The organism is Phenylobacterium sp., assembly GCF_041919955.1.
Lineage (GTDB): Bacteria > Pseudomonadota > Alphaproteobacteria > Caulobacterales > Caulobacteraceae > Phenylobacterium.
Window position 1 is genome coordinate 1 of the sequence record NZ_JAYRSU010000002.1, and the last position, 53,698, is coordinate 53,698.

General features: G+C 68.7%; 58 protein-coding genes and 1 pseudogene (1 of these 59 cut by a window edge). 33 read left to right on the forward strand and 26 right to left on the reverse strand.

Annotation, left to right across the window (positions count from 1 at the left end):
• Positions 1-605 (reverse strand): hydantoinase/oxoprolinase N-terminal domain-containing protein (locus tag ACE3T2_RS01715; protein WP_374654055.1); only part of this gene is annotated, 605 nt, incomplete at its 3' end.
• 71 nt (positions 606-676) lie between these two features.
• Here ACE3T2_RS01715 and ACE3T2_RS01720 point away from each other — a divergent pair.
• The 5 genes from ACE3T2_RS01720 to ACE3T2_RS01740 all read left to right on the forward strand — a co-directional run bounded on the left by ACE3T2_RS01720 (position 677) and on the right by ACE3T2_RS01740 (position 3,366).
• A complete protein-coding gene (locus ACE3T2_RS01720; protein WP_374654057.1) occupies positions 677-1,372 on the forward strand; it encodes a TerB family tellurite resistance protein in 696 nt (231 codons plus the stop codon).
• A 102-nt stretch (positions 1,373-1,474) separates the two neighbouring features.
• Entirely contained in the window at positions 1,475-1,768 is a 294-nt protein-coding gene (locus tag ACE3T2_RS01725) for a hypothetical protein (protein ID WP_374654059.1), read from the forward strand.
• The gene (locus ACE3T2_RS01730) at positions 1,740-2,240 is read left to right on the forward strand and encodes a GNAT family N-acetyltransferase (RefSeq protein ID WP_374654061.1); all 501 of its coding nucleotides are present in this window, start codon (positions 1,740-1,742) and stop codon (positions 2,238-2,240) included. The genes ACE3T2_RS01725 and ACE3T2_RS01730 overlap by 29 nt, the downstream gene beginning before the upstream one ends.
• A gap of 116 nt (positions 2,241-2,356) precedes the next feature.
• A complete protein-coding gene (locus tag ACE3T2_RS01735) occupies positions 2,357-2,803 on the forward strand; it encodes a methyltransferase dimerization domain-containing protein (protein WP_374654063.1) in 447 nt (148 codons plus the stop codon).
• Positions 2,776-3,366: a methyltransferase gene (locus ACE3T2_RS01740; RefSeq protein ID WP_374654065.1), complete on the forward strand. Its 591-nt coding sequence runs from the start codon at positions 2,776-2,778 to the stop codon at positions 3,364-3,366. The genes ACE3T2_RS01735 and ACE3T2_RS01740 overlap by 28 nt, the downstream gene beginning before the upstream one ends.
• Here the strand turns inward: ACE3T2_RS01740 and ACE3T2_RS01745 are convergent.
• On the reverse strand, positions 3,350-4,558 hold the full coding sequence (locus tag ACE3T2_RS01745) for an MFS transporter (protein WP_374654067.1): 1,209 nt from the start codon (positions 4,556-4,558) through the stop codon (positions 3,350-3,352). The genes ACE3T2_RS01740 and ACE3T2_RS01745 overlap by 17 nt on opposite strands.
• A 3-nt stretch (positions 4,559-4,561) precedes the next feature.
• Positions 4,562-5,962: an amidase gene (locus ACE3T2_RS01750; RefSeq protein ID WP_374654069.1), complete on the reverse strand. Its 1,401-nt coding sequence runs from the start codon at positions 5,960-5,962 to the stop codon at positions 4,562-4,564.
• Positions 5,963-6,165: 203 nt separating this feature from the next.
• Here ACE3T2_RS01750 and ACE3T2_RS01755 point away from each other — a divergent pair, with 203 nt between their 5' ends.
• From ACE3T2_RS01755 to ACE3T2_RS01780, 6 genes are all read left to right on the forward strand, one after another.
• Positions 6,166-6,456: a putative quinol monooxygenase gene (locus tag ACE3T2_RS01755; protein WP_374654071.1), complete on the forward strand. Its 291-nt coding sequence runs from the start codon at positions 6,166-6,168 to the stop codon at positions 6,454-6,456.
• A 4-nt stretch (positions 6,457-6,460) separates the two neighbouring features.
• Positions 6,461-7,684, forward strand: a complete 1,224-nt coding sequence (locus ACE3T2_RS01760; RefSeq protein ID WP_374654073.1) for an acyl-CoA dehydrogenase family protein — start codon at positions 6,461-6,463, stop codon at positions 7,682-7,684.
• Between the two features lie 221 nt (positions 7,685-7,905).
• On the forward strand, positions 7,906-8,817 hold the full coding sequence (locus ACE3T2_RS01765; protein ID WP_374654075.1) for an SDR family NAD(P)-dependent oxidoreductase: 912 nt from the start codon (positions 7,906-7,908) through the stop codon (positions 8,815-8,817).
• A gap of 126 nt (positions 8,818-8,943) precedes the next feature.
• Complete coding sequence (locus tag ACE3T2_RS01770; RefSeq protein ID WP_374654665.1) at positions 8,944-9,636, forward strand: HupE/UreJ family protein; 693 nt, start codon at positions 8,944-8,946, stop codon at positions 9,634-9,636.
• Positions 9,633-10,274: a hypothetical protein gene (locus tag ACE3T2_RS01775; RefSeq protein WP_374654077.1), complete on the forward strand. Its 642-nt coding sequence runs from the start codon at positions 9,633-9,635 to the stop codon at positions 10,272-10,274. Before ACE3T2_RS01770 ends, ACE3T2_RS01775 begins: the two co-directional genes overlap by 4 nt.
• A gap of 25 nt (positions 10,275-10,299) precedes the next feature.
• On the forward strand, positions 10,300-10,890 hold the full coding sequence (locus ACE3T2_RS01780) for a hypothetical protein (RefSeq protein WP_374654079.1): 591 nt from the start codon (positions 10,300-10,302) through the stop codon (positions 10,888-10,890).
• 3 nt (positions 10,891-10,893) lie between these two features.
• On the opposite strand, the gene ACE3T2_RS01785 is transcribed toward ACE3T2_RS01780, so the two are convergent.
• The gene (locus ACE3T2_RS01785; RefSeq protein WP_374654081.1) at positions 10,894-12,144 is read right to left on the reverse strand and encodes a hypothetical protein; all 1,251 of its coding nucleotides are present in this window, start codon (positions 12,142-12,144) and stop codon (positions 10,894-10,896) included.
• Positions 12,145-12,272: 128 nt separating this feature from the next.
• Between ACE3T2_RS01785 and ACE3T2_RS01790 the strand changes: the two genes are divergently transcribed.
• Together ACE3T2_RS01790 and ACE3T2_RS01795 are read left to right on the forward strand one after the other, a co-directional pair.
• A complete protein-coding gene (locus tag ACE3T2_RS01790; protein WP_374654083.1) occupies positions 12,273-14,294 on the forward strand; it encodes a TonB-dependent receptor in 2,022 nt (673 codons plus the stop codon).
• 121 nt (positions 14,295-14,415) lie between these two features.
• Positions 14,416-15,612, forward strand: a complete 1,197-nt coding sequence (locus ACE3T2_RS01795; RefSeq protein ID WP_374654085.1) for an OprO/OprP family phosphate-selective porin — start codon at positions 14,416-14,418, stop codon at positions 15,610-15,612.
• Here ACE3T2_RS01795 and ACE3T2_RS01800 read toward each other — a convergent pair whose 3' ends face one another.
• Positions 15,613-16,503 carry a hypothetical protein gene (locus tag ACE3T2_RS01800; protein WP_374654087.1) on the reverse strand — a complete coding sequence of 297 codons (891 nt, stop codon included), beginning with the start codon at positions 16,501-16,503 and terminating at the stop codon, positions 15,613-15,615.
• Positions 16,504-16,776: 273 nt separating this feature from the next.
• Entirely contained in the window at positions 16,777-18,054 is a 1,278-nt protein-coding gene (locus ACE3T2_RS01805) for a cytochrome P450 (protein WP_374654089.1), read from the reverse strand.
• Positions 18,055-18,223: 169 nt separating this feature from the next.
• Between ACE3T2_RS01805 and ACE3T2_RS01810 the strand changes: the two genes are divergently transcribed.
• Positions 18,224-19,318 carry an NADH:flavin oxidoreductase gene (locus tag ACE3T2_RS01810; protein WP_374654091.1) on the forward strand — a complete coding sequence of 365 codons (1,095 nt, stop codon included), beginning with the start codon at positions 18,224-18,226 and terminating at the stop codon, positions 19,316-19,318.
• 134 nt (positions 19,319-19,452) lie between these two features.
• Here ACE3T2_RS01810 and ACE3T2_RS01815 read toward each other — a convergent pair whose 3' ends face one another.
• From ACE3T2_RS01815 to ACE3T2_RS01845, 7 genes are all read right to left on the reverse strand, one after another.
• Positions 19,453-20,364, reverse strand: a complete 912-nt coding sequence (locus tag ACE3T2_RS01815) for an SMP-30/gluconolactonase/LRE family protein (protein WP_374654093.1) — start codon at positions 20,362-20,364, stop codon at positions 19,453-19,455.
• A 55-nt stretch (positions 20,365-20,419) separates the two neighbouring features.
• Positions 20,420-20,938, reverse strand: a complete 519-nt coding sequence (locus ACE3T2_RS01820; RefSeq protein ID WP_374654095.1) for a dihydrofolate reductase — start codon at positions 20,936-20,938, stop codon at positions 20,420-20,422.
• Positions 20,935-22,317 (reverse strand): ATP-binding protein, encoded by a 1,383-nt coding sequence (locus ACE3T2_RS01825; protein WP_374654097.1) that lies wholly within the window; start codon positions 22,315-22,317, stop codon positions 20,935-20,937. Before ACE3T2_RS01825 ends, ACE3T2_RS01820 begins: the two co-directional genes overlap by 4 nt.
• Positions 22,314-22,997, reverse strand: a complete 684-nt coding sequence (locus ACE3T2_RS01830) for a response regulator transcription factor (protein ID WP_374654099.1) — start codon at positions 22,995-22,997, stop codon at positions 22,314-22,316. The genes ACE3T2_RS01825 and ACE3T2_RS01830 overlap by 4 nt, the downstream gene beginning before the upstream one ends.
• Positions 22,998-23,164: 167 nt before the next feature.
• Positions 23,165-23,395: a hypothetical protein gene (locus ACE3T2_RS01835; protein ID WP_374654101.1), complete on the reverse strand. Its 231-nt coding sequence runs from the start codon at positions 23,393-23,395 to the stop codon at positions 23,165-23,167.
• Between the two features lie 107 nt (positions 23,396-23,502).
• On the reverse strand, positions 23,503-24,336 hold the full coding sequence (locus ACE3T2_RS01840; protein ID WP_374654103.1) for a thymidylate synthase: 834 nt from the start codon (positions 24,334-24,336) through the stop codon (positions 23,503-23,505).
• Positions 24,337-24,674: 338 nt separating this feature from the next.
• Positions 24,675-25,622, reverse strand: coding sequence for a LysR family transcriptional regulator (locus ACE3T2_RS01845; RefSeq protein WP_374654105.1), 948 nt, complete (start codon positions 25,620-25,622; stop codon positions 24,675-24,677).
• Positions 25,623-25,748: 126 nt separating this feature from the next.
• Here ACE3T2_RS01845 and ACE3T2_RS01850 point away from each other — a divergent pair, with 126 nt between their 5' ends.
• The 6 genes from ACE3T2_RS01850 (at position 25,749) to ACE3T2_RS01875 (ending at position 29,271) form a co-directional block, all read left to right on the forward strand.
• Positions 25,749-26,078 carry a nuclear transport factor 2 family protein gene (locus tag ACE3T2_RS01850; RefSeq protein WP_374654106.1) on the forward strand — a complete coding sequence of 110 codons (330 nt, stop codon included), beginning with the start codon at positions 25,749-25,751 and terminating at the stop codon, positions 26,076-26,078.
• Positions 26,075-26,863 carry an SDR family oxidoreductase gene (locus tag ACE3T2_RS01855; RefSeq protein WP_374654108.1) on the forward strand — a complete coding sequence of 263 codons (789 nt, stop codon included), beginning with the start codon at positions 26,075-26,077 and terminating at the stop codon, positions 26,861-26,863. The genes ACE3T2_RS01850 and ACE3T2_RS01855 overlap by 4 nt, the downstream gene beginning before the upstream one ends.
• Before the next feature lie 238 nt (positions 26,864-27,101).
• Complete coding sequence (locus tag ACE3T2_RS01860) at positions 27,102-27,395, forward strand: hypothetical protein (RefSeq protein WP_374654110.1); 294 nt, start codon at positions 27,102-27,104, stop codon at positions 27,393-27,395.
• 68 nt (positions 27,396-27,463) lie between these two features.
• Positions 27,464-28,543 (forward strand): alkaline phosphatase family protein, encoded by a 1,080-nt coding sequence (locus ACE3T2_RS01865; protein ID WP_374654112.1) that lies wholly within the window; start codon positions 27,464-27,466, stop codon positions 28,541-28,543.
• Between the two features lie 85 nt (positions 28,544-28,628).
• A complete protein-coding gene (locus ACE3T2_RS01870) occupies positions 28,629-28,910 on the forward strand; it encodes a hypothetical protein (RefSeq protein WP_374654114.1) in 282 nt (93 codons plus the stop codon).
• Between the two features lie 106 nt (positions 28,911-29,016).
• Complete coding sequence (locus ACE3T2_RS01875) at positions 29,017-29,271, forward strand: hypothetical protein (protein WP_374654116.1); 255 nt, start codon at positions 29,017-29,019, stop codon at positions 29,269-29,271.
• Between the two features lie 3 nt (positions 29,272-29,274).
• Here the strand turns inward: ACE3T2_RS01875 and ACE3T2_RS01880 are convergent.
• Positions 29,275-29,832, reverse strand: a pseudogene (locus tag ACE3T2_RS01880) (DUF924 family protein); the annotation flags it as partial.
• A gap of 202 nt (positions 29,833-30,034) precedes the next feature.
• Between ACE3T2_RS01880 and ilvC the strand changes: the two are divergent.
• Positions 30,035-31,054: a ketol-acid reductoisomerase gene (ilvC, locus tag ACE3T2_RS01885; RefSeq protein WP_374654118.1), complete on the forward strand. Its 1,020-nt coding sequence runs from the start codon at positions 30,035-30,037 to the stop codon at positions 31,052-31,054.
• A 77-nt stretch (positions 31,055-31,131) separates the two neighbouring features.
• Here the strand turns inward: ilvC and ACE3T2_RS01890 are convergent, their stop codons facing one another.
• Positions 31,132-31,818 carry a M23 family metallopeptidase gene (locus ACE3T2_RS01890; RefSeq protein ID WP_374654120.1) on the reverse strand — a complete coding sequence of 229 codons (687 nt, stop codon included), beginning with the start codon at positions 31,816-31,818 and terminating at the stop codon, positions 31,132-31,134.
• 361 nt (positions 31,819-32,179) lie between these two features.
• Between ACE3T2_RS01890 and otsA the strand changes: the two genes are divergently transcribed.
• Positions 32,180-33,553: an alpha,alpha-trehalose-phosphate synthase (UDP-forming) gene (otsA, locus tag ACE3T2_RS01895; protein ID WP_374654122.1), complete on the forward strand. Its 1,374-nt coding sequence runs from the start codon at positions 32,180-32,182 to the stop codon at positions 33,551-33,553.
• Here otsA and ACE3T2_RS01900 read toward each other — a convergent pair.
• On the reverse strand, positions 33,540-33,899 hold the full coding sequence (locus ACE3T2_RS01900) for a winged helix-turn-helix transcriptional regulator (protein ID WP_374654124.1): 360 nt from the start codon (positions 33,897-33,899) through the stop codon (positions 33,540-33,542). The two genes, otsA and ACE3T2_RS01900, sit on opposite strands and share 14 nt — an antisense overlap.
• Positions 33,900-34,012: 113 nt before the next feature.
• On the opposite strand from ACE3T2_RS01900, the gene gstA reads away from it, so the two are divergent.
• From gstA to ACE3T2_RS01920, 4 genes are read left to right on the forward strand one after another with little or no spacing between them, the layout of a single operon-like run.
• A complete protein-coding gene (gene gstA / locus ACE3T2_RS01905) occupies positions 34,013-34,618 on the forward strand; it encodes a glutathione transferase GstA (protein ID WP_374654126.1) in 606 nt (201 codons plus the stop codon).
• Positions 34,619-34,620: 2 nt separating this feature from the next.
• The gene (locus ACE3T2_RS01910) at positions 34,621-35,004 is read left to right on the forward strand and encodes a nuclear transport factor 2 family protein (protein ID WP_374654128.1); all 384 of its coding nucleotides are present in this window, start codon (positions 34,621-34,623) and stop codon (positions 35,002-35,004) included.
• Positions 35,004-35,210 (forward strand): 4-oxalocrotonate tautomerase family protein, encoded by a 207-nt coding sequence (locus ACE3T2_RS01915; RefSeq protein ID WP_374654130.1) that lies wholly within the window; start codon positions 35,004-35,006, stop codon positions 35,208-35,210. Before ACE3T2_RS01910 ends, ACE3T2_RS01915 begins: the two co-directional genes overlap by 1 nt.
• A gap of 39 nt (positions 35,211-35,249) precedes the next feature.
• The gene (locus tag ACE3T2_RS01920; protein ID WP_374654132.1) at positions 35,250-36,077 is read left to right on the forward strand and encodes an acyl-CoA thioesterase; all 828 of its coding nucleotides are present in this window, start codon (positions 35,250-35,252) and stop codon (positions 36,075-36,077) included.
• Between the two features lies 1 nt (position 36,078).
• Here ACE3T2_RS01920 and ACE3T2_RS01925 read toward each other — a convergent pair whose 3' ends face one another.
• Entirely contained in the window at positions 36,079-36,810 is a 732-nt protein-coding gene (locus tag ACE3T2_RS01925) for a tRNA1(Val) (adenine(37)-N6)-methyltransferase (protein ID WP_374654667.1), read from the reverse strand.
• A gap of 145 nt (positions 36,811-36,955) precedes the next feature.
• Here ACE3T2_RS01925 and ACE3T2_RS01930 point away from each other — a divergent pair, with 145 nt between their 5' ends.
• Complete coding sequence (locus ACE3T2_RS01930; protein WP_374654134.1) at positions 36,956-37,972, forward strand: polyprenyl synthetase family protein; 1,017 nt, start codon at positions 36,956-36,958, stop codon at positions 37,970-37,972.
• A gap of 65 nt (positions 37,973-38,037) precedes the next feature.
• Here the strand turns inward: ACE3T2_RS01930 and fumC are convergent, their stop codons facing one another.
• Entirely contained in the window at positions 38,038-39,429 is a 1,392-nt protein-coding gene (fumC, locus tag ACE3T2_RS01935) for a class II fumarate hydratase (protein ID WP_374654136.1), read from the reverse strand.
• Positions 39,430-39,512: 83 nt separating this feature from the next.
• Between fumC and ACE3T2_RS01940 the strand changes: the two genes are divergently transcribed.
• Entirely contained in the window at positions 39,513-39,902 is a 390-nt protein-coding gene (locus ACE3T2_RS01940) for a RusA family crossover junction endodeoxyribonuclease (RefSeq protein WP_374654138.1), read from the forward strand.
• An 85-nt stretch (positions 39,903-39,987) separates the two neighbouring features.
• Here the strand turns inward: ACE3T2_RS01940 and ACE3T2_RS01945 are convergent, their stop codons facing one another.
• The 4 genes from ACE3T2_RS01945 to ACE3T2_RS01960 all read right to left on the reverse strand — a co-directional run bounded on the left by ACE3T2_RS01945 (position 39,988) and on the right by ACE3T2_RS01960 (position 44,121).
• Positions 39,988-40,275 carry a DUF1153 domain-containing protein gene (locus tag ACE3T2_RS01945; RefSeq protein WP_312161852.1) on the reverse strand — a complete coding sequence of 96 codons (288 nt, stop codon included), beginning with the start codon at positions 40,273-40,275 and terminating at the stop codon, positions 39,988-39,990.
• Positions 40,276-40,442: 167 nt separating this feature from the next.
• A complete protein-coding gene (locus ACE3T2_RS01950) occupies positions 40,443-41,828 on the reverse strand; it encodes a flagellar hook protein FlgE (RefSeq protein WP_374654140.1) in 1,386 nt (461 codons plus the stop codon).
• A 40-nt stretch (positions 41,829-41,868) separates the two neighbouring features.
• On the reverse strand, positions 41,869-42,636 hold the full coding sequence (locus tag ACE3T2_RS01955; protein WP_374654142.1) for a flagellar hook assembly protein FlgD: 768 nt from the start codon (positions 42,634-42,636) through the stop codon (positions 41,869-41,871).
• 9 nt (positions 42,637-42,645) lie between these two features.
• Positions 42,646-44,121: a flagellar hook-length control protein FliK gene (locus ACE3T2_RS01960; protein WP_374654144.1), complete on the reverse strand. Its 1,476-nt coding sequence runs from the start codon at positions 44,119-44,121 to the stop codon at positions 42,646-42,648.
• A gap of 419 nt (positions 44,122-44,540) precedes the next feature.
• Here ACE3T2_RS01960 and flgK point away from each other — a divergent pair, with 419 nt between their 5' ends.
• The 4 genes from flgK to ACE3T2_RS01980 are packed head-to-tail and all read left to right on the forward strand — an operon-like array spanning position 44,541 to position 50,024.
• On the forward strand, positions 44,541-46,631 hold the full coding sequence (gene flgK, locus ACE3T2_RS01965; RefSeq protein ID WP_374654146.1) for a flagellar hook-associated protein FlgK: 2,091 nt from the start codon (positions 44,541-44,543) through the stop codon (positions 46,629-46,631).
• Positions 46,632-46,645: 14 nt separating this feature from the next.
• Complete coding sequence (locus tag ACE3T2_RS01970; RefSeq protein WP_374654148.1) at positions 46,646-47,578, forward strand: flagellin; 933 nt, start codon at positions 46,646-46,648, stop codon at positions 47,576-47,578.
• A 46-nt stretch (positions 47,579-47,624) separates the two neighbouring features.
• Positions 47,625-48,785, forward strand: coding sequence for a tRNA 2-thiouridine(34) synthase MnmA (mnmA, locus tag ACE3T2_RS01975; protein ID WP_374654150.1), 1,161 nt, complete (start codon positions 47,625-47,627; stop codon positions 48,783-48,785).
• A 48-nt stretch (positions 48,786-48,833) separates the two neighbouring features.
• Positions 48,834-50,024 carry an acetyl-CoA C-acyltransferase gene (locus tag ACE3T2_RS01980; RefSeq protein WP_374654152.1) on the forward strand — a complete coding sequence of 397 codons (1,191 nt, stop codon included), beginning with the start codon at positions 48,834-48,836 and terminating at the stop codon, positions 50,022-50,024.
• A gap of 144 nt (positions 50,025-50,168) precedes the next feature.
• On the opposite strand, the gene ACE3T2_RS01985 is transcribed toward ACE3T2_RS01980, so the two are convergent.
• The gene (locus tag ACE3T2_RS01985) at positions 50,169-50,465 is read right to left on the reverse strand and encodes a GIY-YIG nuclease family protein (RefSeq protein WP_374654154.1); all 297 of its coding nucleotides are present in this window, start codon (positions 50,463-50,465) and stop codon (positions 50,169-50,171) included.
• Positions 50,466-50,502: 37 nt separating this feature from the next.
• Between ACE3T2_RS01985 and ACE3T2_RS01990 the strand changes: the two genes are divergently transcribed.
• Positions 50,503-50,778, forward strand: a complete 276-nt coding sequence (locus ACE3T2_RS01990; protein WP_374654156.1) for a GNAT family N-acetyltransferase — start codon at positions 50,503-50,505, stop codon at positions 50,776-50,778.
• 63 nt (positions 50,779-50,841) lie between these two features.
• Here the strand turns inward: ACE3T2_RS01990 and ACE3T2_RS01995 are convergent, their stop codons facing one another.
• The 3 genes from ACE3T2_RS01995 to uvrB all read right to left on the reverse strand — a co-directional run.
• Positions 50,842-51,120, reverse strand: a complete 279-nt coding sequence (locus tag ACE3T2_RS01995) for a hypothetical protein (protein ID WP_374654158.1) — start codon at positions 51,118-51,120, stop codon at positions 50,842-50,844.
• An 80-nt stretch (positions 51,121-51,200) separates the two neighbouring features.
• Complete coding sequence (locus tag ACE3T2_RS02000; RefSeq protein WP_374654160.1) at positions 51,201-51,485, reverse strand: hypothetical protein; 285 nt, start codon at positions 51,483-51,485, stop codon at positions 51,201-51,203.
• A gap of 240 nt (positions 51,486-51,725) precedes the next feature.
• Positions 51,726-53,698: the 3' portion of an excinuclease ABC subunit UvrB gene (gene uvrB / locus ACE3T2_RS02005; RefSeq protein ID WP_374654162.1), read on the reverse strand. The gene runs 271 nt beyond the window's last position; 1,973 of the gene's 2,244 nt are visible here — the last part of the coding sequence; the start codon falls outside the window, past its right edge — the gene reads right to left on this strand; its stop codon occupies positions 51,726-51,728.

A 53,698-nucleotide genomic window follows, 5' to 3' on the forward strand; every position in this document is an offset into this window, starting at 1 on the left:
ACGAAGCGGGGCAGGGGCGAGACCTCGTGGCTGAGCGCCACGAACTCAAAGCCGGCCGCGCGGGCCAGGGCGCCGGCGGCCTGCTCGTGCGCAGGATTGAGGTCGGCGTGCAGGAAGGCGATGGCGACCGAGGTGAAGCCCTCGGCCCTGGCCTTCGCGTGGGCGGCGGCGTGGGCGGCCTGGTCGAGCGGCGCGCCGTGGCCGCCGTCCGCGGCCAGGCGCTCCGCCGCCTCGACCACGCCGGAATGCAACGGCGGCGGGCGCTCGATATCGAGCGCGAAGAGGTCGGGGCGGGCCTGGTCGCCGATGGTCAGGGCGTCGGCGAAGCCCGCGGTGACCACCAGCAGCGTCTTGGCTCCGGCCCGCTCGAGCAGGGCGTTGGTGGCGACCGTGGTTCCCATCTTGATGGCGGCGACGCGCTCGGCCGGGAACGGCTCGCCTGGCGCGGCGCCCAGCACACGGCGCATCGCCTCCACGGCGGCGTCCTCGTAGGCCGGCGAGGCGGACAGCAGCTTCAGCGAGGTCTCGTGGCCCTCGCCCGAGCGCGCGATCACGTCGGTGAAGGTGCCGCCACGGTCGATCCAGAAGCTCCAGAGCCTGTCCAAACCTTAACCTTTCAGGGGTTCGATATGCGTTGTCAGCGCCGACTCCGCGCCTTACAGCTTTCGATACTCCCATGAGCTTCTGGCGCAACATAGCTGGCTTGGCTGTTCGTAGACCCGACGCGGGGGACTGCGCCGGCTGCCCCTCGGTCCGGCCGGGGGAGGATCCGGCGTTCTCGACGGCGGTCACGGCGCTGGGGGCCAAGCTCGCCAAGGCGGACGGTCGGGCGAGCGTCGGCGAGTTCGACGCCTTCGCCCAGGTCTTCACCCCCGACGCGGCGTCGGAGAAGAACATCCACCGGCTCTACGACCTGGCGCGGCAGACGACGCGCGGCTTCGAGAGCTATGCGCGGCGGCTGGCCAAACGCTACGCCGGCTGCCCGACCCTGCTGGAGGACGTACTGGACGGCCTCTTCCACATCGCCGGCGCCGACGGGGCGGTGACCCAGGACGAGCTCGACTATCTGGAACGGGTCGCTGAGCTGTTCGGCTTCTCGCCCCTGACTTTCCGCCGGCTCAAGGCGGTGCACCTGGGCCTGGGGGCGGACGATCCCTACGGCGTGCTGGCCATCGCCCACGATGCGCCGGACGCCGAGGTGCGCGCGGCCTGGAAAGCGGCGCTCTCCGAGGCGCACCCCGACCGCGCCCGCGGCCGTGGGCTGCCTAGCGAGTTCATCGAGGTGGCAGAGGCGAAGTCCGCGGCCATCAACGCCGCCTTCGACGACATCATGCGCGAGCGGCGGGCTATGACGCTCGAAGGGGCGGCATGATGCCGCCACTTTGTGGTGATTTCTCTGGTTTGCGTTGACGTCGGGGATCGCCCGGCGGAATTATCCGTTTAGCCGTAACAAGCGGCGCCCTTGAGGAAGCTCATGGTTCGCGAATTCGCCAGGAAACACGGTTCGGCCCTGCGCGGCCTGTCTGTGGTCGGAGGGGCTATCGCCACCGCCGCCGCCGTGGCGATCGGCGCCGTACTGGCCGTTTTCTTCGCCGCCACCGTGGTGGTGGTCGCCGTCATGGCCTCGGCCCTGCTGGCTCTGGCCGGCTTCGCCCTGCGCGCCAAGAAGGCCCGCGCCCAGCGCCGCGACGACGGCGTGATCGAGGCCCGTCACCTGGGCGGCCACCATTGGGTCGCCTATGGCTGGAACGAGCGTCAGGGGCGCTGAGCCGCCCCTCGTCCTGAGGCCCTTCCAGTCCGAGGACGAAGCCGGCGTCGTCGCCGTGCTGGAGGACACCTTCCATTCGACCTGGGCGCCGCAACTGCGCCCGGAAGCGCTTGAACGTCACGCCCGCGAAGGGCGCGCCCTGGCCTATGTACGCGAGCGCGGCCCTGAGTTTCTTCTGGCCTGCGACGGGCAGGCCATTCTCGGCATGGTCCACTGGGAGGGCGACTTCATCCAGGCCCTGCACGTGACCGGGACCGCCCAGCGACGCGGCGTCGGCCGCGCGCTGCTCGCGCATGCCGAAACGCAGATCGCCAAGGCAGGCCTGCCGGCCGTGCGGCTGGAGACCGACACCTTCAACATCCGCGCCCGCGCCTTCTACGCCGCGCTCGGCTATCACGAGGTCGACACTTATCCCGACGAGGAATGGGACAGCGGCCTGACGACTCTGCTACTGGAGAAGACGCTAGGGTGAGCGGGTGTGGCCGGCCGCGCCAATCCCAATTCCGAATAACGCCGGTATCCCCAGCTTGACCTTCGTCTGGCCCGGGCGGACCGTTCGCGCGGGGAGGGCTTTGCGAGGAGCAAGGCATGGACGCGCGCACGCCGCAGGCGATCATGGAGCTGGGATGGGCGTTCTGGGGCTCCAAGGCCCTGCTCAGCGCGGTCGAGCTGGGCGTCTTCACCGAACTGGCCGGCGGGGAGCGGTCGCTCGGCGAGCTGACGGCGCGGCTGAGGCTGCACGAACGCTCGGCCCGCGATTTCCTGGACGCCCTGGTGGCGCTGGGCATGCTCAGGCGCGAAGGCGAGGCCTACGCCAATACCCCGGAGACCGACCTCTTCCTGGACCCCGGCAAGCCGACCTATGTCGGCGGGATCCTCGAAATGGCCAACCTGCGGCTCTATCCGTTCTGGGCGAACCTGACGCAGGCGCTGCGGACCGGCGAGCCGCAGAACGAGGCCAAGGACGGCGGGCAGGATCTGTTCGCGACCGTCTATGCCGACCGGCCGTGCTGGAGAGTTTCCTGCGCGGCATGACCGGGGTCAGCCTGCCCTCGGCCCTGGCCATGGCCGCGCTGTTCCCCTGGAACGAGGTGGGTTCGTTCGTCGATGTCGGCTGCGCCCAGGGCGGGGCGACGGCGACGATTGCGCTGGCCCATCCGCACCTGCGCGCCATCGGCTTCGACCTGCCGCAGGTGGGGCCGGTGTTCGAGGCCTATGTCGCGGCCAAGGGGCTGGCGGGGCGCGTGCGGTTCGAGCCCGGCGACTTCTTCGCCGACCCGCTGCCGCAGGCCGACGTCGTCGTCATGGGGCACATCCTCCACGATTGGGACCTGGAGACGAAGCTGGCGCTGCTGGCCAAGGCGCACCAGGCGCTGCCGGCCGGCGGGCGGCTGATCGTCTATGAGGCGCTTATCGACGACGAGCGGCGGAGCAACGCCTTCGGCCTGCTGATGAGCCTCAACATGCTGATCGAGACGCGCGGCGGCTTCGACTTCACGGGGGCCGATTGCATCGGCTGGATGGAGCAGGTCGGCTTCCGAGAGGCTCGGGTCGAACACCTGGTCGGCCCCGACTCGATGGTCATCGGGACGAAGTAGGCGCGCGGGCCGTGACCGCGACGATCGCGGCCGCGGCGAGGTTGGCGAGGGCGGCCAGGACGATCGGGACGAGGTAGCTGCCGGCCGCGTCGTAGGCGCGCCCCGCGGCGATCGGCCCGACCAGGGTTCCGAAGGCGACGCTAGTGTAGAGCACCCCGATGATCGAGCTCACCGCCCGGCCGCCGAAATAGTCGGCGACCACGGCCGGCAGCAACGCCACCCAGCCGCCGTAGAACACGCCATAGGCCAGGGCGAAGGCGGCGAGCGCGGCGAAGTCGGAGGCCGCGGCCCAGAGCCCCATGGCGGCGGCCATGCCGACGAACATCGAGAGCAGGGCGGGCAGACGGCCGAGCCGGTCGGCCAAGCCGCCCAGCAGGAAGCGCCCGGCGGTGCTTCCCGCGCCGATCAAGGCCAGCAGCAGGGCCGCGCGGGTCGGGGCGATCCCGTGGTCGAGCGCATAGGGAACGAGGTGGGCGAAGGGCGTGAAGACGCCGAAGCCGCAGACCAGGCAGCCGGCATAGAGTCCGGCGAAGCGCCGGGTTCGGACGGCCTCGCCCAGCGCGACGCCCCGGGGCGGGGGCGCAGAGGCTGGGGGCGGAGCGCCGTCGGGCGTCAAGCCGCGGCGGGCCGGATCGGACTCGACCAGCAGCGCCATGCCGCCGCCGACCACCAGCGCGAGGACGGCCAGGACCAGATAGGCGCCGCGCCAGCCGACGCTCTGCGCCAGGGCGGCGGCCAGCGGCGGCAGGACCAAGGTCCCGACCCCGATGCCGCTGACCGCCAGGCCCGAGGCCAGACCGCGCCGCGCGACGAACCAGCGCTGGACCGCCCCGAGGGCGGGCGCATAGGCCAAACCGACGCCAAGCCCGACCCCGAGCCCGTAGGCGACATAGACCTGCGTCAGGCTGCGAGCGGCCGCGGCCAGGGCCAGGCCCGCGGCCAGGACGATCATGCCGCCAACGATCAGGCGCCGCGCCCCCCAGCGGTCGGACAGCGGGCCGCTGACCACGCCGAGCGCGAAATAGAGGAAACCGGCGATCGAGAAGACCGCCGAGACCGAAGCGCGGGAGGCGGCGAACTCCAGCTGCAGCGGTGCGAAGAGGGCGCTGAAGGTATAGGCCGCGCCGAAGCCGACGAAGGTGACGGCGAAGGCGGCCGCCACGACCCACCAACCGTGGAAGACGCTGCGCATGGCTCAGGCCTCCGCCAGGGCCGGACGTCGGCGATGCCAGGCGGTGGCGGCCTGGAAGGCGGCGCCCGCCGCCAGCAGGGCCGGCTCGCCCAGGTCGGCGGCGACCAGTTGCAGGCCGATGGGCAGGCCGGCGGCGTCGACGCCGCCTGGCAGGGCCAGGGTCGGGTGGCCGGTCATGTCGAAGGGGCAGGTGTAGCGCTGCAGCCCCGCAATCAGGTCCGGCTGCTCGCCGAGGGTGGCGATGGTCGCCAGCGACAGCGGGGCGAACGGATGCACCGGCGTCAGCAGGACGTCGACGCCGGCCAGGACCGCGTCGGCGCGGCCGCGCAGATCCATGCGCCGCAGGAGGACGCGCTGATAGTCCGCGGCGGAGGCGGCGAGCCCGGTCTCGATCACCGAGGCAAGGACGGAGCCGTAGTCCTGGCGTCGCGCCGGATAGGTCGCCGCATGGGCGACGGCGGCCTGGACCGCGCAGTCGAGCGGCCAGTCGGCCAGGGCCTGGGAGACGTCGGGGAACGTGACCTCGACGATCTGGGCCCCCAGGGCGCGGAACACCGCCTCGGCCTCCGTGACGGTCGCTGCGACCTGCGGATCGACGCCCTGGGCGTTCCAGGCCCGGTCGATGCCGAGGCGCAGGCCGGCCCCGCCTCGGCCGGCGGCGGCGAGATAGTCGGGAACCGGCGCCTGGCGTGCTGTCGGGTCGCGCGGGTCGGGGCCGGCTATCACCTGGAGCAGTGCCGCGAGGTCGCGGACGCTACGGGCCATGGGACCGACGTGGTCGAGGCTGGCGGCGAGTTCGACGACGCCGTGACGGCTGACGCGGCCCCAGCTCGGCTTCAGGCCGGTGACGCCGTTGGCGGCGCAGGGCCAGCGGATCGAGCCGCCCGTGTCGGAGGCGACCGCCCCTAAGCAGAGGCCTGCGGCCAGGGCCACGCCCGGCCCGCTGGAGGAGACGCCGGGCCAGTAGTCGGCGCCCCAAGGATTGACCGGCGCGGTGACCGACGGGTGGTGGTCGGAATAGGCGCCTTCGGTCATCTGCAGCTTGCCCAGCAGCACCGCCCCGGCCTCGCGCAGGCGGCGCACGACGCTGGCGTCCTCGGCCGGGCGGAAGTCGCGATGGATCGCCATGCCGGCGGCTGTTGGGACGTCCCGGGTCCAGCAGAGATCCTTCACCGCCAGCGGGACCCCGTGCAGGGGGCCGCGCGCACCGCCCGACGCGCGTTCGGCGTCGGCATGGGCGGCCTCGGCGAGGGCGCTCTCGGCCGTCAGCCAGGCATAGGCGTGGAGGTCGCCGTCCAGCCGGCCAATGCGGTCGAGCAGGGCCTGCGTCACGGCGAGGGACGTCGTCTGGCCGCCTTCGAGGCGAGCCGATAGGTCGAGCAGGTCGAGTTGCGAAAGGTCCATGGGCGCTCCGTCGGGGGGAGGCCCAATCGTTCGTCACGGCGGCGCCGATGTCTGGCGCAAACCGGACGCCGACCGGATCTGCGTGGCGGCGGGTTGATGGACGCGAGGCCCGAAAACCTGACGACCGATCGTGCGATATGGCCGCTTGTCGGCCTCGGTTCAGCCCTCTAACGTCCCGTTCAAACAATCGTTGGAGGAACGGCATGATCGGCGTGGTGGCGACCCTGAAGGTGCAGGACGGCAAGCAGGGCGAGTTCGAGGCGGTCTTCAGCGACCTCGCCAAGCAGGTCCGCGCCAACGAGCCGGGCAACATCGTCTACCAGCTCACCAAGAGCCGGACGGACGGCACGGTCTACAAGGTGCTGGAGCTCTACAAGGACGAGGACGCCCTGAAGGCGCACGGCGGGACCGACTATTTCAAGGCCGCCGGGGCGAAGATGGCGCCCTGCATGGGCGGCCGTCCCGAAATCGAATATCTCGACGCGGTGGAGTAGGGCCATGGACCTGGAATTCTCCAAGGAAGACCTGGCTTTCCGCGACGAGGTGCGGGCCTTTATCGCGGAGGCCTTCGACGACGACATGCGCGCCCACTCGGCCCAGTCGAAGAACGCCCATATCGACAAGGCCGGCCAGGTGCGCTGGCTGAAGCGGCTTTATGAGAAGGGGTGGATCGCGCCGGACTGGCCGAAGGAATACGGCGGCACCGGCTGGAGCCACGCCCAGAAGTACATCTTCGACATGGAGATGGCGCTGGCCGGCGCGCCCTCGACCTCGAACATGGGCCTGAAGATGTGCGCCCCGGTGGTGATGGCGTTCGGGACCCCCGAGCAGAAGGCCCAGCACCTGCCGAAGATCCTTTCGACCGACGCCTGGTGGTGCCAGGGCTATAGCGAGCCGGGCTCGGGATCGGACCTCGCCTCGCTGTCGATGAAGGCGGAGAGGGACGGTGATTATTACGTCCTAAACGGTTCAAAAATTTGGACAACCTACGCCCAGTGGGCCGACTGGATGTTCTGCCTGGTGCGCACCTCGAACGAGGAGATCCGGCAGAAGGGCATCTCGTTCCTGCTGCTGGAGATGAACACGCCGGGGATCACCATCGTGCCGCTGCCGACCCTGGACGGCCCGCCCGAGGGCGACCAGGAGATCAACCAGGTGTTCTTCGAGAACGTCCGCGTGCCGGTCGCCAACCGCATCGGCGAGGAGGGCCAGGGCTGGACCTATGCGAAGTATCTGCTGCAGTTCGAGCGGGGCAATCCGTACGCGGCGGGCCTGACCAACCAGCTCAACAAGGTGCGGAAGATCGCCAGCCTGGAGGCCTCCGACGGCGGGCGGCGGATGATCGACGACCCGGACTTCCGCAAGAAGTTCAGCGAGATGCAGATCAAGATCGACACGCTGAACGCCACCGAGCTGCGGATGTTCTCGGCCCGCACCTCCGGCGAGGCGATGGGCGCGGCGTCCTCCATGCTGAAGCTGGAAGGCAGCCAGGCCCAGCAGGCGGTGACCGAACTGGCCCTGGAGGCGGCGGGCATCTACGCCCAGCCGTTCGTGCGCGACACCTGGGCCGAGATCCGCGGCGAGCGCAACGAGCCGCGGGCCGGGCCGGACTATGCGGCGACCATCGCCCCGACCTACTTCAACTACCGCAAGACCTCGATCTATGCGGGCTCGAACGAGATCCAGCACAACATCATGGCCAAGATGGTGCTGGGGCTGTAGCCTTTCCAGGCGGGTTGCGAGGGGGCTCGCAACCCGCTGATTTTCCTTGAAAATAGGCGTGTTGGGGCGGGCTTGAGCGCCTGCCTCCGGCCGCCTGGACGCCGCGGAACATGCAGGCGGCGGGGATGGCGATTTCTCGCCCGCACAAAAGTCTTATATTGCAAGTTAATGGGAGTTGCGGATAGCTGGGGTGCGAACCGCGCCGGCCTTGGGGGACTCCGATGAACAAGCTCTTGAACTTCTACGGCCGTTTTGCGCCGTCCTTCACGGCGGCGGGCTTCATCGCGCGGGGTTTGCCGCTGCGGCCGATCGGACGAGCGTTCTCGGGGCAGACATGGCTGGTCACCGGCGCGACGGGCGGCATCGGCAAGTCGATCGCGATTGGGGCGGCCAAGCGCGGCGCCACGGTCTATGTCGTCGGCCGCAACGGCGAGGCGTTGGCGGCGCTGGCGCGCGACCACGGGATCAAGCCGCTGCAGTTCGACCTGGACAAGGTCGGCGACAACGTCCGGCTGGCCGAAGAGGTCGCCGCCGGCGTCGGCAAGCTGGACGTGCTGGTCAACAACGTCGGGCGGCTGGAGCACGTCTACAAGACCTCGCCGGACGGGTTCGAGAGCACCTACGCCCTCAACCTGCTGGGCCACTACGCCCTGACCGAGCGGCTGATCGCGCGCGGGGCGCTGAAGGACGGGCTGGTGATCAACATGGCCTCGGGCGGGCTCTACAATTCGGCGCTCAGCCTGCGGCGGCTGGAGCAGACGCCCGAGCGATACAGCGGGGTGATGGCCTACGCCGCCCACAAGCGCGCGCAGATCGCGCTGTCGGACAAATGGACCGCGCAGGGCGTCCGGTCCTACACCATGCATCCGGGCTGGGTGGCGACCGACGGCGTGCGCACGGCGCTGCCTGACCTCAACAAGCATCTGGGCTGGATCCTGCGTTCGGGCGCGCAGGGTGCGGACACCGCCCTGTGGCTGGCCGCACGCCGCCCGGCGCCGCAGGCCGGGGCGCTGTGGTTCGACCGCGCGCCGCGCTCGGCCCACGCCTATCCGCACTCGCAGACGCCGGAGGTCGAGCCCGCCGCCATCTTCGCCAAGCTGGAGGCGGACGTGGCCAAGGCCGGCGGCGTGTAACGGCTGTAACGGACGTTCGATACAAGAATCTACGTAGGCGCCCGCGACCCCGCCGCCGAGCATGGCGGCGAGATCGGGGGACAGTCTTTGGGCGGAACGACTGACAATCGGCGGCGGCTGAGGCGGCTGGGCCGGGCGCTCTGCGCGGGATCGGCGGCGGCGCTCTTGGCCGGCGGCGCCTGGGCCCACGGCGTGGGCGGCGGCGACGCGGCCTTCGTGACAGCGGCGCAGGGGCCGCAGATCGTCCCGTTCCTCTATCTCGGCGCCAAGCACATGGTGACCGGATACGACCATCTGCTGTTCCTGCTGGGCGTCATCTTCTTCCTGCGCGACCTGCGGCACGTGGCGCTTTACGTGACCATGTTCTCGCTGGGGCACTCGCTGACCCTGCTGGCCGGCGTGCTGGGGCGGATCAGCGTCGATCCGTTCCTGGTGGACGCGGTCATCGGGCTGTCGGTCGTCTACAAGGCCTTCGACAATCTCGGCGGCTTCAAGACGGTGTTCGGCGTGCAGCCGAACCCAAAGGCGGCGGTGCTGGGCTTCGGTCTGGTCCACGGCTTCGGCCTGGCGACCAAGCTGCAGCAGCTGAACCTCTCCAAGGACGGGCTGCTGGCCAATCTGGTCTCGTTCAACCTCGGGGTCGAGGTGGGCCAGCTGATCGCGCTCTCGGCCATGCTGGCCCTGGTGATCGCCTGGCGCCGCCAGCCGGGCTTCGGACGCCAGGCGCTGGCGGCCAACGTGCTGATCATGGCCGCGGGCTTCCTGCTGATGCAGCAGCAGCTGGCCGGTTACTTCATGCAAGGAAAGGGACTGGCGTGACCGCAGAAGGCCAGATCGATCATGCGCCGCCGCGCGGCCGCCTGCTGGGCCTGACCGCCGGGGCGCTGGCTGCGGCCAGCCTGGCGTTCGTCGCCGTGGTGCTGCCGGCCGAGTTCGGGCTCGACCCGACCGGGTTCGGCAAGGCCAGCGGCCTGCTGCGGCTCAATGCGGCCGAGGCCGCCAAGGCGAGCGACGCGGCCGCGCCCGCCGCGGTCGGCTCGACCAGCTTCCAGGCCACGCCCTATCGCAGCGACGTCATCGAGATTCCGCTGGCGGCCGGCGACGGCCTGACCCGCAACAACGAGCTGGAGTTCAAGGTGCGGATGAAGGCCGGGGACACCCTGGTCTATTCGTGGTCGGTCCCGATCGAGAACCCGGAAGAGTTCTATTACGACTTCCACGGCGAGACCCCGGCCAGCAAGGGCGGCGAGCCCAAGGTGATCGAATACCGGCAAGCGACGGGGACCAGCTCCAACGGATCGCTGACCGCGACCATTCCCGGCGTGCACGGGTGGTACCTGCAGAACCAGTCGGCGAAGCCTGTGGTCGTGCGGCTGCGGATCAGCGGCTTCTACGAGCTCGTGCCGTCCGGCGAATACGGCAACGAAGCCGGCGTCGAGCCGGTCAAGGCCCCCTGATATAGAAACGAAAGAGGACCACGACATGATCTGGCGCACCGCCTCCGCCATCACCCTCTGCGCCGCGCTGCTCGCCGGCTGCGGCCAGAAGCCGGCCGAGACCAAGACAGCGGCAAACGCGGCGAGCGCCAATGCGCCCAAGCCGCTGGCGAGCATCCACGAGCTGATGCTGTCGGTGGTCGACGAGTCGGCGGACGTGATCTGGAACTCGGTGGCGACGATCAGCGACGCGACCGGCGTGCACGAGCACCGGCCGCAGACCGACGCCGAATGGGCCAAGGTGCGCCACGCAGCCATCGCCCTGTCGGAATCGGCGAACCTGCTGGCGATGGAGGGCCGCGTGGTCTCGCATCCCGGCCAGAAGATCGACAGCGAGGGCCAGCCCGGCGCGCCGACCGGGGCGATCATCCAGAAGCGGATCGACGGCGACCGGGCGAGCTTCGTCGCCTATGCCGCGGGCCTGCAGGCGGCGAGCATGGACGCTGTGGCGGCCATCGACCGCAAGGACGTTGCCGCACTGGAGAAGGTCGGCGGCGAGATCGACGAGGCGTGCGAGGCCTGCCACGAGCAGTTCTGGTATCCGCCGACCGAACCGGCGGCCAAGCCGAAGGCTTAAGGCCTACTCCTCGGCCCGGGGCGTCCAAATGTCCTGGGCCTTGAGGGGGGCGGCCAGAACGAGCTTGCCGTCGAGATTGGTCCGGGCCAGGCCCTCGACCATGTAGAGGGCCTCGAAGGCGTCGGCGCCCCCTGCCTTGCCGACCAGTTCATCGAGCGAGGACCGCCGGGCCAGGGCCTCGGCCGCCTGGATCAGGGCGACGTCCCGGGTGCCGGCGATGACCATGATCCGCCCCCCGTTCGGCCCGCGATAGGAGGCCACGTAGCCGTAGTCGACGTGCGGCTGGGAGGCGCCGACGGCGGCGCCGGCCTGGCTGACGTAGTGCTGCTGGTCGACCAGATCGATCAACTCGTCATAGGACATGCCGATGGCGAAGCGCGATCCGGCGAAGGTCGGAGTCTCCAGCAGGCCCAGGCCGCTGAGATAGCCGACATAGAGGATGTCGTGGGTCTTCAGCATGTCGGGGGTGAGTTCCGACATCAGGATCACCCGCACCCGGTCCGGGTCGGGGCCGGCGACCACGGGCAGCAGCTTGCGCAGGGCTACGCCCGCCCCAACCGGCAGGTATCGCAGCTCGAGGTCCACATACCTGCCGGCGGTGCCCGGATGGGCCAGCTTGTGGCGGTCGAGGTCGTCGGAGGAATTGACGTCGAATTCGCGCACCAGCCGGCGCACGTCGGGGCCGCCGTCAGTCTCGCCAAAGATGAAGTAGTCGCCCAGCACGACCAGCATGGGCCGGGAATCGGTCACCAGCGGCGACCACACCTCGCTGCGGCGGACCTCGCGCAGCGGGTCGACGGGGTGGCTTGCGGAGAACCAGGCCCAGACGCCCACATTGACGACGACCAGGGCCGCGGCTGCGGCGAAGATCCATCGCGGCAGGGCCGTGCGGGCGATCGGGCGCGGTTGCGCGGCGTCATGGCCGGCGGCGGCGGCGCGATCTTCCATCACCAGGCGGTATTCGCCGTTGGGGATGACGATGCGCTGGGGCGCGGCGTGGCCGGGGCCGCTATAGTACTCGTCGAGTTTGCGGCGCAGGCGATGAATGTAGACCCGCACCGAAGCGTCCAGGGTCGAGGAGAACTGCTCGCCGCGGTCGAAGACCTCGCTGGCGACGTCGAACTCGGTGACGCGGCGGCCTTCCAGGGACTGGCCCAGCAGATATTCGAACAGCGACTTGAGCAGCGGCGAGCGCCCGAGGGCCCCCGAGCCCAGTATGGCGTCGGCTTCGCTGCGCAGGAGGTCGTCGGACAAGGTCTCTACTTTCGCTCGGCGCGCCGCTGTTAACGCCATGTAACGGCCGTTCGACACCAAAATCTACGTGGCGCCCCTGATCCCGCCCGCCATGGGTCGGTCGAGCAGATAGGGGGATCAGCGCGGCCATGAGTTCAAGCCGTACTCGCAAGCGTTTCATGTGGTGGACCGTCGCAGCGGCGGCGCTGCTGCCGGCCATGGCCGCCGCCGACGAGGCCGCGCCGGGCAATGAGGTCGGCGAACTGGTGGTGTTCGGGCGCGCCGAGACCCGCATCGGCACGGCGGCCGCGGCCAGCGAGGGCGCCATCGCCGGCGGCGACCTGACCATCCGGCCCCTACTACGCACCGCCGAGATCCTCGAGGCCGTGCCGGGCATGATCGTCACCCAGCACTCGGGCAGCGGCAAGGCCAACCAGTACTTCCTGCGCGGCTTCAACCTGGACCACGGGACGGACTTCGCGTTCTTCATCGATGGCGTGCCGATGAACTTTCGCACCCACGGCCATGGCCAGGGCTATCTCGACCTCAACGGCATGATCCCCGAGACCCTGGAGCGGGTGGACTACCGCAAGGGCCCGTACCGGGCGGACGTCGGCGACTTCGCCCTGGTCGGCATGGCGGCGGCCACGACCCGCGACCACTTCGACGCGCCGTTCGTCAGCGCCGAGGCGGGCGCCTACGACTGGAAGCGGCTGGCGGCGGGGGGGAGCTGGGAGGTGGGCGGCGGCGACCTGCTGATCGCGGCTGACGCCAAGACCTATGACGGCCCCTGGGAGCTGCCGGAGCGGTTCCGCCCGCTGGCGGGCTACGCCAAGTACACCCGCGACACCCCGCTGGGCATGCTGCGGATCAGCCTGTCGGCCTACAAGGCGACCTGGAACCCGACCGAGCAGATCCCCGAGCGGGCCATCGGGACGCTGGTCAAGGACGCTTACGGCGCGCTCGACCACACGCTGAAGGGCTCGACCGAGCGGCAGATCCTGGCGGCCAGCCTGAAGGGCGCCGACTGGCGGGCCGAGGCCTATCTGCAGCGCTACGACTGGTCGATGGTCTCGAACTTCACCTTCTTCCTGGACGACCCGGTGCTGGGCGACCAGCTGGAGCAGTCGGACCGGCTGTGGACCTGGGGCGGGCGGCTGGAGCGGACCTTCAAGCTGACCCCGACCCTGTCGGTCGACCTGGGCGTTGAGGGGCGCAACGACAGGATCGGCAAGGTCGGGCTCTATCACGACGTCGACGGGCGGCGGATCGCCGTGCGCTCGGCCTTCGCGGTCGACGAGGCCTCGGGCGCGCTCTACGCCGAGGCGACCTGGCGGCCGACCGAAAAGCTGAAACTGATGCTGGGCGCGCGCGGCGACGCCTATCGCTTCAAGGTGCGAGGCCTGGATGGGGCGGCCTGGAGCGGCGAGGTGGACGACCGCGCCTTCTCGCCCAAGGCGGGGATCTCGTACGAGGTGCTCGACGGCGTCGCGCTCTATGGCAACTGGGGCAAAGGGCTGCATTCGAACGACGCGCGCGGGGTGACCAACCCGGACCAGCCGTCGCCGGGGCTGGTGCAGGGCGAAGGCCGCGAACTCGGCCTGCGGCTGGAGCGCTGGGGCGTGGTGGCCAGCGCGAACCTCTGGTGGATGAGCGTAGACAGCGAGCTGATCTATGTCGGCGACGCCGGCTCGGTGGAGCCGTTCGCGGGCAGCGAGCGCAAGGGCTACGAGATGACCGTGTTCTGGCGGCCGACCCACTGGCTGGCGATCGACGGGGTGTGGACCGGCAGCCGCGCGCGGTTCAAGGACTCGCCGGGCTTCGACTACATCCCGGGCGCGCTGGACAACGCCGGGGAGTTGGGCGCGGCCCTGACTTTCGAGACCTGGAACGCCGCGGTGCGGGTGCGCCACCTGGGCGCCCATGCCTTGGTGGAGGACAACAGCCGCCGCTCGGAGCCGACCACCATCGTCAACCTGCGCGCGGCCTGGACGCCGGGCCGCTACGAAGTGTTCGGCGAACTGCTGAACGCGTTCGACAGCAGCGGCAAGGACATCGAGTACTTCTACGCCTCGCGCCTGCCGGGCGAGCCGGCGGAGGGCGTCGAGGACGTCCACAGCCGAGCGGTCGAGCCGCGGATGGTGCGGGCCGGTGTGAAGGTGACCTTCTAGGGAGCACGGACCCCGTTCAACGCGGAACGGCGCGAAGATGCTGTTGGGATCGGCGCGCTCTGCGTCTAGAGGACGAGGGAACTCGTCCTCGGGGGAGGCGTCGATTTTCAAGCGTACGGTATTGGCGGCGGCGGGCGCGGTGCTGGCGGCCGGGGCGGGCGCCCCGGCGCGGGCCGACTCGCTGCTGGAGTGGGACGGATCGGCCCGGCAGTTCGAAAGCCCGGACGGCGGTTTCACTGTGCGTCCCAAGGGGCGGCTGCTGCTTGACATCGGCGCCACGGGCGGCTCGCAGCACGACGATCGCAACATCTCTGATCAGGAAGTGCGGACGTTCCGGTTCGGCGTCGACGGCCTGGTCGGCGAGCATGTTTTCTACACCGTGGAAGGCGACTTCACGGCCAAGGATCCGGTGCTGCGCGGGACCTATGTGGCCTGGCGCGACAAGCTGGCCGGGCACGATGTCGAGCTGACCCTGGGCAACCGCCTGAGCGAGAGAGGGCTGGACGGATCGAGCAGCTCGGACGGCACGCCGTTCATGGAGCGCAACACGGTGGCCACGGCGATCGCGCCGCTGAAAGGCTTCTACGGCTGGGGCGCGATCGGCAAGGTGTTCGGGCCGACCTGGCACGTGGCGGTGCAGGCGGCCGGGTACGACCCCGCCGACCCCGACCTGGCGCGCGGAACGCAGGCCTATCTGGCGCGAGCGCACTGGAATCCGGTGAAGCGGCGGGAGGGACTGATTCACCTGGGCGCCTGGGGCTTCCACGAGGACTTCCCGTCGGACCTGGCCAGCCTGACCAAGACCACGACCTGGGCCGGGCACTACAACGAGCACCTGAAGGTGACGACCGGGCCGCTGGCCGACCCCTTGAGCAGCGACGGCTATGGCCTGGAGCTGGGCGGAGTGAAGGGGCAGTTCTGGTCGTTCGCCGAGGCGGGGCGGCGCGACGTCGAGACCCGCAGCGACCATGTGAAGATCGACGCCGTGTCGCTGTCGGCCGGCTGGATGATCACCGGCGATCCCAGCACCTATGCGCCGAGGGTCGGCAATGTCGGCAAGATCGCGCCGCTGGCGCCGCTGTCCAAGGGCGGGCTGGGCGGCTGGGAGCTGGCCGTGCGCTATCAGCGGCTGGACAACACCGACGCGCCGCTGGGCGGGCGCGGCGAGGAGACGACGCTGGGGCTGAACTGGCGGCTGGAGGACTGGATGCGGCTGATGGTCAATGTCAGCCGCTGGAAAGTTACGCACCCCGCAGGGACCTATGCCGGCGTCGATGAGGGCCAGGCCCTGGCCGGGCGGCTGCAGGTGAGTTTCTAGCTATCGCACCCGCGCCGCCAGGGCGGCGCGGTCGAGGGCTTTCAGGACGGCGGTGCGGACGGCGAGTTCGGCGTCGCTTTCGCCGTGGTAGCGGTGTGACGGCGTGGTCAGGATCAGCAACTGGACGTCGGCCGGGCGCGACCTGTCGAAATAGGCGGGATCGACCTCGACCAGGGTGCGGGCCGGGTCGCAGGCGCCGTTCGGCTCGAACGCCCAGCGGGCGCCGAGGCAGGCGGGCTGGCCGCGCTGGGCCGGGGCGAGGGCGGCGAGCTTTGCGGCCCAGTTCTCCGGCGCCTTGGGCAGGGCCTGCGCCTGGTGGCGCAGGTAGCGCTCCATGGTCACGGGCCGCAGCAGCGGGCGGCCGCGGGTGAAGATCGTGTAGTCGTCGCCGTTGAACTGGTACTCGACGAGGCGCGGGTCGCGAGCCGGGCGGATCGGCAGGACGTACCAGGACGAGCCGCCGTCTTGCGGGCTGCGCACGGTGGAGTGGCTGGGATCGAGGCCGCCGTTCGGCCGGTTGACCCAGATCTGCAGGCCGCCGGCGGTCATGCGGTGGCAGCGGCCGTTCTCGAAGCTGATCGGGGTGAGCATGCTGATCTCGGCGCCCAGCACGCCGTCGGGATTGACGAGCTGCACCCAGGAGCCGAGGCGGTGGCAGATGGGAGCGGGCGGATTGTTCACGCCCGGCATGGCGGCGAGCTGCTCGATCACCGGGGCGATGGCGGCGCGGAAGGCGGCGACCTGTGCCTGGCTGAAGCCCTCGACCTTCGACTTGGCGTCGATCTGGCGCTCGAACCGGCCCTCGGCGCCCGCCTGGACGATGGGGACCTGCTGGGCGGCGGCGGGGAGGGCGAGCAGGCCTGCGGCGAGGACGAGGAGGAGGCGGCGCATGGCGATGCGCTAGGCGATCGCGGTGCGCCGGGCGCGCGTGCGTCGCCGAGCATGGACGGCGGGGCGACGAAGCGACGGGGAAGAGGATTTGCGCCGATTTTCCTTCTCCCCTTGCAGGAGAAGGTGGCAGGCGAAGCCTGACGGATGAGGGAAGCGGCCCGTCAGTGGAACCGGCGTCGGCCGTCTTCGAGTTGGAAACGCAGCCTACCCCTCATCCGACCCCGCTTCGCGGGGCCACCTTCTCCCGCAAGGGGAGAAGGGGCCGCGTTGGGATCAGTACCGGCTGGGGATGATCACCGGGAGGTGCTCGTAGCCCTTCACGAAGGACGAGAACACGCGCTTGGGCTCGGCCTGGACCTCGATGCTGGGGAAGCGCTTGAGGATCTCTTCCCAGAGGATCTTGAGCTGGAGTTCGGCCAGGCGGTTACCGACGCAGCGGTGGATGCCGAAGCCGAACGACATGTGCTGGCGCGGGCGCTCGCGATCGATGATGTAGGCGTTCGGGTTCTCGATCACCTCTTCGTCGCGGTTGCCCGAGACGTACCACATGATGACCTTCTCACCCTTCTTCATCTGCTTGCCGCCCAGCTCGAAGTCCTGGGTCAGGGTGCGGCGCATGTGGGCGAGCGGGGTCTGCCAGCGGATGGTTTCGGAGACCATCGAAGGGATCAGCTCGGGGTTCTCGTAGAGCTTCTTCTTCTGGTCGGGGTTCTGGTGCAGGGCCAGGACCGAGCCGGTCATGGTGTTGCGGGTGGTGTCGTTGCCGCCGACGATCAGCAGGATCAGGTTCCCGAGATACTCCATGCGGTCCATGTTCCGCGTCGCCTCGCCATGGGCGAGCATCGAGATCAGGTCGCCCTTGGGCTCGGCGTTGACCCGCTCGTTCCAGAGCCGCGTGAAGTAGTCCACGCACTCGAACAGCTCCATCTTGCGTTCCTGTTCGACGACCTCGGGATCGGTCGAGGAGAACAGGCCCGATTCCGGCCCGGCGGTGGCCACGTCCGACCAGCGGGTCAGCTTGCGGCGCTCTTCCCAGGGGAAGTCGAACAGGGTGGCGAGCATCTGGGTGGTCAGCTCGATCGAGACCTTGTCGACCCAGTCGAATTCCTCGCCGATCGGCAGCTCGTCGAGGGTCTTGCAGATCCGCTGGCGGATCAGCGGCTCGAGCATGTGCAGGTTGGTCGGCGAGACGATCGGGCTGACGGTCTTGCGCTGGATGTCGTGCTTGGGCGGATCCATCGCGATGAACATCGGGAGGGTGAAGTCCTCCTTCGGATCGAAGATCGTGATGGCCGGCTCGGACGAGAACACCTCGTGATTGGTGTCCACGGCCATGATGTCGTTGAACTTGGTGACCGACCAGTAGGGGCCGTCCTCGTGGAGGCCTTCCTTGTGGTAGTGGACCGGGTCTTCCTTGCGCAGCCGCTCGAAGTACGGCCACAGGGTGTCGGAGCGGAAGAGCTCCCCGTCGGCCACGTTGATCTCGTCCAGCGGCATGGCGTAGGCCCGCGCGCGCGCTTCAGCTTTCAGGTCGCCGGCGCCGTCGCTCATCTCAATTCCTCCGAGGGTCCGGTCTCTGAGTGACCGTTGTTCACCTAAGAATGGCGCCGTCTGAGCGTTTGGGGAAGTTGCTGTCGTGCAACAGAAAATCTGAACTGACAAAACGACCGGTCGTGCATAAACCCCCTTACAGCGAACGATCGTTTGAAACGGAGAGCCCATGTCGGCCGACGCCCTCTTTAAGCCATTTGAATTCAAGGGCCTGCGCCTGAAGAACCGCATTGTCATGGCGCCGATGACGCGGTCGTTCTCGCCGGGCGGCGTGGCGACCGAGGACGTGGCGCAATATTACAGGCGCCGCGCGGACGTGGGTCTGATCGTCTCGGAAGGCACTGGCGTCGATCGTCCCGCCTCGCTGAACGACAAGAACGTGCCGCGTTTCCACGGCGAGAAGGAACTCGCGGCCTGGAAGCGGGTGATCGACGAGGTGCACGCGGCCGGCGGGGTGATGGCTCCGCAGCTCTGGCACGTCGGCAACGTCCGCACGCGCGATCCCGAGTGGACCCCGCCGGGTCCCTATGACAGCCCGTCCGGCCTGACCCGTCCGGGCAAGGAATTCGGCGCCCCGATGACCGACGCCGAGGTCGCCGACGCCATCCGCGCCTTCGCCGAGGCCGCCGCCAACGCCAAGGCCCTGGGCTTCGACGCCATCGAGCTGCACGGCGCCCACGGCTACCTGATCGACCAGTTCTTCTGGGACGGCACCAATGTCCGCGAGGACGCCTATGGCGCCAAGGACCTGCCGGGCCGCGCCCGCTTCGCCGCCGACATCCTGAAGGCCGTGCGCGCTGCCGTTGGGCCGGACTATCCGGTGATCATCCGCATCAGCCAGTGGAAGCAGCAGGACTACGAGGTGAAACTGGCCAAGGACCCGAAGGCGCTGGAAGCCTGGCTGGGCGCGCTGGTCGACGCCGGGGCCGACATCCTGCACTGCTCGCAGCGCCGGTTCTGGGAGCCGGAGTTCGAGGGTTCGGACCTGAACTTCGCCGGCTGGGCCAAGAAGCTGACCGGGGTTCCGACCATCACCGTCGGCTCGGTGGGCCTGTCGGGCGAGTTCATCGCCGCGTTCGCGGGCGAGGGCTCTAAGCCGGCGTCGCTGGACGAACTGCTGCGCCGGCTGGACCGCGGCGATTTCGATCTGGTCGGCGTCGGCCGGGCCCTGCTGCAGGACCCGGAATGGACGGAAAAGGTGCGTGCGGGGCGGACGTCGGAATTGAAGAACTTCGAACGCGAGGCGCTGGCGACGCTGTTTTAGGGCGGCGGCGTTCAATTGCTCCCCCTCTGGGGGAGCTGTCGGCCGAAGGCCGACTGAGGGGGACTGCGGACTCAGCAGGCCCCCTCCGTCTCGGCGCGCTGCGCCGATCCACCTCCCCAGTGGGGGAGGACCTATTAGGCGTTGAAATTCAGCTTCAGGCCGGGGCGGGGCCAGGTGGCCTTGTAGAGCTTGCCGGTGGACGAGGCGGTGATCCAGGCGGTGGTCATGTCCGGGCCGCCGAAGCAGATGTTGGTGACGATGAGGTCGGGCACGGGATAGTGCTCGATCGTCCCGTTCGGGTCGAAGGCGGTGATGCCGCCGTTGAGAATGGTGGCCACGCAGACCTTGCCGCCCGCCTCGACCGCCAGGCTGTCGAGGAACTGCACGCCCTGGAGGTTATGAACGGCGCGGCCTGCGGCGAAGCCAGCCGGCGGGCCGAGCACGCCCGGCTCGACCACGTCGAAAGCCCAGAGCCGGCCGAGCTGGGTGTCGGCCAGATAGACGGTCTTTTCGTCCGGCGAGAGTCCGACGCCGTTGGGGGAGATCAGATGGTCGCGCTGGCGGCTGACGTGGCTGCCGTCGATCCTGGCGTAGTAGAGCGCGCCGAACTTGCGGCCTTCGGGCGTGCCGCAGCCGTGGTCGGAGAACCAGAAGCCGCCTTGCTTGTCGAAGACCAGATCGTTTGGGCCGACGAACGGGCGTCCGTCGCATTCGCTGTAGAGTGTGGTGAGCTCGCCGGTCTTCAGGTCGTAGCGCTGGATGTAGCCGCCGGTGTGGGTCGGGGGCGTCGGGCCAGGAATGGTCAGACCGTCCTGGGTGGGCCAGGTGAAGGAGCCGCCGTTGTTGGTGATGTAGATCGCGCCGTCGGGGCCGATGGCCGCGCCGTTCGGGCCGCCGCCGGTCTCGACCACGGTCTCCTTGCGGCCGTCGGGATGGACGCGCGTCAGGCGCTGGCCCTTGATCTCGGTGAGGATCACCGAGCCGTCGTTCATGGCGATGGGGCCTTCGGGGAATTCGAACCCCTCGGCGACGAGTTGCAGATCCATGCTCAGCTCCCTGGCGCCACACGGCTCGGTGGCGTTCGGAAGTACTATGGCCGGATCAGCGGCGTTCCAAAACCCGGATTTTAAACGCGTGTTCGTCACCCTCGCCGGCGGGATAGTCCTGGCTGCGGACCTCGGTCCAGCGGCTCTCGTCGATGGGCGAGAGGGTGACGTCGCCCTCGACCTCGGCGTCGACCTCGGTGAGGTAGATGCGCTGGGCGCGGGAAAGCGCGAGCTCGAACAGCGAGGCGCCGCCGATGACGCAGAACTCGCCGACGCCGTCCTCGGCGGCCTGTTCGCGGGCGATGGAGACCGCCTCGCTGAAGTTGTCGCAGACCACAGCGCCCTTGGCCTCGAACGAGCCGTCGCGGGTCAGGACGATGTTGGTGCGGCCGGGCAGCGGTTTCTTGGGCAGGCTCTCCCAGGTCTTGCGGCCCATGATCACCGGCTTGCCCATGGTCACGGCGCGGAAGTTGGCCAGGTCGCTCTTCAGCCGCCAGGGCAGGGTCCCGTCCTTGCCGATGACGCCGTTGCGGTCGCGGGCGATGGGGCCGGCGGTGAGGATCGGGCTGCTCATGCCCCGGTCATAGCAGAATCGGGCGGCGCGGGCAGGTCGATGACGACCCGCAGGCCGGGATGGGCGTCTTCCAGGTCCAGCGCGCCACCGTGCAGCTTGGCGCAGGCCGCCGCGATGGCCAGGCCCAGCCCCCCGCCGGGCCTGGAGCGGGCCTCGTCGAGCCGCACGAAGCGCTCGCGTACGCGGCCACGGTGTTCGGCCGGGATGCCTGGGCCGGTGTCGGCGACGACGATGCGCAGGCGGCCGGGCGCCTTCTCCAGCGCCAGGCGCACCTTGGCGCCTTCGCCGGCGTGGTGGGCGGCGTTGTGCAGCAGGTTGCCGACCGCCTGGCGCAGGATCAGCTCGTGGCCCTGGATCACCAGCGGCGCGCCGGGTTCTGGAGCCACGAAGGTCTGGCCGGCGTCTTCGATGACCGGGCCGAACAGCTCACCGACCTCGGCGACCAGAGCGGCCAGGTCGACCGGCCCCATCATGTCGCGCGAGAGGCCTGCCTCGGCGCGGGCGATGTCCATCAGGGCCGACAGGGTGGACAGGGCGCGGTCGGCCTCGTCATGAGCCTGCTCGATGGCGTCCAGGCGCTGGGGCTCGGCCACGTCGGGGTCGAGGGCGCGGGCGAGGTCGGCGCGCATTCGGGTCAGGGGCGAGCGCAGGTCGTGGGCGAGGCTGTCGGTGACCGTGCGCATCCCGGTCATCAACTCCTCGATGCGGTCGAGCATGCCGTTCATCGCCTCGCCCAGCCGGTCGAAGACGTCGCCCTTGGGATGGACCTCGGTGCGGGCCGAGAGGTCCCCGCCGGCGATGCGGCCGGCCGTGGCCGCCAGGGTCTCCATGCGGTTCAGCAGCAGGCGGTTGAACCATATCGCGGCCAGCAGCACCGCGCCGATGGCGGCGATCAGCGAGATCGCGGCGCTGGCCACCAGGGCGCGGCGGAAGGCGACGCGCTCTCCGATGTCCTCGTAGACGACCAGCGTGCCGCCTGTGGCGAGCGGCTGGACCAGGACGCGCCAGGGACTGTCGCGGCCGTCGCTGAAGATCTCCATCCGGGCCGAGCCGGCCGACGGCAGGTCGTCGGCGGGCGCCAGCCGGGCGCCGCCCAGCAGCCGCCCGTCGGCGGCGAACAGGGCGTAGCGGAAGGCACCGCCGCGGTCGGTCTTGTCGCGGAGGTCGAGGGCGCGGGCGAGAGGCGCGATGCCCTCTTCGTGGGCGAAGGCGACGAAATAGTCGCGGGCCGCTTCGGCGACCTCACGCTGGCGCTTGCCGATGATCGCTTCGCCGACGCGGTCGATGGTCAGCAGGCCCACCGCCAGGGCGGTGAGCGCGACCGCCATCAGCACGAAGAAGACCGCGCCGGGCCGCAGGCGCGAGCCCAGCGGCCTCATGGCTCGGTCGAGAGCCGGTAGCCGGTGCCGCGCAGGGTATGGAGCAGCGGCTGCCCGAAGCCCTCGTCGATTTTCTTCCGCAGGCGGCTGATATGGGTGTCGACGACGCTGGTGTGTGGATCGAAGCGGTAGTCCCAGACCTGTTCGAGCAGCATGGTCCGCGTGACGACGCGGTCCTTGTGGCGCAGCAGGTACTCCAGAAGCTTGAACTCGCGCGGCAGCAGGTCGAGGGCGCGGCCGGCCCGGCTGACCCGGCGCGACAGCAGGTCGACCACCAGGTCGCCGCAGGTCAGTTTGGTCTCGACGTCGGCGGTCGGGCGTCGGCGCATGAGGTTTTCGAGCCGCGCCGACAGCTCGGAATAGCCGAAGGGCTTGGTGAGATAGTCGTCGCCGCCGGCCCGCAGGCCCTTCACCCGCTCGTCGAGGTGGCTGAGCGCCGAGAGGACGATGATCGGCGTCTCCACGCCGGCCGCGCGGAGGGCCTTGATGACGCTGAGGCCGTCGAGGCTGGGGACCATGCGGTCCATCACGATGGCGTCGAACGGCTCGCCCGAGGCGGCGTAGAGGCCGTCACGCCCATCAGAGACGTGTTCAGCGGTGTACCCTTCCTCGCGCAGACCCTTGAGGATGTAGTCGGCCGTCTCGGCGTCGTCTTCGACCAGCAGGATGCGGCGGCTCATGGTGCGCGTTCCGTTGTGCCGGTGGAGGATGGCGCGGTTCGTGGCGTGATCCAAGGTGGGAGGGGAGGCTTGAATTCAAGGCCATTTTCCGCCGCACCGGGATCGCGGCGGAAAATGGCCCGGCGAGCGGCGTCGGGAGACTGGAACCGCCCGCCTTTGGGGGCCGCTCAGCCCTTGGCGACGCAGGCCTTCACGAAGTCGGCTTCCTTGCCGGTGTGGGTCTTCTGTTCCTTCCAGGACTTTTCGCAGGCGGTGCGCTTGGCGTTCGCATCGACCTTGGCGGTGGCGGCCGGCTTGGCGGCGGCCATCGGCTTGGCGGCCGGGGCGGGGGTGGCGGCGAAGGCCGAACCGGCGGCGAGGGCCAGGACCAGGGCGGCGGGGGCGATGAGGTTGCGCATGGTGCTCTCCGTTGGAGTGTCGCCCGGATCGTTCCGGACAAGGAGAGCAAACAGCCGTGGCCCCTCAGGCCTTCGTCGGCGAACTCGCAATTTTGTAAGGTTGAGGTCTAGACCGCGATCGGGGCGGCGATCTTCTCGTGCGCCTTGTAGCCGCGCAGCTTGAAGTCTTCGTACTCGAACGCGAACAGGTCGCGCCGCTCGGCGATCTCCATGACCGGCAGCGGCAGAGGCTCGCGCGTCAGTTGCTCGCGCGCCTGGTCCAGGTGGTTCAGGTAGAGGTGCGCATCGCCCAGGGTATGGACGAACTCGCCCGGCTCCAGCCCGGTCACCTTGGCGACCATCAGGGTCAGCAAGGCGTAGGAGGCGATGTTGAAGGGCACGCCCAGGAAGACGTCGGCCGAGCGCTGGTAGAGCTGGCAACTCAACTTCCCGTCCGCCACGAAGAACTGGAACAGGCAGTGACAGGGCGGCAGCGCCATGTCGTCGACGTCGGCCGGATTCCACGCCGAGACGATGTGGCGGCGGGAATTGGGCATGGTCTTCAGCCCCTCGACCACGTTCGCGATCTGATCGATCACCCGACCGTCAGGCGCGGTCCAGGACCGCCACTGCTTGCCGTAGACGGGGCCGAGTTCGCCGTCCGCATCGGCCCATTCGTCCCAGATGCTGACCCCGCGCTCCTGCAGCCAGCGGACATTGGTGTCGCCGCGCAGGAACCATAGCAGTTCCAGGATGATCGACTTGCGGTGCAGCTTCTTGGTGGTCAGCAGCGGAAAACCCTGCGCCAGGTCGAAGCGCATCTGGCGGCCAAACACGCCCAGCGTGCCTGTGCCGGTGCGGTCGCCGCGCTGCACGCCGTTGGCCAGGATGTCGGCCAGCAGGTCGAGATACTGCTGCTCGGGGTGAGCGACTGGACCAGCGATCGTCACGTGCGCATTCATCGGACGAGCCCAACGAGGATTAACGTCGCCAAAATTGCCTTTGGCAGCTTGATTCGTCGACGGTGATTCGCCAACCGATCCACAAGATATTGCGGCGGAGCTCTAGGGGGAGCTCAATATCTTGACTCCTCGGGCTTGCTTTGGAGCTTCCCCTGAAATGGCGGCTTCTAGGACGGCTGTCGGAGCACGATGGGACCGGCCCGCCTAACCCCATGAAATCGGCCCCTCACTCGGCCCGCATGCGCCCAGCGGACATCCTGCGACGTCCGTGCTGCGGCCTGAATGTCATTTCCGCTCGCGAGGCGTCGCCGACGTTCAGCGTGTCCGCCTGGCGCCGCCTATCGTGTGAGGGAAGGTCGGCTTGCATCCAACCCATCGACGTCGGCGACCGCGCGTCCATGATGGCGACGCGCGAAGTCGATGAACGCCTTGAACGCAGCGGTCGGGTTGCGCCGGCTCGGATAATAGAGGCTCAAGGGCGGCAGCGTCGGCGTCCAGTCCTCGAGCACACGAACAAGGCGGCCCGCATCTATGTCGTCCCTCACGTCGGACTCCATCGCCAGAGTGAGACCAACCGACGCCAGCGCCGCGGTGCGCGCGAGGCTCGCTTCGTCGAGAGTAAGCCCACCTTCTACGTCGACATGGATCGACTGCCCATTCTTCTCGAAGGGCCAGCGGTAGATCGCGCCATTGGGGAGCCGGACGCGAAGGCAGGTGTGCGCGGCGAGGTCCTGCGGAATCTTCGGCGTCCCGCGCGCCTCCAGATAGCTCGGCGCGCCAACCACCACATTGCGGCGGGGGCCGCCCAACGGCAGGGCGATCATGTCGACGGGCACCAGATCCTCGCTGCGCACGCCAAGATCGAACCCGCCCGCGACGATGTCGACCAGGCGCCCTTCCGTGACGATGTCGATGTGGACCTGGGGGTGCAGGCGCTGGAACGGCAGGACGAGCGAGGAAAAGATCTCGCGTGCCGCCGTTGGAAAGGCGTTGATGCGCAGCGTGCCGGATGGCGTGGTCTGCTGGGATCGGGCGGCCTCCATCGCCTCATGAATGTCGCGAACGGCGGGAGCGATCTGGTCGACGAACCGCTGACCGGCCTCGGTAAGGGACACGCTTCGCGTCGTGCGGTTGAAAAGTCGCACACCGAGCGCGCGCTCCAGCTTTCCGACCGCGTTGCTGACGGCCGTGGTCGAGACCCCGAGCTCAAGCGCCGCAGCACGGAATTTTCCCCGCCGGGCGACCATGAGAGCGGCCTCCAGCTCTGTCAGGCTATGCTGCGCCATTGTCCTGATTTTCGTGACAAGCCGTTCCGTTTTGTCCCGATTATGTTGCGACCTGTCCAGGGCTAACTTGGCTGGCAAGCGCACCCGCCGCCGCCGCCGGCGCCGAATGCAAGCAGGACAGGACAGATGCCGCTCGAACTTCCATCTCCGATCGCCGCCTATGTGGCGGCCAACGCTCAACTCGATGTCGACGGCATGCTCCAGCCGTTCGCGGCGGACGCCGTCGTCCGCGACAACGGTTCGGTCTTCAACGGCCATGCTGAAATCCGCCGCCTGCTCGAAGACGCGGTTGTTCCGGTAAAGGCGATCTTTGCGCCGGACGCCGCGCGACACGACGGCGGTCAGATCGTCGTCGAAGGCCCCGCCCATGGCGACTTTCCGGGAAGCCCGATCCGCTTCACCTACCGCTTCACCCTCGAGGGCGACGCCATCAGGGCCCTGGAGATCACGGCATGACCGGCAAGGCTGACGGAACCGAGTTCGCCGGCAAGCGCGTGCTCATCAGCGGCGGCACGAAGGGTCTCGGCCGCGCCGCCGTCGATCGATTCCTGGCCGGCGGCGCCCGGGTGATCACGTCCGCCCGTGGAACCCTGGAGCCCATCGACGGCGTCGAGTTCGTCCAGGCGGACCTGACAACGGCCGAGGGCGGCGAAGCCCTCGCGAAGGCGGCGCTGGAACGCCTGGGCGGCGTCGACATCCTGGCTCATGTCATCGGCGGCTCGGCGACGCCGGGCGGCGGCTTCCTAGCCCTGACGGACGATCATTGGCTGTCCGAGCTGAACCTGAATCTTCTGGCCACGGTTCGGCTCGATCGGCTTCTGATTCCGCAGATGATCGAGCGCGGCGCCGGCGCCGTGGTGCATGTGACCTCCATCCAGTCGGTCCTGCCGCTGCCGGAAGCGACCACGGCCTACGCGGCCGCCAAGGCCGCGCTCAGGACCTACAGCAAGTCGATCTCGAAAGAGCTTGGGCCGAAGGGCGTTCGGGTCAACGTCGTGTCCCCCGGCTGGATAATGACCGAAGCGACCGCCGACTTTCTGAAACGTCTGCAAGCCGCCAATGGCGGCACGATCGAGGAGGCGCGGCAGGCAGTTCTCGACGGTCTGGGGGGTATCGCCATTGGACGTGGCGCGGAACCCCGCGAGGTGGCCGACCTTATCACCTACCTGGCTTCGGACCGCGCCGCGGCGATCCACGGCGCGGAGTTTGTCATCGACGGCGGCACGGTTCCTACCGTCTGACGCTATGGGCGCGCCTGCCTAGGCCTTCGATCGAGACGCGTGCTCCGCTGAGTATCAGAAGTCCGCGCTTCGGCCCGTGTCGCCTTCGGCGCCGGGCCGCCAATTTCACGGTAGGCGGGCCGTTTCTCGGCCGCCCGGCGCGGAGCCACCGAAGCGGGCGCTGCGGCGTCAGCTCAACCCTGGACGGTGCTGCGGAAATCCGGCAGGGATGGCGCCTGTATCTTTGGGGGACTCCATCATGCTGCTCACCGTCGCACTTGTCGCTCTTCTCGTCATGTCCGGAGAGACGCCGCCCTCGCCCTCGGCGCCCGCCGCGCCCGCGGGCGAGCAGACCGAGCTCAAGCCGGGCGAGCGGAAGGTGCGGATGATCTGCCGTAACGAGCAGAAGGCCGCCTCGCGCCTGGTCAAGCGCCGCTGCATGTCGGTCGAGGACTGGAAACAGCAGGAAGAGGACGCGCAGCGGGCGGTGAAGGACATCCAGGACCGGCGCGAGATCAATCCGCCTTGCCTGGGCAGCGGACGGGGCTGCTGACGCGCCAGGCGCCTTGTTATCCGGTGGGCGAGGGGGCGTTGTAGAGCGGGACGCGAGGAGGGGTGCGCATGAAGATCCTGATGACCCTGGCGGTGGCGCTGAGCCTCGCGGCCCCGAGCGCCCGCGCCGCCGAGGACCGTCGGCTGGTTCTGGTGACCCTGGACGGGATGCGCTGGCAGGAGGTCTTCCGTGGCGCCGACCCGGCCCTGGCGGTCGATCCGGCCATCGTCGAGGACCGGCCCGGGATCAAGGCGGCCTTCCTCGACCCCGCCGACCGCAAGCGGGCCCTGACGCCGTTCCTGCACGAGGTGATGGCGACCCAGGGCGTGCTGATCGGCGACCGCGACCTGGGATCGTGCGCGCGCGTGACCAACGACAAGTTCTTCTCCTATCCCGGCTACAACGAGATCCTGACCGGCCGGCCCGATCCGAGGATCGCCAGCAACGACCCGGTTCCCAATCCGAACGTCAGTTTCCTGGAGTGGCTGGACGGGCGGCCCGGCTATCGCGGCAAGGTCGCCGTCTTCGCGTCGTGGAGCGTCTTCACCGCGATCCTCAACACCGGGCGAAGCAGGGTCCCGGTCAACGCAGGCTTCATGACGCCCAAGCCGCACGGCGCCTTCGAGGCGGCGCTGGGTCGGCTGCAGGATCAGAGCCCCCGCATCTGGTCGACGGTGCGGTTCGACGCCTTCACCCACAACTACGCGCTGGAGGCGATCCGGCGCGACCGACCGAAGGTGGTCTATATCGCCTATGGCGAGACCGACGACTTCGCTCACGACGGCCAGTACGGGCATATGCTCGAAGCCGCTCACCGCGCCGACGGCTTCCTGCGCGAACTCTGGACGACGCTGCAGGCCGACAAGGCCTATGCCGGCAAGACCACGCTGATCGTGACCACCGACCACGGCCGGGGCGACGGTTCCAGGCCCAACGACTGGAAGGGCCATGGCGCCGTGATCTGGCCCGCCTCGGACCAGACCTGGTTTGCGGCCATCGGCCCGGATGTGAAGAAGGGCGTGACGAAGCTGGATCAGTGCGCGGGCGCGAACCAGGTCGCGGCCACGGCGCTTCAGGCGCTGGACGTGGACTGGAAGGCCTTCGACCCGCAGGCCGGCACGCCCTTGCCGATCTTCGCGCTGCGCTAAGCCATCGACGGCGCGCGCTATCGATGCAATCTTCGCGGGTAGCTCATGAGCAGCGCCGCACGGCGCGACGGGGAGGAATGCGACCATGATCCAGGCCATCGCCGCGGCCGCCGCCGCGATGCTGCTGTCTTCCGAGCCTGCGGCCCAGGCCGCGTCCGGCGCGGCGCCCGCAGCCACCCAGGCCAAGGCGCCGGCCAAGGCCGCCAAGGACAAGGTGGTCTGCCGGATGGAAACGCCGGTCGGCACCCGGTTCGGCAAGCGCGTCTGCATGAGCCTGGCCGAACGCGAACGGCAGGAGGAAGAGGCCAACAAGGGCTTCGGCGAGATGCAGAAGGTCGTGAGCACGAACTTCAGTAAGGGCAACTAGACCCCGTAACTCACGAGAAACATTTGATAATTTGGCGCTTTGAGGGCTTGCTGAGGTGCGCCCGGCCAAGGCAGCGTGCGGCCTGACGACGTTCAGGAGCACGCCGATGCCCAGCCTCATCCTCGCCCTGGCGCTGATCGCAGGCGAACCGCCCGCTGCCCCGCCGCCCGGCGATCAGCCGACGAGTGGGATGCGCAGGGAAAAGGTCGTCTGCCGCGTGGAGACCCTGCCGGGGTCGCGGTTCACCAAACGGACCTGCCTCACCCTGACCGACTTCAGGCGGCGCGAGGAAGAGAGCCGCAACGGCGTCGCCGAGATGCAGCGAAACCTGAACGTCCCCCTTGTCGAGAAGCGCTGGTAGGGCTCAGCCCGAAAACCCGCCCTCGGCCAGGAAGGCCAATTCCTCGCTGCTGCTCTCGCGCCCGAGGCAGGCGTTGCGGTGCGGGAAGCGGCCGAAGCGTTCGATGATGTCGAGGTGCACCTGGGCCCAGCGCAGAGAATCGGCATCGCCGGTCTCGTCCTTCAGCAGACCGAACAGGCGCATCGCCTCCTCCTGGTCGGTCATCGCCTCGGAATGCTCGAACGGGAGGTAAAAGAACCGGCGCAGGATCGGTTCGACCGCCCGGTCGTGGCCCGAGGCCACGGCGGCGCGGGCGATGGCCAGGGCCTTAGGATCGGTGGCGAAGGCGTGGGCCGAGCCGCGATAGAGGTTGCGCGGGAACTGGTCGAGCAGGATCAGCAGGGCCAGCGCGCCCTCGGCCGAAGCGGCCCAGCCGTCGTACTCGCCGCGGGCGGCGGCGTGGTGGACGGGTTCGAACTTCAGCGCGATGGCCTCGTCGAACTTGGCGTTCTTGGCGAACCATTTCTCAGGCCCGGCCGACTGCCAGAACCCGACCACGTCGCGCGGTGTCGCCGCCATTTCACGCTCTCCGAACCAGGGGCTCTATGTCGGACGGGCGGACGAGAGGCGCAAGCGGCGAAAATCGGCGGGGATTCCACGGCGATATCGCCGCATTCCGCGGTGGTTCCCTTGACCTGCGCGCAATTTTCCTCTCCATAGCCCGGCCTTTGCTGCGGCGCCGTTGCGCGGAACCGCGGCTCTCTTCGACTTCAGGAGTATGATCATGCGCGTCTACTATGACCGCGACGCAGACCTCGCCCGCATCCTGGACAAGAAGATCGCGATCGTAGGCTATGGCAGCCAAGGTCGCGCTCACGCCCTGAACCTTAAGGACTCGGGCGTGAAGGACGTGGTCGTAGCCCTCCGCGCCGGCTCGGCCACCGCCAAGAAGGTGGAAGCCGACGGCCTGAAGGTGCTCTCGGTCGCCGAGGCCGCGGCCTGGGCCGACGTGATCATGGTGCTGGCGCCCGACGAACTGCAGCGCGGCATCTACAACTCCGAGATCGCCCCGAACATCAAGGACGGCGCGGCGCTGCTGTTCGCTCACGGCCTGAACGTGCATTTCAACCTGATCGAGCCCAAGGACACCATCGACGTGCTGATGGTCGCGCCGAAGGGCCCGGGTCACACCGTGCGGGGCGAGTACCAGAAGGGCGGCGGCGTGCCCTGCCTTATCGCCATCCATCATAACGCCACCGGCAACGCCCTCGACCTCGGCCTGGCCTACGCCTCGGCCATCGGCGGCGGCCGCTCGGGCGTGATCGAGACCACCTTCCGTGAAGAGTGCGAAACCGACCTGTTCGGCGAACAGGCCGTGCTGTGCGGCGGCCTGGTGGAGCTGATCCGCGCCGGCTTCGAGACCCTGGTCGAGGCGGGCTACGCGCCCGAAATGGCCTATTTCGAGTGCCTGCACGAGGTGAAGCTGATCGTGGACCTGATCTACGAAGGCGGCATCTCGAACATGAACTACTCGATCTCGAACACCGCCGAGTACGGCGAGTACGTCACCGGCCCGCGGGTGGTGACGTCCGAGACCAAGGCCGAGATGAAGCGCGTGCTGGAAGACATCCAGTCGGGCCGTTTCGTCCGCGACTTCATGCTGGAGAACGAGGCCGGCCAGCCGAGCCTGAAGGCGACCCGTCGCCGCGCCTCCGAGCACGAGATCGAGGCCGTCGGCCAGCGCCTGCGCGCCATGATGCCGTGGATCACCAAGAACAAGCTGGTGGACACCGCCCGCAACTAATCGGTCGCATCCAAGCGATACGGAAAGGCCCGGACGGCGACGTCCGGGCCTTTTTCGTTTGCGCGGGGCGGCGCTCTCTACGCCCCGTACTGCCCGCCGTAGCGGGGCTTCAGAACCACCAGGCTGTCCATGCGCTTGCCGTCCGGCCCCATGAGTTCGAGATGGACATGGTCGGTCATGCCGAGCGGATAGCGATCCTGCAGGCTGTGGGCGCGGCCGATGGCCTGGCCCATGCGCACCACGTCGCCGATCACCACCGTAGGGTCGATGTAGAAGACCCGCGCGACATAGCCGATGGCTGGGTTGGTGATCTCGACGAACTGGAGTTGCTCGTCGCCAGCGTAGGCCAGGCCGATCTTGGTCACGAAGCCCGAGATCGGAGTGACCACCGCCTGGCCCGGGCGGGCGACGAAGTCGACGCCCTCGTGCTCGCGTGCGCCGCCGTCGCGGCGGGCGCCGAAGGTCCCGAAGCCGTAGAAGTCCTCCTGGCGCGTCGCATGGCCGGTCGGGTTGACGAAGTCGGGCGCGCCGTCGCCGTCGACGTCCGCGCCTTTCCAGACCAGAGCCCTCACCGGCGTCGCGGCCGGCTGCGGGGCGACCGCCACCGGCAGCACCTTCTGCAGGCCGGTGAAGTCGGCGCGGGCGGCGGCCTCGGCGCCGGCTTGGATCGATCCGGCGGCGACCACGGCGGCGCACAGCGTCAGGCAGGTCTGAGCCAGCCAGACATGCAGCTTGTGGGCGGCGCTCGCCGTCGCGCGCATCATGCGTGGATCGTCTCCAGGCGGTTCGGAATCGGCCGGGCCGCATGCCCCTGGGGGCGGCCCGTGCGCAACATATGGAAACTTGCGCGCCCGTCCAGCATGTGACCGCACGTCGCGGCCAGGCGTCACGGTTGCGTGAGGTCGGCAGACGACGGGCTAAGTTGTGGTAGAAAACAGCATCGCACGCTGGCCGAATAATGAACCTCGCACAGCCGAGGACGTTGTGCAGAAGCCGCGACATCGGCCACCATATTTCTGAATATTCTCCTGGAATCTTCCATTTGAGGACTAGAACAGCTCAAATTTCACACGCGTTCGTGAAAATTATACGCAAGGCGTCCTGCCTATTCTGGGAGGCTGCGACGTGGCGCGCCTGATCGTCGTGTCCAATCGCGTGCAGCCGCCCGGCGACGCCGGCGAAGGCAGCGTCGGCGGCCTGGCCATGGCCCTGGCCGCGGCCCTGCGCGAGCACAGCGGCGTCTGGTTCGGCTGGAGCGGCCAGACGATCGACGAATACACCGGCCAGATCTCGATGCAGCGCTCTGGCGGGGTGACGGTCGCCACCGTCGATCTCGAAGAGCAGGACCGCCAGGAATACTACAACGGCTACGCCAACCGGACGCTGTGGCCGCTGTTTCACTACCGCGTGGACCTCAGCGCCTACGAGCGCTCGTTCAGCGAAGGCTATGGGCGGGTCAATGCGCGCTTCGCCGACGCCCTGGCTCCGCTGGTGGCCGAAGGCGATGTCATCTGGGTGCACGACTACCACCTGATCCCCCTGGCGCAGGAACTGCGCGCGCGCGGCGTCAAGAATCGCATCGGCTTCTTCCTGCATATCCCCTGGCCGGCGCGACGGCTGCTGATCACCCTGCCCGACCACCGCGCCCTGGTGGAGGCGCTGTTCGACTACGACCTGATCGGCTTCCAGACCGAGGATTCGGCCGCCGCCTTCCGCGACTATGTGAAAGCCGAGGCCGAAGGGAGCGTCGACGAGGACGGCCGCGCTCACGCCTTCGGCCGCACCGCGCAGGTCGGCGCCTTCCCCATCGGCCTGGATGTCGAGACCTTCGAGGCCGCCGCCCGCGGCGAGGTCGCCCGGGCCGAGTACGAGCGGATGGTCGCCAGCCTGAACGGCCGCGAGATGATCGTCGGGGTCGACCGGCTCGACTACTCCAAGGGGCTGGAGGAGCGGTTCCTGGCCTACGAACAGGTGCTGGAGGACCACGAGGACCTGCGCGAGCGGGTGTTCCTGCTCCAGATCGCCACGCCCAGCCGCGAGGAGGTCGACGCCTATCAGGATTTGCGCGCGCGGCTGGACGCGGTCAGCGGCCGCATCAACGGCGCTTTCGCCACCGTCGACTGGGTGCCGATCCGATATGTGAACCGCGCCTATCGCCGCGACGAACTGGCCGGCGTCTATCGCGCCGCGAAGATCGGTCTGGTGACGCCGCTGCGCGACGGCATGAACCTGGTCGCCAAGGAATATGTCGCCGCACAGGACCCCGACGATCCGGGGGTGCTGGTGCTGTCGCAGTTCGCCGGCGCCAGCGAGCAGATGGAACGGGCGCTGATCGTCAATCCGTTCGATCGCGCCCAGGTCGCCGAGGCGATCGCCGCGGGCCTGGCCATGCCCCGCGCCGAGCGGACCGTGCGCTGGCGCGACCTGATGGACGGCCTGCGCTCCAGCGACGTGAACGCCTGGCGCGAAGCCTTCGTGAAGGCGCTCATGCAGGCGTGAGCGCGCCGCGGGCCATCTTAAGTCGGTGGCCGATCTCGACAATGGCCCGGATTGCGGGCATCAGCTCCTCGCCCAGCGGCGTCAGCTCATATTCCACCGACGGCGGCGACGTCGGCTTGACCGCGCGAGTCAGGACGCCCTTGTCCTCCAGGTCGCGCAAGCGCGCGCTGAGCACCTTGGCCGAAATCGGCATGTCGCGGCGCAGTTCCCCGAAGCGGCGGGGGCCTCCGGCGAGATGCCAGATCACGTTCGGGGTCCAGGCGCCGCCCAGCAGGCTCATGCATTCGGTCAGCGGGCAGCCCGGCACAGCAGGCGGAGCCTTGCTCTTGCGGACTTTCAGGGACATGCGCGCTCCGGTTTCCGGCGAGTTACCGGATAATGCGGTAGCATGTGGTCACTTCGTTTCCAAAGGTAACTTTGCCGACTAGGTGGAGCGCCTCAGCAACGAGGACTTTCGCCATGAAGCTCTACTACACCCCCGGCGCCTGCTCGCTCTCGCCGCACATCGTCCTGCGCGAGGCCGGATACGACTTCGAACTCGTCCGCGTCGACCTGGCGGCCAAGACCCTGCCGGACGGCGGTGATTTCCGCGCCATATGCCCAATGGGCTACGTGCCGGCGCTTCAGCTGGATGACGGCGAGGTGCTGACCGAAGGAGCGGCGATCATCCAATACCTGGCCGACGACAGCCCCGCCGCGGGCCTTCTGCCGGCCGCCGGAACCCGAGAGCGGGCGCGGGCGGTGTCCTTTGTCGCATTCGTCAACGCCGAGGCGCACAAGGCCTTCAGCCCGCTATTCGATCCAAGGTCCAGCGAAGACGGAAAGGCGGCGGCCCGTCAGGCGGTGATCCGGCGCCTGGATCACCTGGAAGCTATCCTCGCCGACGGCCGGCGCCATGCTGTGGGAGAAACCTTCACCATCGCCGATGCGCAGCTCTACGCCGTCGTCCGCTGGGCCGGGCCGACGGGCATCGGTTTCGACGCTTGGCCGAACCTGAAGCGGGTGCTCGACCGCATCGAGGCCCGCCCCCACGTCCAGGCGGCCCTCGCGGCGGAGGCGGCTTGAGCATGGACCCGCGTTTCGAGGAGATGATCCAGGCGGTCGGCCGCTATTTCGCCGGGCTGCGCCACAGCGACACCGTGGCCCTGGCCGAGGTGTTTCATCCGCAGGCGATCTATGCCTGCGTCAGCGAGGGGACGCTGACCCGTCTTTCGATGGAAGATTACCTGCCGATGGTGGCGGTCCGCCCTTCGCCCGCCAGCCGCGGCGAGCCGCCGATGGACGAGATCGTCTCCATCGAGTTCGCCGGCCCGGTCACCGCGCGGGCGACGGTGAAATGCGCGATCGGCGCCAAGCGCTTCACCGATTTCCTGACCTTCGTGAAGCTGGACGGGCGTTGGCGGATCATCGCCAAGGTCTTCCATTTCGACCTTGCTGAGGCGACGGCCTGATGCCCTACGTCAACATCAAGATCACCCGCGAAGGCGTCAGCTGCGAGCAGAAGGCCGCCTTGATCGCCGGCGTCACGACCCTGCTGCAAGAGGTCCTGGACAAGGATCCCGCCTTGACCTTCGTCGTCATCGACGAGGTCGAGCTGGTCGACTGGGGCGTGGGCGGCCTGCCTGCTGACGAATATCGGCGATCGGTTACCCGCTAGGTTATCGACGTTAAGGCGGCGGTCGGTCATGGTGACGCCATGACCGACACGCTCATCGCCTCGCACCCACTCGACGACGCCGTCCGCCTGGAGCCGATCGGGGAGGGGGCGTTCCGCGGGAGGACCTCGGCCGCCTACTGGAACATGGCCGGCCCCTTTGGCGGGACCACCGCGGCGATCATGCTGAAGGCGGTGCTGGATCACCCGCAGCGGCGCGGTCGGCCGATCGCCCAGACGGTGAACTTCTGCGCGGCGGTGGCCGAGGGCGAGTTCGAGGTGCACGTGCGCTTGGTCCGAGACGGCCGCTCCACCCAGCACTGGCAGGTCGAGATGCGGCAGGGCGAAGCGGTGGTGACCACCGCCAGCACGGTCACGGGCGCCGAGCGCGAGACCTGGAGCCACGCCCCCGCCGCCCCGCCGCCGGTCGCGCCGGCTCAGGACCTGGCGGTCTTCGACACCGGCGGGCGGGCAGGATGGCGCGGACGCTACGAGTTCCGGTACGAACGCGGCGCGCCCGTCTTCTTCGAGGGCGGCGCCGAGGCCCCGCAAGGCGCGCTGTCGCGCAACTGGATCCGGGACGAGCCGCCGCGGACGCTGGACTTCGTGTCGCTGGCGGCGATCTGCGACACCTTCGTGGTCAAGATCCTGCAGGTGCGCGGGGACATCCCGCCGGTCGGTACGGTCTCGTTGACCACCTACTTCATGGCCGACGAGGCGGCGCTGGCCCGCCAGGGGAACCGGCCGCTGCTGGGCGTGAGCGACTCGCGCGCGTTCCGACACGGCTTCAACGACCAGAGCGCCGAAATCTGGTCCGACGACGGGCAGCTGCTGGCGGTGTCCCACCAGGTGGTGTGGTTCAAGGGCTAGGCTAGAGCCAAGGCAGGTCGGCTTCCCCGCGCAGGATCGCTTCGGCCTGCGCCGTGTGCTTGGCGCCTTCCGTCGGATGCAGGACCAGGGGCGGCAGCAGGACCAGCGGCGCCTTGCCGGTCTTGATCGCCCGCACCAGCACTCGCTTGGCGGGCGCCTCGGCGCGCGGGTGGATCGGGCGGACCTGAAACGATCCGGCCTTTGGCGCCAGCAGGGCCAGGATGTCGGCCAGCCGGTCGGCGCGATGGATCATCAGGACCCCGCCGCCTTCGCGTACGGCCCTGAGCATGAAGGCGGTCCAGGCGGCGAGACCTCCGTCGGCCATCCAGGCGCCTCGCTTTTCCGGCGCGGGCGCGCGCAGGGCGCCCGGGTCGTCGAAGAACGGCGGATTGGCCATGACCAAGTCGAACGGCGCGAGCGCGAGCCTGGAGAAGGGCGTGGCGACGTCGCCCTCGTGCACCTCGACGCGGTCCGAGAGTCCGTTGGCGGCGATGTTCTCGCGCGCCAAGGCCGCAGCGGCGGCGTCGCGTTCCAATCCGGTGAAGCTTGCGTCCTGACGCCGCACCGCGGCCGCCAGCAGCGCGCCGCCGACGCCGCATCCAGCTTCCAGCACCCGTCCGCCGGCCGGCGGCTGGCAGGCCGCGGCCAGCAGGGCGGCATCCATTCCGGCCCGGTAACCGTTCACACCCTGGCGTAGCACCACCCGGCCGCCGAGCACGCGGTCCTGCGTCATGGAGGCGTTGGTCTGTTTCGGCACGGGTTCCATTTGCGCGGAAGGACGGCTAAGCCCGCCTTGACCCTGGTCATACGCGTGACCATTGTCGCCCGCAAACGCCGGTCCTTTCCCCGGTGTCGACCGTCTTGGAGTGTTAGGTAAGTTGGACGCCGCCAGCGCCGCGATCGCCCGCGAAAAACCCGTCTCGATCGACGGGCTGTTGGAGCTTGCGAAGCCCGACATGGCCAAGGTGGACGCCCTCATCCGCGACCGGATGCAGAGCCCCGTCTCGGTGATCCCGGCCCTGGCCGAACACCTGATCGGCGGATCGGCCAAGCGGCTGCGCCCGCTGCTGACCATCGCTGCGGCCCGCGTGGCCGGAGCCCAGGACGATGCGTGCATCAAGCTGGCCGCAGCGGTCGAGTTCATCCACACCGCGACCCTGTTGCACGACGACGTAGTCGATTCCTCTCAGCTGCGCCGCGGCAAGGTCGCCGCGCACCTGATCTGGGGCGCCCCTGCCAGCGTGCTGGTCGGCGACTTCCTGTTCGCGCGGGCCTTCGAGCTGATGGTCGAGGCCGGCTCGATGCAGGCCCTGGAGATCCTGGCCCGCGCCAGCCGGGTGATCGCCGAGGGCGAGGTGCTGCAATTGACCCGCGCCCACGACCTGAACCTCAGCCAGGACCTCTATCTGGAGATCATCAAGGCCAAGACCGCCGAGCTGTTCGCGGCCGCGGCCGAGGCCGGGGCGGTTTCCGCCGGCGCGAGCGCGCGCCAATGCGAGGCCTTGCGCAAGTTCGGCCAGGACCTGGGCCTGGCCTTCCAGCTGGTCGACGACGCCCTCGACTACAGCGGCGATGCGGCCACCCTGGGCAAGAACGCGGGCGACGATTTCCGCGAAGGCAAGGCGACCCTGCCGCTGCTGCTGGCCATTGCCAAGACCGGCGCGGCCGAAAAGCCGTTCTGGGACCGCACGGTCGGTCGCCGGGAGCAGACCGACGAGGATTTCGAGCGCGCCCGCGGCCTGGTGGCCTCGACCGGCGCGAGCGCCGCGACCCTGGACCTGGCGGCGCAATACGCCGAAACCGCCAAGGCGCAGCTCGGCGACTTCGCCGCCAACAACAGCTGGCGCCCCGCCCTGGAAGACCTCGCCGACTTCGCGGTCCAGCGGAAGGCGTAGGCGCCCGCGGATTTCAAAAAAAGGCCGCCTCGCCGGGCGGCCTTTTCCGTCGATGGCGATGGCGATCAGCCCGGGCTGATCATCTTTTCCGGGCGGACGACCTCGTCGAACTCGGCGTCGGTGACGTAACCGCCCCCGACCGCCTCTTCGCGCAGGGTGGTGCCGTTCTTGTGGGCGGTCTTGGCGATCTTGGCGGCGTTGTCGTAGCCGATCTTCGGCGCCAGGGCGGTGACCAGCATCAGCGAACGCTCGAGGGCGGCCTTGATGTTGTCCTCGCGGGCCTCGATGCCGACCACGCAGTTGTCGGTGAAGGAGATCGAGGCGTCGGCCAGCAGGCGGCAGGACTGCAGGAAGTTGTAAGCCATCACCGGGTTGAAGACGTTCAGCTCGAAGTGACCCGAAGCTCCGGCGAAGGTCATGGCGGCGTTGTTGCCGAACACCTGGGTGCAGACCATGGTCAGGGCCTCGCACTGGGTCGGGTTGACCTTGCCCGGCATGATCGAGGAACCCGGCTCGTTCTCGGGCAGCGACAGCTCGCCGAGGCCCGAGCGGGGGCCCGAGCCCAGGAAGCGGATGTCGTTGGCGATCTTGAACAGCGAGCCCGCCATGGTGTTGATCGCGCCGTGGCTGAAGACCATCGCGTCGTGGGCGGCCAGGGCCTCGAACTTGTTCGGCGCGGTCACGAACGGCAGGCGGGTGATGTCCGCAATCTTCTGGGCCACCAGCTCGGCGAAGCCGACCGGGGCGTTGAGGCCGGTGCCGACGGCGGTGCCGCCCTGGGCCAGCTCATAGAGACCGCCGAGCGTGTCCTTGATCCGGCGCACGCCGTTGGCGACCTGCTGAGAATAGCCGGAGAATTCCTGGCCGAGGGTCAGGGGCGTGGCGTCCTGGGTGTGGGTGCGGCCGATCTTGATGATGTGATCGAAGTCCTTGACCTTGACCTTCAAGGCCGCGTGCAGGTGTTCCAGCGCCGGCATCAGCTCCTTGGCCACCTGCTCGGCGCAGGCGATGTGCATGGCCGTCGGATAGGTGTCGTTCGACGACTGGCTCATGTTGACGTGGTCGTTCGGATGGACGGGCTTCTTGGAGCCCATCTCGCCCCCCAGCATCTCGATGGCGCGGTTCGAGATCACCTCGTTGGCGTTCATGTTCGACTGGGTGCCCGAGCCGGTCTGCCAGACCACCAGCGGGAAGTGGTCGTCGAGCTTGCCGTCGATCACCTCCTGGGCGGCGGCGACGATAGCCGCGCCGATCGCCGGGTCGAGGCGGCCCAGCTCCATGTTGGCCTCGGCGGCGGCGCGCTTGACGATGCCCAGGGCGCGGATAATCGGCTTGGGCTGCTTTTCCCAGCCGATCTTGAAGTTGCCGAGCGAGCGCTGGGACTGGGCGCCCCAATAGACATTGGTCGCGACCTCGATAGGTCCGAAGGTGTCGGTCTCGGTGCGGGTCGCGGTCATGGTCTCTCAGCTCCGGTAAGTTCGCAGCGCCGGTTTAGCGAACGCGCGCGAGACTGCAAGGCGCGCAGGGCCTATGGAGAGCCATGGACGGCGATTGGACATCCCACGGCAAGGTGCGCGCCCGCGAGGGCGGGGGCGTGGTCGAGGTCGTGGTCGACGGCCTGACCACCCAGGCCAAGTACTACAAGCCCCTGGTCTACGAGTTCTTCCGCAAGGCCTGGCGCGGCTCGCGGCCCAGTTGGGGCGAGTTCTCGGTCGAGATCGTGATGGAGTATGTGGGCGATCCGCCCTGGATCGACTTGGACAACCTGGCCAAGGCCATCCTCGACGCCATCAAGGGCTACGCCTTCCATGACGATGCGCAGGTCTGCCGGCTGCTGGTCGAGCGGCGGGCCGGGGAGCGCGAGCAGATCCGCGTGACCGTGCGCAAGCTGTCGGACCTGAACCTGCTGGGCGCGGCCTACCAGCGCTAGGGCGACGCGTGACCCAAAACGAAAGCGACCGCGCGGGGGCGCGGCGCGGTCGCGGTTCGCTGAAAGCCCCCGGAGGGGCCGGGGCTCAGCGGTACTGCTGCAGACGGGTGGTGCGCAGGCCGGCCAGGCCGTGACGGTCGATCGACTTCTGCCAGGCGAGGAACTCCTCGTTGGTCAGGGAGTAACGCTCGCACGCCTCGTCCAGGGTCAGCAGACCGCCGCGGACGGCGGCCACGACCTCGGCCTTGCGGCGGATCACCCACCGGCCGGTGTCCGGCGGCGGCAGGTCGCGCAGGGTCAGAGGCGCGCCCGTCGGCCCGATGACATAGGCCTCGCCGCGGCTGTTCGTGCGCGTCTGCTGTTGTTGCAACATGGCTTTACGCCTTTCCGACCATCACTGTTCAGAGGCGAACGTAACGGGTGGGACATAACGGCCGGTGAATCACGATAGTAAACATTTCCTTGCTCATGAATTACCGGTGTCCAAATTTGGTACAGTGTAAGTAGTCGTGCTTGGATTAGAGTGCTAACGCCAAGGTATTACCTCTTAATGTTGATCAACTCTTCAAGCATCTGATCGGCGGTGGTGATGATCTTTGAAGACGCCGAGTAGGCTTTCTGAGTGGTGATCAGGCCCGTGAACTCTGCGGAGAGGTCGACGGTCGACGCTTCGAGCGTGCCGGCAGAGATTTTCCCCGCTCCGCCGACGCCCGCCTGTTTGATCACGAACTCGCCGGACGGGATGGTCGGGCGGTAAGCATTGCCGCTGACCGGGGCCAGGCCGTCGGGGTTGGGGAAGGTGGCGAGGCCGATCTTGGCGATCTTGCGGACCTCGGAGTTGTCGTAGATCGCCGAGACGACGCCGTCGTCGCCGACTTCGACGCCCACCACGTTGCCGACGTTGGCGCCGTCCGGGTTCGCCGAGTTCAGGGTCGAGGCCGAGGCGTACTGGGTGACCTTGTCCCAATCGAGCTTGATGTTCGAAGCCTCAATGCCCAGCGAGTTCGCCCAACGCGGCGTGCCCGCGTTGCCCGATTCCAGCAGGTTCAGCTGCGGCGAGGTGCCGGCCGGGCCGAACAGGGTGGTGTTGGCGATGTCGAGCTTGCCGTCGGCGGTGAAGCGCACGTCGCCAGAGCGGATCAGGCCGTTGGCGCCGGCGGTGACGTCGGTGGCCGGAACCGCATAGATTTCCGCGTGCCACTGGTTCGGCGGGGCGGCCGCGTCGTCCTTCAGGAAGGCGACGGCGAACTTGTGGGTCGCGCCGACGGAGTCGATGACGCTCATCTCGAACACGAAGTCGGGCTGGGTGCCGGTGGCCGCGCTCTGGTTGACAGCCCAGTCGGCCATCTTGCCGGCCGCATAGGTCGCCTCGCCGGCCGAGACGGCTTGGCTCTTGTTGAGGTTGGCGTTGACGATCACGTTGCTGGTCGCCTTCACGGCCGCGCCCAGGTTCTTGACGTTGATCGACTGCATCAGGTTCAGGTCGGACGGGTTGCTGTCGAAGGTTCCGTCGCTCTTGGCCGGCCAGCCCTGCAGGTAGAGCTTGGCGTCGTTGACCAGATAGCCGTCGGCGTCGACGCTGAACGACCCCGAGCGGGTGAACACCCGTTCGTCGGCCGAGGTCAGCGGGGCGCCCTTTGTGGAGACGATGAAGAAGCCGTCGCCCGAGATGCCCAGGTCGGTCGGCGAGGTGGCGCTCTGGATCAGGCCCTGCTGGCCGACGAACTGGCGGGTGACCGCCTGCACGCCGCCGGCCGAATAGCGGCCCTTCACCGCCTGGGCGGTCACGACGTTGGCGAAGTTCACCTGGTTGCGCTTGTAGGCGGTGGTGTTGACGTTGGCGATGTTGTCGGAGATCGCCGCCAGGGCCGACGAGTTGCTGATCAGCCCCGAAACGCCGGAGAGCATGGCGCTGTTGATGCTCATGGGATCTGCCTTCTGCTAAAACTTGTTAGGGGACGCGGGATCAGCCGGCCGTCTCGGGCGGCGGAGTTTCCGGGTCCTCGGTCGATGGGGTGTTGGTGTCGTCGTTGGCGGCGGTCTTCACCGGCTCGGAGATCGAGGTGACCTTCTCCCAGCCGACCTGGACGCCGTTGATGGTGATCAGGGTCTTGCCGTCGACCTGCTCGACGCCGGTCACGGTCCCCTTCAGGAAGTTGGTGACGGGAACGACGGCGCCGGCCGAGTCCTTGGCTGTGACGCGCAGAGAATACTGACCGCCGTTGGGCATTTGGGCGCCCGTCCGGTCCTTGCCGTTCCAGCTGTAGGTGTGGTCGCCGGCCTTCAGATCCTCGCCCGAGAGCTTGGCGACCTGGACGACCTTGCCGTTGGAATCGAGCACCTCGACAGTGACGTCGGTCGCCTCGCGGTCGAGCTTGAAGTTCCAGTCGGCTTTGCCGCCGGAGAGCTTGGCCTGGTCGGAGACCGCACGGACGTCCTTGCCGAGCAGGCTGACAGAGGTCTGGATGCCAGAGCCGGTGTTGGTCACCAGCTTCTCCAGCAGGTCGTTGGTCAGCAGCTGCTGCTCGACGCCGGTCATCTGGACCAGCTGCTGGGTGAACTGGGTCGAGTCCATCGGTGACAGCGGATCCTGGTTTTTGATCTGCGCGGTCAGCAGGCTCATGAAGGTTTCATAGCTGTCGGCCAGCCGCTCGCGGCCGGTGGCGGATTTGTTGGCCGCCGCGTTGGCGGCGGCGTTGTTCGTTCCGGCGGCTGCTGCGGCGTCCGTAGCCATGGCGTCCTCCTAGATCCGGATGTCGACGCCGGTCGGGGACCGGCGGGCGTATTGAAGGGCGGCGGCCGCGGCGGTCTCGGCCGCTTCGCCGGCCGTGCCGAGCACGGCCTGGAAGGCCCGCCCGCGCCAGGCGGCGCCGTCGTTCTGCTGCTGTTGCTGCTGGGCCTGGCGGCCCTGGTCGCCGGCCACGTCGAAGGAGAGGCCGCCGGAAAGGTCGAAGCCGGCCTGTTCGAGCGCGCGCTGCAGCTCGTGCGAGCGCGAGCGGAGTTCGGCGGCCGCCTGCGGGCTGTCGAAGGACATGGCCGCGGTCAACTTGCCGCTGGCTGCGATCTCGACGGAGACGCTGACATGGCCGAGGCCAGCCGGGGTCAGCTCGACATCGAACCGCGTGGCGCGGCCTTCGAGCTTCTTGCCGATCTGGGCGGTGAGGTTGGCGATGGTCTCGCTGGTGACGCGCACGGGCGCGGCGTGAGCAGGTGGCGCGGCGGCATGGGCGGCGGCCGGCGCCGCCGGCGCGGGGGCGGCGTCGGGCGAGTCGGCGGCCGCCGGCTCGGCCTTGGCCTCACGCGGAGCCGGCCCGCGGAGGTCGCTCTCCAGCGCCGAAGCAGGCTCGACGGCCGAGTCGGCGCTGGCGGCCGCGGTCACCGGATTGGCGGAGGCCACGCCCTCGGTCTGCGGCTGGCCTGCCGGGGCCGCGCCGGTCGTCGCGGCGGCGCGACGAGCCTCGGCGTGGCGCGAGGGCTTTTGCGGCGCCGGCGCCGAAGGCGTCTCGACCGGGCTCTCGGCTTCGGCGGCCTGGGCCAGGGCGGCTTGCGGCTGAGCCTCGACAGCCGGGTTCGGCTCGGGCTGAGGCTGGGCCGCCTGCACCTGCGGCTGCGGGGCCGCAGGTACGGACGGCGTCGTGGCCGGTTGCGGCTTGGCGGCCTCGGCCGGGTTGCGATCGCGTGGGGGCTGGGGCTCGGTCTTCGGTTGAGCCTGGAGCTGCGGCTCCGACACGGCTTGCGGGAGCGCGCCCTCCACGGCGTCGGCCGCCGCATCGCCGGCCGACCGAGCCAGAAGTTCGGCGGGGGCTTGGGTCTGGGCCTGGGTCTGGGCTTGCGCCGGAACCTGGGGCTGCGGCGGGACCGGCGCGAAGGGCTGGGCCGGCTTGGTCTGACCCGCGAGGGCGGCGTCCTGCGCCTCGCCGGCGACCGTGGTCGCAACGGGCTGCTGGACCTGCTGGGGGACGACGAGCATGGCGGCCAGGGTAGCGGCGTCCGGCGGCGTCCCCCCGGGAGCGGCCGGCGTCGTGTCGGCCGGTTTGTCGCTCAGGGTCTTTTCGCCGTCCGCCGCGAAGAGGCCGCCGTCCGCGGCCGTCTCGCCCTGCGTGCCGAAGAACGCGGCCAGCAACGCTTCGAATCCGCCCAACGCACCTTGCCCGCCGTTGGCGGCGGGCGCCCCGGCGACCGGGGTGGTGAGCGGCAGATTGAACAGTGGCGCTGTCATGGCTTCCGAGGGTCTACTCCGGACTTCGCCGGGGCTTCGCAATGGGAGCGCTTCTGCGCCGCGTACATTCGACCTCGTCAGAGCAACCTTTGGGCCAGCGCATCAAGTTGTTGAATTTGCATAATAAGATCTTGTGGTGATGACGCGTTGACCGTCCGCCCAAGGCGATTTTTGCCGGGCGAAAGCGGTGCAATGGGTCGTCCCTGCCGCCCTGCCCGGGGCGAGCGTCGAGCGGCCGACCGCCCTCGCGCGGGATTCTGGCGCCGGTCTTGCGCCGCCTCTTGCGACCTTCAAGGGGGTCCAGATCGGATTTCTTTGAAAAGACTGAACTTTTTTCAAGCCCTTGCGCGGGCGTTCACCATCATCCCGGCAGAATTCGCCGGGTCGCGCGTCAGGGTTTGCCGGGCGGAGGGTAAACAGTGTCACTGACGGCCATGCTGAAGACCGCGGCGTCGGGGCTGAATGCGTCGCAGATGAACCTGCGCGTCACCTCGGACAACATCGCCAACGTCAATACGCCCGGATACGTGCGCAAACAGGTCGACCAGGCCCCGTTGGTGGTCGGCGGCAAGGGCATGGGCGTCGAGATCCTGGGGGTCTCGCGGGTCACCGACCAGTACCTGCAGGCGGCCTCGCTGACCGCCACCTCGGACGCCAGCCGCTGGGGGGCGGTGTCGCAGTATCTCGACAACGCCCAGAGCCTGTTCGGCAACCCGTCGAACGAGAATTTCTACTTCTCGCGTCTGGACGACATTTTCACGGCCTTCGGCGCCGCGGCCGACGATCCTTCCTCGGGCCTGCTGCGCAGCCAGGCGATCTCGAACGTCGAGGACTTCCTGGCCGAGACCGGCCGCATCAACACCCAGTTCGCTCAGCTGGGCGAGACGGTCGACGCCAAGCTGTCGGCGGACGTGAACCGCATCAACGACCTGCTCGGCCAGATCAACCAGATGAACGCCGACATCAGCCGCGCCAAGCTGACCAGCGGCGACGCTTCGGGTTCGGAGAACATCCAGGCTCAGTTGGTGGACGAACTGTCGACCCTGATGAACGTGCAGGTGAGCGCCAAGGCCAACGGCGGGGTGACGATCCGCTCCGCCGAGGGCCTGCTGCTGGCGGGCGAGGGCCGCGCAGCGACCCTGAGCTACAATCGCACCGACGCGACCAAGGGCTACATCGCCGTCGAACCGGAGAACGGCGTCGGCTTCCCGCAACCTATCCAGATCAGCGGCGGCGAGATCCGCGGCCTGATGGACCTGCGCGACACGCGCCTCCCGGGCATGGTCGAGCAACTGGGCGAGTTCATCTCGCGCGGGGTCGAACAGATCAACGCCGCGCACAACAAGTCCGTCTCGTCCCCGCCGCCGAAGGTGCTGAACGGCCGCGACACCGGCCTGGACCTGCCCACCGCCGTCGCCGGCTTCACCGGCAAGACCACGGTGGCGATCCTGAACAAGGACGGGATTGTCCAGACCAAGGTCGATATCGACTTCGACGCCGGCACGATGTCGCCCGGCGGCGCTTTCACGCCCGCCAACTTCCTCGCCACGTTGAACACCGGCCTGGGTGGGACCGCGACGGCGAGCTTCACGGGCGGCAAGCTCAGCATCGCCGGGACCGGCGACAACCGCATCGCCATCGACGAAGGCACCTCGATGAAGGCCGGGCGCGCCTTCTCGCACTTCTTCGGCCTCAACGACATGATCCGCTCGAGCGGCATGATCAGCTACGAGACCGGACTGAAGGGCACGGACCCGCACGGCTTCACGCCCGGCGACACCATCAGCTTCCGGCTGGCCCAGGGCGACGGCAAACCGATCCGCGACGTGACGGTCACGGTGCCGCCCGGCGCAACCATGAACGACCTGGTGACCGCGCTGAACGACCCGGCGACGGGCGTGGGGCTGCACGGCCAGTTCACCCTGGACGGCAAAGGCGGCCTCTCGTTCAAGGGTTCGGCGCCGCAGAACGCCACCCTGTCGGTGGTCGAAGACCAGACTTCGCGCGGGGCGGGCGGGCCGTCGATGAGCCAGATGTTCGGTCTGGGCGCCATAGAGCGCGCCGGCCGCGCCGGCCGGCTCAGCGTCGACCCGGCGATCGCCCAGGACCCGATGCGGCTGGGCTTGGCTACGCTTGATCTCAGTGTCGCGGCCGGCAAGCCGGCGGTGACTGCGGGCGACGGGCGTGGCGCGCGGCTGCTGGCGGCGGCGGGCGACGTCACGACCAGCTTCGCGGCGGCCGGCGAGCTTGGTCCCGTGACCATGACCCTGACCCGCTACGCGGCCGAGTTCGGCGGCTCGATCGGCCGTCAGGCCCAGGAGGCCGAGACCCGCAAGGATGCGGCCGAGGCGGTGAGCAAGGAAGCCAACGCCCGCCGCCAGGCGGTCGAGGGCGTGAACGTGGACGAGGAACTCGTCCGCCTGACCACTTATCAACAGGCCTTCAACGCTTCGGCGCGCATGATCCAGGCTGCGCGCGAACTGTTCGACGTCCTGACCAACATGATCTAGCGGAGCAGAAAGCCATGTACCGCGTCACGACCAACGGCAATTACAATCTGGTCCTGTCGAACATCATGCTGGCCCAGCAGAAGCAGATGGACGCCGGCAACAAGGTCGCGACCCAGAAGAACGGGTCGAACCTGAAGGAATATGCGCGCAACGCCGAGATGCTGACCGCCATGCGTTCGGTGGAATCGAAGCTGGGCGGCTATCTCGACCAGAACAAGCTGATCGCCGACAAGCTGACCACCCAGGACTTCGCTCTCACCCAGCTGAAGGACGCGGCCGCCGGCGCCAAGCAGGCGATCGAAGAGGCCATCGCCACCGGCCGGACGGACACCCTGATGCAGGAGATCGAGGCGCAGTTCCGCAACTCGGTTTCGGCCATGAATTCGCGCTACGGGGGCAAGTACCTGTTCGCCGGCGGCAAGATCGACACTCAGCCGGTGACCGCCGACAGCCTGACGGACCTGACCGACCCGCTGACGCCGGCGATCTCGGACTTCTTCCAGAACGACGACTTCATCACCGAGCACAAGGTGGACGAGGCGACGACCGTGAAGACCGGCCTGCTGGCCGACAAGATCGGCACCCCGCTGATGGCGGCGTTCAAGGCCATGCAGGCGTTCGAGGAAAGCGGCAGCGGCCCGTTCACCGGCAATCTGAGCGACGCGCAGCGCAGCTTCCTGGAAAGCCAGCTGGCGGTCTGGGACACGGTGTCCTCCGACATCGTCGACGTCACGGCCCGCAACGGCATGGTGCAGGCCCGCGTCGACAACGTGAAGGAAGACCTGGTTTCGCGGCAGAACAGCCTGAAGGGCATGATCGGCGACATCGTCGACGCCGACATGCCGACCGCCTCTGTAGAGCTGGAAAAGGCCACTATCGCCCTGCAGGCCTCGACCCAGGTGTTCATCACCCTGCGCGACTCTTCGCTGCTGAACGCGCTGAAGTAAGCGGGCGGCCTCGCAAACCGGGGCCTCAACCGCTAAATAGCGCGGCATGAACGCGCCTTTCGCAGATACGGCGGTCGAAGCCGCCCGCGCGGCCGTGGGCCTGAAGCCCGGGGCCCGCGTAATCGCGGCCATGTCCGGCGGGGTGGATTCCACCGTCACCGCCGCCCTGCTGGCGCGCGCCGGCTATGACGTGGTCGGCGTGACCCTGCAGCTCTATGACCACGGGGCGGCGATCCAGAAGAAGGGCGCCTGCTGCGCGGGCCAGGACATTCACGACGCGCGCACGGCCGCCGACATGATCGGCATCCCGCACTACGTGCTGGACTACGAAAGCCGCTTCAAGCAGCAGGTCATCGAGGACTTCGCCGACGCGTACCTGCGTGGCGAGACGCCGGTGCCGTGCATCCGCTGCAACCAGACCGTCAAGTTTCGCGACCTGCTGGACGTGGCCCGCGACCTGGGCGCCGAGGCCATGGCGACGGGGCACTATGTGCAACGCGCCGAGACCCCGGACGGGCCGCAGCTGTTGCGCGCCTTCGATCCGGCGCGCGACCAGAGCTACTTCCTGTTCGCCACCACGCGCGACCAGCTCGACTTCCTGCGCTTCCCGCTGGGCGGCCTGCCCAAGCCAGAGGTGCGTCGGGTGGCCGCCGAGCTGGGTCTGGCCGCGGCCGACAAGCCCGACAGCCAGGACATCTGCTTCGTGCCGGAAGGCCGCTACACCACCATCATCGACCGCCTGCGCCCGCAGGGCGCCGAGCCCGGCGAGGTCGTGCACATGGACGGCAGGGTGCTGGGCCGCCACGAGGGCGTGACCCGATACACCATCGGCCAGCGCCGCGGGCTGAACATCGCCGTGGGCGATCCGCTGTTCGTGGTCAGGATCGACGCCGACAAGCGCCAGGTCGTGGTCGGGCCGCGTGAAGCGCTGCTGACCCGCGCGCTGACGCTCAAGGAAACCAACTGGCTGGGCGAGGGCGAGGCGATGACCGACGCCGTCGGGCGGCCGGTGCTGGCGCGCGTGCGCTCGACCCGCGAACCTGTGCCGGGCCGGCTGGCCCTGCGGGGCGGCCAGGCGGCGGTTGAACTCGACGTGGCCGAGGAAGGCGTGGCGCCGGGTCAGGCCTGCGTCCTCTACGCGCCCGAGCAGCCGGACCGCGTGCTGGGCGGCGGGTTTATCGACGGGACGGAGCGGGCGTTCGCCTGACGCGGCGGGAGCATTCCTTTCGACAGGCCGGAGACTTATATCGGCGGCATGACCCAAGCCGCAGATCCCGTCGTCATCGCCGCCTACGCCCGCACCCCGATGGGGGGCTTCCAGGGCGCCCTTTCCGCCGTGAAGGCCACCGAGCTCGGCGCCGCCGCCGTGCGGGCGGCGGTCGAGCGGGCTGGGCTCGCGCCTGAGGCGGTCGAGCAGATCTTCATGGGCTGCGTGCTGCCCGCCGGCCTCGGCCAGGCGCCGGCGCGCCAAGCCGCCCTGGGCGCGGGCCTGCCCAGGTCTGTCGAGGCGACCACGGTCAACAAGATGTGCGGATCGGGCATGCAGGCCGCGATCATGGCGCACGACGCGCTCGCCGCCGGCAGCGCCGACATCATCGTCGCCGGCGGCATGGAGAGCATGACCGGCGCGCCCTACCTGCTCTCCAAGCACAGGGGCGGGGCCCGCATCGGCCACGACACCGCGTTCGACCACATGTACCTGGACGGGCTGGAGGACGCCTATGAGCCCGGTCGGCTGATGGGCTCGTTCGCCGACGAGACCGCCCGCGCCTACCAGTTCACCCGCGAGGCGATGGACGAATTTGCGATCTCGTCCCTGGCCCGCGCCAAGGCGGCGACCGAAAGCGGCGCCTTCGCTCGCGAGATCATCCCGGTGCAGGTCACGACCCGCAAGGGCGTCGAGACCGTTTCCCAGGACGAGCAGCCGCTGAAGGCCGACCCGGCCAAGATCCCGACCCTGAAGCCGGCCTTCGGCAAGGACGGGGCGATCACCGCGGCCAACGCCTCGTCGATCTCGGACGGCGCGGCGGCGCTGGTGATGACGCGCGCCTCGGTGGCCGAGAAGCTCGGCCTGAAGGTCGTGGCCCGGGTGGTCAGCCATGCCGGCCACGCCCACGAGCCGGGCCTCTTCACTACCGCCCCGGTCCCGGCCATGCAGAAGGCGCTGAAGAAGGCCGGCTGGAGCGTGGACGACGTCGACCTGTTCGAGGTCAACGAGGCTTTCGCGGTGGTGGCGATGATCGCCGAGCGCGAGCTTTCCATCGACCGCGCCAAGCTGAACGTCAACGGCGGCGCCTGCGCCCTCGGCCACCCGATCGGCGCCAGCGGCGCGCGCATCCTGGCCACCCTGATCGCCGCCCTGGAAGCCCGCGGCGGCAAGCGCGGCCTGGCCAGCCTCTGCATCGGCGGCGGCGAGGCGACGGCCATGGCGGTGGAACTGGTTTAGGGCTCACCCCTAAATCCGATCATCCCGGCGAAGGCCGGCACCCAGATCGTAGGGTTGTGCTTTGAAGCCAGGATCTGCCGGCGCGGCGGATGAATCTGGGTCCCGGCCTTCGCCGGGATGACCGGGGAGGGGGCGGCGCGCTGCCTAGAAGCCCAGCAAGTCGTTCAGATTGTCGCTGAGATCGCGCCAGTCAGGATTATTCTCTTCGATCAGTCGGAGCTTCCAGGCCCCGCGCCATTCCTTGATCTGGCGTTCGCGCCGGAAGGCCGCGTCGCGCGTCTCGTGGCTCTCGAACCAGATCAGGCGGATGACATTGTACTTGGCCGTGAATGCCGAGCCGGCGCCGTGTTTGTGGTTGTGCACCCGCTTGGGCAGATCGTCCGTCGAGCCGGCGTACAACGTGCCGTTGCGTTCGCTCGCCATTATGTAGGTGTAGAACACGCGGGCTCCGGGCCGTTCGCAAGGCGAAGGTGAAGATATGAGCAATATGCTCCGCAACAACACGGCTGACAGCCGCTACGAGATGGACGAGCAGGGCATGACGTCGTGGGCCGACTACCGGCTCGTCGGCGAGCGGCTCTACATCGATCACGTCGAGGCGCCGCCGGCCCTGCGCGGGACGGGCGCGTCGGGGCGGCTGATGGCGGCGCTGGCGGCGGACGCCCGCGACCGTGGCCTGAAGATCACCCCGATCTGCGGCTATGCGGCCGCCTGGCTGCGGCGCAGCCACGAGTTCCGGGGTTTGCTGGGCTAAGCACACGCCTCCGATGTCATCCCGGTCTTCGCCTTCGACGAAACCGGGATGACGCCAGAGGGATCAACCCCGGCCGGCGATGGCCTTGATGGTGTTGCTGCTGGCTTCGCATTCGCCGGCCAGGCGGCGGGCGATTTCGCGTACGCCGACCGGATAGGCCTCGCCGCCTTCGGCGATCTCGGCCGACAGGCGTTCGACGTCGGCGAGCGCGGTCTCCAGGGCCTTGATGTGCTCGCGAGCCAGATTTCGGGCCTGGGCCTGCAGCCGCTTGATGCGGTCGGCCACGCTCGGCGCCGCAGTTTGAATATCGGCCACTACGCTGAGGGCCGCTGTGTTACGCATCCCCATCTCAAGGCTCCCGTTTCGGAACAGTCCGGCAGCTTGGCTGCAGGACTCGCGCCACAGGGGAGCCGCCGCACGCGTCAGGCGCGAGCGGAAATCGCCTCCAGGGTCTGAACCTTGGCCTCGCAGTCCTCTGCCATGCGGCGGGCCAGTTCGCGCACCCCGGCCGGATACGCCTCGCCGCCGTCGGCGATCTCGGCCGAGAGCCGCTCGACCTCGATGAGGGCGCGTTCCAGGGCGTGGACGTGTTCGCGGGCCAGGGACTTGGCCTCGGCCTGCAGGCGACGGATGCGTTCGGAGAGGTCGGTGGCCGATTTGGCCTTTTCGGCCGAGTTGTCGGCCACGACGGACAGCGGAGGAGTCATAGGACTATCCCCAAGGGAGCGTCATGCCCGCGGCCCCCTGTGGACCGCCTCGACTGCGCTCCCCCATTCGAGGAGTCTACGCCGAAAGCGCGGCTGTGGTTCCTGGACTGCAGCGCTTAACGATATTGCGCGGCGGCGGTGTGGAGTTCAGGTGACACGTAGCCGAGCAGCCCCGCTACGCGCGGTTGTTTTCACGAGGGATTCCAGGGGGATGCGGCTCGCCCGCCAGGCGAGCGACCTCTATCGCTTGCCCTTCCGGAACCGCTCCTGGGCCTCTGCGCGGGCTTCGGCGCGCACCTTCTTGACCACCGAGCGGTCGGCGGTCTCGCCTTCGGCGGTGAGGGCGTCGTTGGCGAATTCCAGGTCCAGCAGCTTGAGCCGCTTGATCTCGTCGCGCAGGCGCGCGGCGGTCTCGAACTCCAGGTCGGCGGCGGCCTGACGCATCTTGGCTTCGAGGTCGCGCAGGGTGGTCTTGAAGTTGTCGCCGAGGAACGGCTTGCCCGCGTCTTCGGCCACGCCCGCCGGGACCAGCACGCGGTCCTTCTCGTAGGGGGAGGCGAGGATCTCCTTGATCTGGCTCTTCACGCTCTCGGGCGTGATGCCGTGCTCGAGATTGTACTTCTCCTGCTTCTCGCGGCGGCGCTGGGTCTCGGCCATGGCCCGTTCCATCGAGCCGGTGATGTGGTCGGCGTAGAGGATGACCTTGCCATCGACGTTCCGGGCCGCCCGGCCGATCGTCTGGATCAGCGAAGTCTCCGAGCGCAGGAAGCCTTCCTTGTCGGCGTCGAGGATGGCGACCAGCCCGACCTCGGGAATGTCGAGGCCCTCGCGCAGCAGGTTGATCCCGATCAGCACGTCGAAGGCGCCGAGCCGCAGGTCGCGGATGATCTCGATACGCTCCATGGTGTCGATGTCGGAGTGCATGTAGCGCACGCGCAGGCCCTGCTCGTGCATGTACTCGGTCAGGTCCTCGGCCATCTTCTTGGTGAGGACGGTGATCAGGGTGCGGTAGCCGCGGGCGATGGTGTCGCGCGCCTCGGCTATGACGTCGTCGACCTGGCTATGGTTGTCCTTCGAGACCGGGCGCACCTCGACCGGCGGGTCGATCAGGCCGGTCGGGCGGATCACCTGCTCGGCGAAGACGCCGCCCGAGCGCTCCAGCTCCCAGGCCGCGGGCGTGGCCGAGACGTTGATCGTCTGCGGCCGCATGGCGTCCCATTCCTCGAACTTCAGCGGGCGGTTGTCGAGGCAGGAGGGCAGGCGGAAGCCGTATTCGGCCAGGGTGAATTTGCGGCGGTAGTCGCCGCGGTACATGGCGCCGATCTGCGGCACGGCCTGGTGGCTCTCGTCGATGAACAGCAGCGCGTTCTCGGGGATGTACTCGAAGAAGGTCGGCGGCGGCTCGCCCGGCCGGCGGCCGGACAGAAAGCGGCTGTAGTTTTCGATGCCCGCGCAGGAGCCGGTGGCCTGGATCATCTCCAGGTCGAAGGTCGTGCGCTGCTCCAACCGCTGGGCCTCCAGCAGCTTGCCGTTCGCCACCAGCCAGTCGAGCCGCTCCTTCAGCTCCTCGCGGATCTGGATGACCGCCTGGTTCAGGGTCGGGCGCGGGGTGACGTGGTGGCTGTTGGCGTAGATCTTGATACCCGGCAGATCGGCGGTCTTCTTGCCGGTCAGGGGATCGAACTCGGCGATCGACTCGACCTCGTCGCCGAACAGCGAGATGCGCCAGGCGCGGTCCTCGTAGTGGGCGGGAAAGACCTCGATGGTGTCGCCGCGGCGGCGGAAGGAACCGCGCTCGAAGGCCTGATCGTTGCGCTTGTATTGCAGGGCCACGAGGTCGGCCATGAGCTGCTTCTCGTCGAGCCGCTGGCCGGGCTCGATGGTGAAGGTCATGGCGGTATAGGTCTCGACCGAGCCGATACCGTAGATGCAGCTGACCGAGGCGACGACGATGACGTCGTCGCGCTCCAGGATCGCACGCGTGGCCGAGTGGCGCATCCGGTCGATCTGCTCGTTAATCGAGCTGTCCTTCTCGATGTAGGTGTCGGTCCGCGGCACATAGGCCTCGGGCTGGTAGTAGTCGTAGTACGAGACGAAGAACTCGACCGCGTTCTCGGGGAAGAAGGCCTTGAACTCGGAATAGAGCTGGGCGGCGAGGGTCTTGTTGGGCGCCAGGATCAAGGCGGGGCGCTGGGTTTCCTCGATCACCTTGG

Bases quoted from the DNA above. Each gene is read 5' to 3' on its own strand.
- ACE3T2_RS01765 (WP_374654075.1), top strand. From the start codon at position 7,906: ATGAACAAGCTCTTGAACTTCTACGGCCGTTTTGCGCCGTCCTTCACG.
- ACE3T2_RS01980 (WP_374654152.1), top strand. From the start codon at position 48,834: ATGACCCAAGCCGCAGATCCCGTCGTCATCGCCGCCTACGCCCGCACC.
- ACE3T2_RS01845 (WP_374654105.1), bottom strand. From the start codon at position 25,622: ATGGCGCAGCATAGCCTGACAGAGCTGGAGGCCGCTCTCATGGTCGCC.
- ACE3T2_RS01945 (WP_312161852.1), bottom strand. From the start codon at position 40,275: ATGTTGCAACAACAGCAGACGCGCACGAACAGCCGCGGCGAGGCCTAT.
- ACE3T2_RS01790 (WP_374654083.1), top strand. From the start codon at position 12,273: ATGAGTTCAAGCCGTACTCGCAAGCGTTTCATGTGGTGGACCGTCGCA.
- ACE3T2_RS01760 (WP_374654073.1), top strand. From the start codon at position 6,461: ATGGACCTGGAATTCTCCAAGGAAGACCTGGCTTTCCGCGACGAGGTG.
- ACE3T2_RS01750 (WP_374654069.1), bottom strand. From the start codon at position 5,962: ATGGACCTTTCGCAACTCGACCTGCTCGACCTATCGGCTCGCCTCGAA.
- ACE3T2_RS01920 (WP_374654132.1), top strand. From the start codon at position 35,250: ATGACCGACACGCTCATCGCCTCGCACCCACTCGACGACGCCGTCCGC.
- ACE3T2_RS01875 (WP_374654116.1), top strand. From the start codon at position 29,017: ATGCCCAGCCTCATCCTCGCCCTGGCGCTGATCGCAGGCGAACCGCCC.
- ACE3T2_RS01730 (WP_374654061.1), top strand. From the start codon at position 1,740: ATGGCTGGAACGAGCGTCAGGGGCGCTGAGCCGCCCCTCGTCCTGAGG.
- ACE3T2_RS01805 (WP_374654089.1), bottom strand. From the start codon at position 18,054: ATGAGCGACGGCGCCGGCGACCTGAAAGCTGAAGCGCGCGCGCGGGCC.
- ACE3T2_RS01910 (WP_374654128.1), top strand. From the start codon at position 34,621: ATGGACCCGCGTTTCGAGGAGATGATCCAGGCGGTCGGCCGCTATTTC.
- ACE3T2_RS01950 (WP_374654140.1), bottom strand. From the start codon at position 41,828: ATGAGCATCAACAGCGCCATGCTCTCCGGCGTTTCGGGGCTGATCAGC.
- ACE3T2_RS01815 (WP_374654093.1), bottom strand. From the start codon at position 20,364: ATGGATCTGCAACTCGTCGCCGAGGGGTTCGAATTCCCCGAAGGCCCC.
- ACE3T2_RS01840 (WP_374654103.1), bottom strand. From the start codon at position 24,336: ATGAATGCGCACGTGACGATCGCTGGTCCAGTCGCTCACCCCGAGCAG.
- ACE3T2_RS01995 (WP_374654158.1), bottom strand. From the start codon at position 51,120: ATGCGTAACACAGCGGCCCTCAGCGTAGTGGCCGATATTCAAACTGCG.
- ACE3T2_RS01780 (WP_374654079.1), top strand. From the start codon at position 10,300: ATGATCTGGCGCACCGCCTCCGCCATCACCCTCTGCGCCGCGCTGCTC.
- ACE3T2_RS01830 (WP_374654099.1), bottom strand. From the start codon at position 22,997: ATGAGCCGCCGCATCCTGCTGGTCGAAGACGACGCCGAGACGGCCGAC.
- ACE3T2_RS01960 (WP_374654144.1), bottom strand. From the start codon at position 44,121: ATGACAGCGCCACTGTTCAATCTGCCGCTCACCACCCCGGTCGCCGGG.
- gstA (WP_374654126.1), top strand. From the start codon at position 34,013: ATGAAGCTCTACTACACCCCCGGCGCCTGCTCGCTCTCGCCGCACATC.
- ACE3T2_RS01915 (WP_374654130.1), top strand. From the start codon at position 35,004: ATGCCCTACGTCAACATCAAGATCACCCGCGAAGGCGTCAGCTGCGAG.
- ACE3T2_RS01810 (WP_374654091.1), top strand. From the start codon at position 18,224: ATGTCGGCCGACGCCCTCTTTAAGCCATTTGAATTCAAGGGCCTGCGC.
- ACE3T2_RS01800 (WP_374654087.1), bottom strand. From the start codon at position 16,503: ATGCGCCGCCTCCTCCTCGTCCTCGCCGCAGGCCTGCTCGCCCTCCCC.
- ACE3T2_RS01870 (WP_374654114.1), top strand. From the start codon at position 28,629: ATGATCCAGGCCATCGCCGCGGCCGCCGCCGCGATGCTGCTGTCTTCC.
- ACE3T2_RS01820 (WP_374654095.1), bottom strand. From the start codon at position 20,938: ATGAGCAGCCCGATCCTCACCGCCGGCCCCATCGCCCGCGACCGCAAC.
- ACE3T2_RS01850 (WP_374654106.1), top strand. From the start codon at position 25,749: ATGCCGCTCGAACTTCCATCTCCGATCGCCGCCTATGTGGCGGCCAAC.
- ACE3T2_RS01860 (WP_374654110.1), top strand. From the start codon at position 27,102: ATGCTGCTCACCGTCGCACTTGTCGCTCTTCTCGTCATGTCCGGAGAG.
- ACE3T2_RS01745 (WP_374654067.1), bottom strand. From the start codon at position 4,558: ATGCGCAGCGTCTTCCACGGTTGGTGGGTCGTGGCGGCCGCCTTCGCC.
- ACE3T2_RS01900 (WP_374654124.1), bottom strand. From the start codon at position 33,899: ATGTCCCTGAAAGTCCGCAAGAGCAAGGCTCCGCCTGCTGTGCCGGGC.
- ACE3T2_RS01925 (WP_374654667.1), bottom strand. From the start codon at position 36,810: ATGACGCAGGACCGCGTGCTCGGCGGCCGGGTGGTGCTACGCCAGGGT.
- mnmA (WP_374654150.1), top strand. From the start codon at position 47,625: ATGAACGCGCCTTTCGCAGATACGGCGGTCGAAGCCGCCCGCGCGGCC.
- ACE3T2_RS01865 (WP_374654112.1), top strand. From the start codon at position 27,464: ATGAAGATCCTGATGACCCTGGCGGTGGCGCTGAGCCTCGCGGCCCCG.
- fumC (WP_374654136.1), bottom strand. From the start codon at position 39,429: ATGACCGCGACCCGCACCGAGACCGACACCTTCGGACCTATCGAGGTC.
- ACE3T2_RS01720 (WP_374654057.1), top strand. From the start codon at position 677: ATGAGCTTCTGGCGCAACATAGCTGGCTTGGCTGTTCGTAGACCCGAC.
- ACE3T2_RS01855 (WP_374654108.1), top strand. From the start codon at position 26,075: ATGACCGGCAAGGCTGACGGAACCGAGTTCGCCGGCAAGCGCGTGCTC.
- ACE3T2_RS01940 (WP_374654138.1), top strand. From the start codon at position 39,513: ATGGACGGCGATTGGACATCCCACGGCAAGGTGCGCGCCCGCGAGGGC.
- ACE3T2_RS01970 (WP_374654148.1), top strand. From the start codon at position 46,646: ATGTACCGCGTCACGACCAACGGCAATTACAATCTGGTCCTGTCGAAC.
- ACE3T2_RS01755 (WP_374654071.1), top strand. From the start codon at position 6,166: ATGATCGGCGTGGTGGCGACCCTGAAGGTGCAGGACGGCAAGCAGGGC.
- ACE3T2_RS01990 (WP_374654156.1), top strand. From the start codon at position 50,503: ATGAGCAATATGCTCCGCAACAACACGGCTGACAGCCGCTACGAGATG.
- ilvC (WP_374654118.1), top strand. From the start codon at position 30,035: ATGCGCGTCTACTATGACCGCGACGCAGACCTCGCCCGCATCCTGGAC.
- ACE3T2_RS01735 (WP_374654063.1), top strand. From the start codon at position 2,357: ATGGACGCGCGCACGCCGCAGGCGATCATGGAGCTGGGATGGGCGTTC.
- ACE3T2_RS01725 (WP_374654059.1), top strand. From the start codon at position 1,475: ATGGTTCGCGAATTCGCCAGGAAACACGGTTCGGCCCTGCGCGGCCTG.
- ACE3T2_RS01825 (WP_374654097.1), bottom strand. From the start codon at position 22,317: ATGAGGCCGCTGGGCTCGCGCCTGCGGCCCGGCGCGGTCTTCTTCGTG.
- ACE3T2_RS01835 (WP_374654101.1), bottom strand. From the start codon at position 23,395: ATGCGCAACCTCATCGCCCCCGCCGCCCTGGTCCTGGCCCTCGCCGCC.
- ACE3T2_RS01890 (WP_374654120.1), bottom strand. From the start codon at position 31,818: ATGATGCGCGCGACGGCGAGCGCCGCCCACAAGCTGCATGTCTGGCTG.
- ACE3T2_RS02000 (WP_374654160.1), bottom strand. From the start codon at position 51,485: ATGACTCCTCCGCTGTCCGTCGTGGCCGACAACTCGGCCGAAAAGGCC.
- ACE3T2_RS01955 (WP_374654142.1), bottom strand. From the start codon at position 42,636: ATGGCTACGGACGCCGCAGCAGCCGCCGGAACGAACAACGCCGCCGCC.